This is a genomic window from Clostridium sp. AF35-15 (genome assembly GCF_003477745.1).
In the GTDB taxonomy this organism is placed as follows: Bacteria; Bacillota; Clostridia; order Lachnospirales; family Lachnospiraceae; genus Otoolea; species Otoolea fessa.
The window spans coordinates 1-55,525 of the sequence record NZ_QUDY01000017.1; the positions used below are offsets into that span (position 1 = coordinate 1).

The 55,525-nt window shown below is 47.4% G+C and carries 54 protein-coding genes, 5 tRNA genes and 4 pseudogenes; 5 read left to right on the forward strand and 58 right to left on the reverse strand.

The features are described 5' to 3' along the window. The coding region (locus tag DWZ76_RS14275) for an IS66 family transposase (RefSeq protein ID WP_118473023.1) at positions 1-921 on the forward strand (921 nt) is incomplete at its 5' end. Between the two features lie 397 nt (positions 922-1,318). On the opposite strand, the gene DWZ76_RS14280 is transcribed toward DWZ76_RS14275, so the two are convergent. The 17 genes and pseudogenes from DWZ76_RS14280 to DWZ76_RS14365 form a co-directional block, all read right to left on the reverse strand. Then, a complete protein-coding gene (locus DWZ76_RS14280; protein ID WP_118468480.1) occupies positions 1,319-2,020 on the reverse strand; it encodes a hypothetical protein in 702 nt (233 codons plus the stop codon). Beyond that, positions 2,020-2,226, reverse strand: coding sequence for a hypothetical protein (locus DWZ76_RS14285; RefSeq protein ID WP_118468482.1), 207 nt, complete (start codon positions 2,224-2,226; stop codon positions 2,020-2,022). Before DWZ76_RS14285 ends, DWZ76_RS14280 begins: the two co-directional genes overlap by 1 nt. A 21-nt stretch (positions 2,227-2,247) precedes the next feature. Next, a complete protein-coding gene (locus DWZ76_RS14290) occupies positions 2,248-2,712 on the reverse strand; it encodes a hypothetical protein (RefSeq protein ID WP_118468484.1) in 465 nt (154 codons plus the stop codon). A 13-nt stretch (positions 2,713-2,725) separates the two neighbouring features. Continuing rightward, a pseudogene (locus DWZ76_RS15140) lies at positions 2,726-4,762 on the reverse strand (HaeIII family restriction endonuclease). Further along, a complete protein-coding gene (locus DWZ76_RS14305) occupies positions 4,731-4,916 on the reverse strand; it encodes a DUF1778 domain-containing protein (protein ID WP_118468590.1) in 186 nt (61 codons plus the stop codon). The pseudogene DWZ76_RS15140 and the gene DWZ76_RS14305 overlap by 32 nt, the downstream one beginning before the upstream one ends. Positions 4,917-4,967: 51 nt before the next feature. Next, the gene (locus tag DWZ76_RS14310; RefSeq protein WP_118468487.1) at positions 4,968-5,471 is read right to left on the reverse strand and encodes a helix-turn-helix domain-containing protein; all 504 of its coding nucleotides are present in this window, start codon (positions 5,469-5,471) and stop codon (positions 4,968-4,970) included. A 236-nt stretch (positions 5,472-5,707) separates the two neighbouring features. Then, positions 5,708-6,211: a recombinase family protein gene (locus DWZ76_RS14315; protein WP_207663587.1), complete on the reverse strand. Its 504-nt coding sequence runs from the start codon at positions 6,209-6,211 to the stop codon at positions 5,708-5,710. Beyond that, the gene (locus DWZ76_RS15145) at positions 6,205-6,411 is read right to left on the reverse strand and encodes a recombinase family protein (RefSeq protein WP_207663374.1); all 207 of its coding nucleotides are present in this window, start codon (positions 6,409-6,411) and stop codon (positions 6,205-6,207) included. The genes DWZ76_RS14315 and DWZ76_RS15145 overlap by 7 nt, the downstream gene beginning before the upstream one ends. 165 nt (positions 6,412-6,576) lie before the next feature. Further along, on the reverse strand, positions 6,577-7,338 hold the full coding sequence (locus DWZ76_RS14320; protein ID WP_118468489.1) for a hypothetical protein: 762 nt from the start codon (positions 7,336-7,338) through the stop codon (positions 6,577-6,579). 612 nt (positions 7,339-7,950) lie between these two features. Next, complete coding sequence (locus tag DWZ76_RS14325; protein WP_107001346.1) at positions 7,951-9,204, reverse strand: ATP-binding protein; 1,254 nt, start codon at positions 9,202-9,204, stop codon at positions 7,951-7,953. Positions 9,205-9,629: 425 nt separating this feature from the next. Further along, positions 9,630-10,525 (reverse strand): annotated as a pseudogene (locus tag DWZ76_RS14330) (radical SAM mobile pair protein B). Continuing rightward, positions 10,513-11,202 carry a radical SAM mobile pair protein A gene (locus tag DWZ76_RS14335; protein ID WP_118468493.1) on the reverse strand — a complete coding sequence of 230 codons (690 nt, stop codon included), beginning with the start codon at positions 11,200-11,202 and terminating at the stop codon, positions 10,513-10,515. The pseudogene DWZ76_RS14330 and the gene DWZ76_RS14335 overlap by 13 nt, the downstream one beginning before the upstream one ends. Then, positions 11,199-11,636: a radical SAM mobile pair system MarR family transcriptional regulator gene (locus DWZ76_RS14340; RefSeq protein ID WP_118468495.1), complete on the reverse strand. Its 438-nt coding sequence runs from the start codon at positions 11,634-11,636 to the stop codon at positions 11,199-11,201. The genes DWZ76_RS14335 and DWZ76_RS14340 overlap by 4 nt, the downstream gene beginning before the upstream one ends. Positions 11,637-11,756: 120 nt before the next feature. Further along, positions 11,757-11,954 (reverse strand): annotated as a pseudogene (locus DWZ76_RS14345) (helix-turn-helix domain-containing protein); the annotation flags it as partial. Next, positions 11,953-12,164 (reverse strand): annotated as a pseudogene (locus tag DWZ76_RS14350) (plasmid segregation actin-type ATPase ParM); the annotation flags it as partial. The pseudogenes DWZ76_RS14350 and DWZ76_RS14345, both read right to left, overlap by 2 nt. A 41-nt stretch (positions 12,165-12,205) precedes the next feature. Then, positions 12,206-12,796 carry a Fic family protein gene (locus DWZ76_RS14355; protein WP_333491456.1) on the reverse strand — a complete coding sequence of 197 codons (591 nt, stop codon included), beginning with the start codon at positions 12,794-12,796 and terminating at the stop codon, positions 12,206-12,208. Positions 12,797-13,339: 543 nt separating this feature from the next. Further along, a complete protein-coding gene (locus DWZ76_RS14365; protein WP_118473048.1) occupies positions 13,340-16,186 on the reverse strand; it encodes a TetM/TetW/TetO/TetS family tetracycline resistance ribosomal protection protein in 2,847 nt (948 codons plus the stop codon). A 355-nt stretch (positions 16,187-16,541) separates the two neighbouring features. On the opposite strand from DWZ76_RS14365, the gene DWZ76_RS14370 reads away from it, so the two are divergent. Continuing rightward, complete coding sequence (locus tag DWZ76_RS14370) at positions 16,542-17,912, forward strand: MATE family efflux transporter (RefSeq protein ID WP_118473026.1); 1,371 nt, start codon at positions 16,542-16,544, stop codon at positions 17,910-17,912. 193 nt (positions 17,913-18,105) lie between these two features. Here the strand turns inward: DWZ76_RS14370 and DWZ76_RS14375 are convergent, their stop codons facing one another. From DWZ76_RS14375 to DWZ76_RS14385, 3 genes are all read right to left on the reverse strand, one after another. Then, a complete protein-coding gene (locus DWZ76_RS14375; protein ID WP_118473027.1) occupies positions 18,106-18,963 on the reverse strand; it encodes a DUF975 family protein in 858 nt (285 codons plus the stop codon). 276 nt (positions 18,964-19,239) lie between these two features. Continuing rightward, positions 19,240-19,884 (reverse strand): cytidylate kinase-like family protein, encoded by a 645-nt coding sequence (locus DWZ76_RS14380; protein ID WP_118473028.1) that lies wholly within the window; start codon positions 19,882-19,884, stop codon positions 19,240-19,242. Positions 19,885-19,914: 30 nt separating this feature from the next. Continuing rightward, positions 19,915-21,204, reverse strand: a complete 1,290-nt coding sequence (locus DWZ76_RS14385) for a galactokinase family protein (RefSeq protein ID WP_022359915.1) — start codon at positions 21,202-21,204, stop codon at positions 19,915-19,917. 545 nt (positions 21,205-21,749) lie between these two features. Between DWZ76_RS14385 and DWZ76_RS14390 the strand changes: the two genes are divergently transcribed. Then, positions 21,750-22,688 carry a TIGR01212 family radical SAM protein gene (locus DWZ76_RS14390; RefSeq protein ID WP_118473029.1) on the forward strand — a complete coding sequence of 313 codons (939 nt, stop codon included), beginning with the start codon at positions 21,750-21,752 and terminating at the stop codon, positions 22,686-22,688. A gap of 2 nt (positions 22,689-22,690) precedes the next feature. Here the strand turns inward: DWZ76_RS14390 and DWZ76_RS14395 are convergent, their stop codons facing one another. The 5 genes from DWZ76_RS14395 to htpG form a co-directional block, all read right to left on the reverse strand. Further along, on the reverse strand, positions 22,691-23,851 hold the full coding sequence (locus DWZ76_RS14395) for a CapA family protein (RefSeq protein WP_182431336.1): 1,161 nt from the start codon (positions 23,849-23,851) through the stop codon (positions 22,691-22,693). A gap of 168 nt (positions 23,852-24,019) precedes the next feature. Continuing rightward, a complete protein-coding gene (locus tag DWZ76_RS14400; RefSeq protein WP_118473031.1) occupies positions 24,020-24,862 on the reverse strand; it encodes a DegV family protein in 843 nt (280 codons plus the stop codon). A gap of 151 nt (positions 24,863-25,013) precedes the next feature. Next, positions 25,014-26,081, reverse strand: coding sequence for a type II CAAX endopeptidase family protein (locus DWZ76_RS14405; RefSeq protein ID WP_182431335.1), 1,068 nt, complete (start codon positions 26,079-26,081; stop codon positions 25,014-25,016). Positions 26,082-26,129: 48 nt separating this feature from the next. Beyond that, positions 26,130-26,396: a DUF2007 domain-containing protein gene (locus tag DWZ76_RS14410; RefSeq protein WP_118473033.1), complete on the reverse strand. Its 267-nt coding sequence runs from the start codon at positions 26,394-26,396 to the stop codon at positions 26,130-26,132. 210 nt (positions 26,397-26,606) lie between these two features. After that, positions 26,607-28,610, reverse strand: coding sequence for a molecular chaperone HtpG (htpG, locus tag DWZ76_RS14415; RefSeq protein ID WP_118473034.1), 2,004 nt, complete (start codon positions 28,608-28,610; stop codon positions 26,607-26,609). A gap of 356 nt (positions 28,611-28,966) precedes the next feature. Between htpG and DWZ76_RS14420 the strand changes: the two genes are divergently transcribed. Further along, complete coding sequence (locus DWZ76_RS14420; RefSeq protein WP_107001332.1) at positions 28,967-29,461, forward strand: DUF5721 family protein; 495 nt, start codon at positions 28,967-28,969, stop codon at positions 29,459-29,461. A 245-nt stretch (positions 29,462-29,706) separates the two neighbouring features. On the opposite strand, the gene DWZ76_RS14425 is transcribed toward DWZ76_RS14420, so the two are convergent. From DWZ76_RS14425 to DWZ76_RS14490, 14 genes are all read right to left on the reverse strand, one after another. Continuing rightward, the gene (locus DWZ76_RS14425) at positions 29,707-30,000 is read right to left on the reverse strand and encodes a type II toxin-antitoxin system RelE/ParE family toxin (RefSeq protein ID WP_117796877.1); all 294 of its coding nucleotides are present in this window, start codon (positions 29,998-30,000) and stop codon (positions 29,707-29,709) included. A gap of 3 nt (positions 30,001-30,003) precedes the next feature. Beyond that, entirely contained in the window at positions 30,004-30,345 is a 342-nt protein-coding gene (locus DWZ76_RS14430) for an AbrB/MazE/SpoVT family DNA-binding domain-containing protein (RefSeq protein WP_242995823.1), read from the reverse strand. A 405-nt stretch (positions 30,346-30,750) separates the two neighbouring features. Continuing rightward, on the reverse strand, positions 30,751-31,923 hold the full coding sequence (locus DWZ76_RS14435; protein ID WP_107001325.1) for a M14 family zinc carboxypeptidase: 1,173 nt from the start codon (positions 31,921-31,923) through the stop codon (positions 30,751-30,753). A gap of 347 nt (positions 31,924-32,270) precedes the next feature. After that, positions 32,271-33,407, reverse strand: coding sequence for a sodium ion-translocating decarboxylase subunit beta (locus DWZ76_RS14440; RefSeq protein WP_118473035.1), 1,137 nt, complete (start codon positions 33,405-33,407; stop codon positions 32,271-32,273). Positions 33,408-33,969: 562 nt separating this feature from the next. Next, complete coding sequence (locus DWZ76_RS14445) at positions 33,970-34,359, reverse strand: Asp23/Gls24 family envelope stress response protein (RefSeq protein WP_118468531.1); 390 nt, start codon at positions 34,357-34,359, stop codon at positions 33,970-33,972. A 307-nt stretch (positions 34,360-34,666) separates the two neighbouring features. Next, positions 34,667-35,392 carry a SpoIIIAH-like family protein gene (locus DWZ76_RS14450; protein ID WP_118473049.1) on the reverse strand — a complete coding sequence of 242 codons (726 nt, stop codon included), beginning with the start codon at positions 35,390-35,392 and terminating at the stop codon, positions 34,667-34,669. A gap of 20 nt (positions 35,393-35,412) precedes the next feature. Next, positions 35,413-36,093: a stage III sporulation protein AG gene (locus tag DWZ76_RS14455; RefSeq protein ID WP_118473036.1), complete on the reverse strand. Its 681-nt coding sequence runs from the start codon at positions 36,091-36,093 to the stop codon at positions 35,413-35,415. Continuing rightward, positions 36,068-36,736, reverse strand: a complete 669-nt coding sequence (locus tag DWZ76_RS14460) for a stage III sporulation protein AF (RefSeq protein ID WP_118473037.1) — start codon at positions 36,734-36,736, stop codon at positions 36,068-36,070. The genes DWZ76_RS14455 and DWZ76_RS14460 overlap by 26 nt, the downstream gene beginning before the upstream one ends. Before the next feature lie 3 nt (positions 36,737-36,739). Next, positions 36,740-37,948 (reverse strand): stage III sporulation protein AE, encoded by a 1,209-nt coding sequence (locus tag DWZ76_RS14465; protein WP_118473038.1) that lies wholly within the window; start codon positions 37,946-37,948, stop codon positions 36,740-36,742. Positions 37,949-37,996: 48 nt separating this feature from the next. Then, positions 37,997-38,383, reverse strand: coding sequence for a SpoIIIAC/SpoIIIAD family protein (locus DWZ76_RS14470; RefSeq protein WP_022359268.1), 387 nt, complete (start codon positions 38,381-38,383; stop codon positions 37,997-37,999). Between the two features lie 172 nt (positions 38,384-38,555). Continuing rightward, positions 38,556-38,750, reverse strand: coding sequence for a stage III sporulation protein AC (spoIIIAC, locus tag DWZ76_RS14475; protein ID WP_022359269.1), 195 nt, complete (start codon positions 38,748-38,750; stop codon positions 38,556-38,558). A gap of 13 nt (positions 38,751-38,763) precedes the next feature. Further along, on the reverse strand, positions 38,764-39,285 hold the full coding sequence (locus DWZ76_RS14480; RefSeq protein WP_118473039.1) for a stage III sporulation protein AB: 522 nt from the start codon (positions 39,283-39,285) through the stop codon (positions 38,764-38,766). Beyond that, the gene (locus tag DWZ76_RS14485) at positions 39,276-40,331 is read right to left on the reverse strand and encodes a stage III sporulation protein AA (RefSeq protein ID WP_118473040.1); all 1,056 of its coding nucleotides are present in this window, start codon (positions 40,329-40,331) and stop codon (positions 39,276-39,278) included. The genes DWZ76_RS14480 and DWZ76_RS14485 overlap by 10 nt, the downstream gene beginning before the upstream one ends. Before the next feature lie 55 nt (positions 40,332-40,386). After that, positions 40,387-41,772, reverse strand: a complete 1,386-nt coding sequence (locus tag DWZ76_RS14490; RefSeq protein ID WP_118473041.1) for an MATE family efflux transporter — start codon at positions 41,770-41,772, stop codon at positions 40,387-40,389. A gap of 138 nt (positions 41,773-41,910) precedes the next feature. On the opposite strand from DWZ76_RS14490, the gene DWZ76_RS14495 reads away from it, so the two are divergent. Further along, the gene (locus DWZ76_RS14495; RefSeq protein ID WP_107001315.1) at positions 41,911-42,132 is read left to right on the forward strand and encodes a hypothetical protein; all 222 of its coding nucleotides are present in this window, start codon (positions 41,911-41,913) and stop codon (positions 42,130-42,132) included. Between the two features lie 27 nt (positions 42,133-42,159). On the opposite strand, the gene rlmH is transcribed toward DWZ76_RS14495, so the two are convergent. The 19 genes from rlmH to DWZ76_RS14595 all read right to left on the reverse strand — a co-directional run bounded on the left by rlmH (position 42,160) and on the right by DWZ76_RS14595 (position 55,500). After that, complete coding sequence (gene rlmH / locus DWZ76_RS14500) at positions 42,160-42,639, reverse strand: 23S rRNA (pseudouridine(1915)-N(3))-methyltransferase RlmH (RefSeq protein WP_022359275.1); 480 nt, start codon at positions 42,637-42,639, stop codon at positions 42,160-42,162. Next, on the reverse strand, positions 42,636-43,664 hold the full coding sequence (locus DWZ76_RS14505; RefSeq protein ID WP_107001314.1) for an alpha/beta hydrolase: 1,029 nt from the start codon (positions 43,662-43,664) through the stop codon (positions 42,636-42,638). The genes rlmH and DWZ76_RS14505 overlap by 4 nt, the downstream gene beginning before the upstream one ends. Before the next feature lie 83 nt (positions 43,665-43,747). Then, positions 43,748-45,724, reverse strand: coding sequence for a DUF6320 domain-containing protein (locus DWZ76_RS14510; RefSeq protein WP_243017866.1), 1,977 nt, complete (start codon positions 45,722-45,724; stop codon positions 43,748-43,750). 91 nt (positions 45,725-45,815) lie between these two features. Next, positions 45,816-46,517, reverse strand: a complete 702-nt coding sequence (locus tag DWZ76_RS14515; RefSeq protein WP_022359279.1) for a response regulator transcription factor — start codon at positions 46,515-46,517, stop codon at positions 45,816-45,818. Positions 46,518-46,548: 31 nt separating this feature from the next. Next, complete coding sequence (locus DWZ76_RS14520; RefSeq protein WP_118473042.1) at positions 46,549-47,328, reverse strand: helix-hairpin-helix domain-containing protein; 780 nt, start codon at positions 47,326-47,328, stop codon at positions 46,549-46,551. 85 nt (positions 47,329-47,413) lie between these two features. After that, on the reverse strand, positions 47,414-47,845 hold the full coding sequence (locus DWZ76_RS14525; protein WP_118473043.1) for a DMT family transporter: 432 nt from the start codon (positions 47,843-47,845) through the stop codon (positions 47,414-47,416). 182 nt (positions 47,846-48,027) lie between these two features. Then, entirely contained in the window at positions 48,028-48,801 is a 774-nt protein-coding gene (locus tag DWZ76_RS14530) for an SIMPL domain-containing protein (RefSeq protein ID WP_243017868.1), read from the reverse strand. A 155-nt stretch (positions 48,802-48,956) separates the two neighbouring features. Then, complete coding sequence (locus DWZ76_RS14535; protein WP_118473044.1) at positions 48,957-49,811, reverse strand: bifunctional 5,10-methylenetetrahydrofolate dehydrogenase/5,10-methenyltetrahydrofolate cyclohydrolase; 855 nt, start codon at positions 49,809-49,811, stop codon at positions 48,957-48,959. 72 nt (positions 49,812-49,883) lie between these two features. Further along, complete coding sequence (locus DWZ76_RS14540) at positions 49,884-50,216, reverse strand: AzlD domain-containing protein (protein WP_117796890.1); 333 nt, start codon at positions 50,214-50,216, stop codon at positions 49,884-49,886. A gap of 41 nt (positions 50,217-50,257) precedes the next feature. Further along, on the reverse strand, positions 50,258-51,004 hold the full coding sequence (locus DWZ76_RS14545; protein ID WP_117796867.1) for an AzlC family ABC transporter permease: 747 nt from the start codon (positions 51,002-51,004) through the stop codon (positions 50,258-50,260). Positions 51,005-51,038: 34 nt separating this feature from the next. Next, positions 51,039-51,347: a hypothetical protein gene (locus DWZ76_RS14550; protein WP_118473045.1), complete on the reverse strand. Its 309-nt coding sequence runs from the start codon at positions 51,345-51,347 to the stop codon at positions 51,039-51,041. 5 nt (positions 51,348-51,352) lie between these two features. Next, positions 51,353-53,065: a single-stranded-DNA-specific exonuclease RecJ gene (recJ, locus tag DWZ76_RS14555; protein WP_118473046.1), complete on the reverse strand. Its 1,713-nt coding sequence runs from the start codon at positions 53,063-53,065 to the stop codon at positions 51,353-51,355. A 203-nt stretch (positions 53,066-53,268) separates the two neighbouring features. Further along, positions 53,269-53,847 carry a M48 family metallopeptidase gene (locus DWZ76_RS14565; protein WP_347561298.1) on the reverse strand — a complete coding sequence of 193 codons (579 nt, stop codon included), beginning with the start codon at positions 53,845-53,847 and terminating at the stop codon, positions 53,269-53,271. Continuing rightward, positions 53,810-54,235: a hypothetical protein gene (locus DWZ76_RS14570; RefSeq protein ID WP_022358685.1), complete on the reverse strand. Its 426-nt coding sequence runs from the start codon at positions 54,233-54,235 to the stop codon at positions 53,810-53,812. The genes DWZ76_RS14565 and DWZ76_RS14570 overlap by 38 nt, the downstream gene beginning before the upstream one ends. 620 nt (positions 54,236-54,855) lie before the next feature. Next, a tRNA-Arg gene (locus tag DWZ76_RS14575) sits at positions 54,856-54,929 on the reverse strand. Between the two features lie 156 nt (positions 54,930-55,085). Beyond that, positions 55,086-55,158 (reverse strand) — tRNA-Val (locus tag DWZ76_RS14580). Positions 55,159-55,219: 61 nt separating this feature from the next. After that, positions 55,220-55,293, reverse strand: a tRNA-Asp gene (locus tag DWZ76_RS14585). 38 nt (positions 55,294-55,331) lie between these two features. Further along, positions 55,332-55,405, reverse strand: a tRNA-Ile gene (locus DWZ76_RS14590). A 22-nt stretch (positions 55,406-55,427) separates the two neighbouring features. Continuing rightward, positions 55,428-55,500: transfer RNA gene (locus DWZ76_RS14595), tRNA-Asn, on the reverse strand. Positions 55,501-55,525: the final 25 nt, after the last annotated feature.

Below are 55,525 nucleotides of genomic sequence, written 5' to 3' on the forward strand. Positions count from 1 at the left end.
ATCCGGCTGGGAGAAGAATATCTCGCCGTTTTGTATGATCACCTTCATTCGCTACTTTACAGCTATCATGTCATCCAGGCTGATGAGACACCGGTATTGGTAAAACGGGATGGTCGCAGTGCCGGTTCCAAGAGTTATATGTGGGTGTACCGTTCTGACCACATGTATCCGGAAAAACAGATCATCCTTTATGAGTATCAGCGGACAAGAAATGCCTTTCATCCCCGGGAATTCCTAAAGAATTATTCCGGCATTTGCGTGACGGATGGCTATCAGGTCTACCATACACTGGAAAAAGAACGTGAAGACCTGACGATAGCCGGGTGCTGGGTCCATGCCCGCAGGCGCTTTGATGAAGCGCTTGCAGTAGTACCGAAAGAACGCCAAAAAGAATCCGCATCCTATCTGATCTTAAAGCAGATCCAGACGATCTACAGAAAAGAAGGAAAGCTAAAGGAGCTCTCATCGGAAGAACGGCTTTCCCAGCGTCAGGTGGCTATAAAGCCACTGGTAGACGCTTTGTTCGTGTACCTAAAGCAGCATGAAAGCGAGGTCGGAACAGAAAAGCTGAAGGATGCTTTCAGTTACGCTCTAAATCAGGAAAAATATCTCCGGGTTTTCCTGACAGATGGGGATGTCCCTATGGATAATAACGCCTCTGAGCGCGCGATCCGCGGATTCTGTGTTGGAAAGAAGAACTGGCAGATGATCGATACGATCAATGGTGCGAAATCATCCGCGATTATTTACAGCATCGCAGAGACGGCAAAAGCGAATAACCTAAAACCATACGAATACTTTGAACACCTTCTGACAGAGATCCCCAAGCGCATGGATGACAGCGACCGGTCATTCTTAGATGACCTGCTTCCATGGTCGAAAAAGTTGCCGGACGTTGTCAGAAAACTGAAAAAGCAATGAAGTAGAGCCGCGGAAGCGGCTTTTAGCTTATAGGGTACTTGGTATGGAGCGTTTACGAATAGCAAGGTATTTCTGATTATATTTCTGCAAAAAAATACGCATAAAAACTGTGTTTTTTCTATTGTTTTACACACGGTTTTTATGCGTATTTCGGTACTATCCGGCAAAACAAAATCGGCTAAAGAAGCGGTATTCTATGGGAATTTTCATATAATATGGATTCTGTGGGTATCCCCCTGTTTAATTCTGCGAAAATTCGCACGTAGGGGACCATCGGTCTTCAGGCAGAAATACTGTAGAGATTTGGATACCCCACTATTTTTTAAAATATTCCTCACATTCTTCTTGGCTTAAATAACTGACAAATTTTATTTACAGTTGTTCCAATCAAACTATATTATTCTTGTATACTGGATGCGATATTAGATTCTTTTATTCTATTTCCATCTCCAATATTTACGCTATTGTCGTTAAATATTATTACTTGTAATTGCTTAACTATTTCTATTCTCTCATCTTTAGATTTTGAGTCTATATCTATGTCTAAATCATCTAATACTCCAAACTCTTTTTCCAAAAGAATCAAAGCATCAAGTAATCTATTTTCTATGGTAGATAAAATATTATGAATACATTGACTTGAGATTTCAACCATTGCCGATGTAATCATCATATATGGATCTTTATTATAGTGTACTATTACTGGAAAAAAATCTGCATTAATCTGTTTTCCTAATTGTATACTTGATGAATCACATTTTTCCACAAGTTGTCTTAATGCTTCTACTCCCTCTCGAAAACTAACATTTAGCAAAGAATCCTGTAAATCTTCCGGCATCTTTCCTAATGGAATTGAAACATGATTCCATGTCATATGTGATGCCATTGAACCTTTAAAATATGACCCCATAAGACTTCCACGTACTATTCTATATGTAGGTATCTTTGCATCCTTAGGATATCCTGTTATCTCATTATTAATCCAAGTATTTAATTCAACATTATCAAACCCAGTTAATAACACCTTTGTTCTTTTAAGTGCTATAAGCGTATCCACAGTCCCGTTTGCAAGTTCCTTGATAATTTTACTTTTTGGCATTAAAACACCCCCTCTATCAAATTTACAATTCTATCCCAGAATGAAAATAATAATACAATCCCCGCCACTAAAGAAATCAGGAATCCACATATTACAGGATGCTTTTCATAAAATGATTTCTTAACAGATTGATCATCATTAATCTCAAGTCTTTCCGCAATATTAGCATTTTTAATTTTATTATTATCACCAATGTTAATCGACATATCACATTCTCCTATTTATAATTAATGAACACAAATCTGCTCAGATGCAATTCTATTAAAGCTATGTATCAAATGCACTTTTTGTATTTTTATATGTTTATTAATATATTCCAATAATTCCGTCCCATCCAAATACATGTACATCTGCGGTGCAACAAATCCCGGAACGGCATGTCTTAAATCATCAAGTGAAATCTCTGTGGTTTCTTGAAATTCATCAATTTCCATAGCGTATCGATATGATTCTTGATATTTTTCAATACGTGCAACAGCATCTTTATCATTTTTAAACTCTTCTCTCCAGTCAGATAATAGATGTCGCTTACCTAAATATACTATACCTGTAACTGCCTTAACGGGCGAACTAACATACATATATGCCATAATTGGCTCATCCGGGAAATTTCTTCTATGTTCAAATATTTTCTTCCCAGACTTTATTTTCTCGTATACCTCCGGCTTGAAGCTTAAAAGCATTTTTCTCATTTACGCTACCGCCTTAATTCCACTTACATTCTATATTAAGAACTTCTATTGGCATACTAATAAACTGAACATCAAACTTAAGACTTGGTTCAACTTTTGTACTTGCATTGTGAATTCTGAAACTAAGCTGCCAACCATTATCGAGATACATTTCTACTGTATTATCACTGTTAGGCTTAAATTCAAGTGCTACAAGTCTTGTAGGTAATTTCACAATAGGTACTGTGATTGCAGATACCTTGTTCTTTGCAGGCTTATTCAACGTATCGTGCATATTAAATGTATGAATCATTGTAAGTCTCTTGCTATCCTTACTCACAACTTTATAATAATCTTCAATTCCAATTAAATATTCAATCATTTTTCTTGGCATTGTATTGTCTTTCTCATTTGCTCGATTCACTTCATCAATAAAAGCCTGCAACAATGGGATATACACATTCTGACTCTTGTTCCCAATTTCAGACCACTTTGTGCCATTATCTTTTTCCTGTTTTAAAAAGTTAAATATTGGTTCAACTGCATTCCAATATTCATCAGAACAAGGCATATCAAACCATTCATTTCCAAAATCTAATTTATAGCTTAATCTGCTATGCTTAACCGCATCATGATTGTGCTTAATACTTAAGCCAATCTCCCATTCAATATCTTTTCTCTTTATTACAATATCTCTAACATCACCTTTTATGCCTTGACCATCCTTTTGGAATTCAAGAGTAAGCTCATCATTATCCATTTCAGCCATTCTTGGCTCAAGTTCTAATACTGTATTAACTGCAGCTCCAGCAGATATCATAAATGTTTCTTGCATATCTTCATCCATTAAAGACCATGCTTTTTAATTTGCTATCAAACTTGAATTTTCAACAATTCTTGTTTTCCTTAACTCAGCTATTGCCTTATATAAAGTTTGAATCCATGCATATTCATATGCTCTACCCTGATCATTACTCTTTGTACTCACTTTTTTCTCATTAACCTCCTTAGCATCAATAGCATCTCTATCAATTTCAACAGCCGTACCCTTTCCCTCAAGATACAATTTTATTGCTGTAGCAATCTCATATGCTAAATTCACTGGAACAGCATTACCAATCATTTTATATGCAGTATTTGTATCATTGTATATAAATTTAAAATCATCCGGAAATCCCTGTACTCTTGCAACTTCACGAATTGTCATTCTTCTGTAAAGATGTTCTTTTCCTTCTACAAATCTACAATCGTTAGTTCCAACTTTTACCATCTTAGGAGCCTGTGGATGTAACTGACATTGACGTCCAGATGCCTGAACTGTAAACGCTTGTTCATCCCAGCCTTTAACACGATTACGACTCATAAATATAGGTGAATAAGCACCTGTGAAATATTCGTTATTATTTATCGCTTTTGGATTATGTCGATTCTTTTCTCCTGAAGGAACTGCCATATCCTGCAAATCCCAAATTATATCACGTAAGGTAATCTTCTTAGAATCATCTTTAGTGGACCCCTTCGGAAAACCAAAGTCTATATTCAAATCTTTTCTAAACCCTATGTAAAATACTCTTTTCCTTTCTTCTGCAACACCATAATCTTTAGCATTAACCAATGTAAAAGAAACATCATATCCTGCCTCATCAAATAATTCTAAAATATTCTGAACCGCAATTGAATGTCTATTTGCAAGCATTCCACTTACATTTTCCGCTAAAAAAAACTTTGGCTGGAATTCTTTTAATATTCTTATATAATCAAAAAACAACTGACCTCTTGCATCCTTAATTCCCTTAAGAGATCCTGCTTCCGACCATGACTGACAAGGCGGTCCCCCTATGATGCCATCCACTTCTCCATCTATATATTGTGCTATATCATCTCTTGTAACCTGTCTGATATCCCCCTCTATTAAATGTGTATTAGGATGATTGACCTTAAACGTTTCCCATATTGTTTTATCAAATTCATTCGCTACAGGTATATTAAATCCAGCTTTCTCAAATCCTAAATCAAGTCCTCCACAACCACTAAACAAGCTAATTACATTCATCGAATTTTGCTCCTTCATTCTCGTTCTTTTTTATTATTTTCGCTGCCTCGATAAGTGCTGTCCTTCGTACAAATTCGCTATACGAAGCATATGCCTCTAATCTAGCTGCCTGCTTGAATTTATCTAATTCTTCTTCGCTCACTCGTATGCTTATTGATATTGATTTTTTCACTATTTGACACCTCCGACTACTCATCATTCTACCTTCTATAGTATGTCATTGTCAATACTTTGTTGCACAAACAGGTGTTCTTTTGTAGCATTTAATACTGGAATATAAAAAGCTCCGGCTAATCCAATTACAGATTAGTCGGAGTAATGTGAAAACTTTTATATATCTGTTTTCTTCAAAGTTTTTAATTCTGCTATATACTGTCTGCCGACTTACTCCAAAAGTATTTGCAACTTTTGTAACCGCTATGCCAATCAGATACAGCAGATACAATCTTTCTTCATCTACGCTCTTTCTGTATTCCTCATTATATTGATACAGTTGCTCCGCTGTTTCGAGTATTTTCCCTTTTCTCTCTTTGCAGTACTCCACAAATTTTCTGTCATTGTAATAGTTCTCCATAATCCAGACTGCTACTGCACTTTTGCTAATGGGATTTTCATTTTCATCCACGAACTCGCTAATTGAATCTTTCTTCTGATATAGTAGCTTTATGGATAATTCGTCACAAAACATCTCGTCATATAGAACCCAAACCTTTTCCAATGTTTCCATATTCGCTGCACGTTCCTTCCTGCTCACATTTTTTTCAAAATTTCTAATTACTATGTAATACCATCCATGCCCTTCTGAATGCTGTTTCTTTCCTGCCCACTGCTATTCTTCTACTTTTGCTGTCAGTACAATTTCCTATCAACAGTCCGTTCCACGTTTTTTCTGCTCCTGCAATTTATCATATAACAACTGCAATCTTTCCAAAATGATAGCAATGTCAAGACACATATTATTTTCTATGAAAGTAACGGTTCATACTCTCCCACGCTCTCAATACCGTCGTAATTGTAATATCCTCTATAAAAATTCTCTTTATCAAGAATACGCTTCACAAGCATAGCGTTAAAGTCAGCACCTTTTCTGCCCTTGTGTCCTTCCATTTTCATAAACTCTGCTATGCTTTTCAGCGTCATATCTGGAAAACTCTGCTTAATCTCAAATACTCTCCGTACCGCTTTTGCCTCTGTTGCATTTACATATAATTTTTTGCCACCACGCAGACTCTCATAACCAAACGGAGCGCCACCACCTGCATAACCACCGCCCTTGGCTTTCTGCAATCGTCCACGTTTTAATTTCAATGCTATCTCCAACCGCTCATACACATCCAAAAGTTCAAACATCCCATTTACAAAAATTTCGTTTGGATTTTGCGTGTAGATTGAATAATTCGGTCTGTCAATCGCTTTAATATCCACATTGTTCTTTTTGAGTTCTCTGTGTAGCAGAACCTTTACCAAGTCTGACCGCCACGCTCAATGCTCATTTCGTCCTCGTTGGCTTTCGCTCCGCTGATACCCTCGTCCTTGAATATTCCTACCAAGTTGTAACTTTTGGAACTGCAATATTTTTCAATTTCCGCACGTTGCTCCGCTAGGGAATATCCTTGTTTGACCTGTCCCTCTGTTGACACCCTTATGTAGCCATATACATTTTCCATGTAACCGAACCTCCGTTATAAAAATTTATTTTATAACAGCAATTTCATTTCCGGTTATTAAACTGGATAACAACTATTTTATTAACCCCTCTTAAAATAACTAGAAACCATCAACTTTCATAGATACTTTTTTTAATAGCAAAATTTCTTATATGTATATTCCATTTATTCACTACTCCGTCTTTTGGAAAATAAATTACGTTTCTCAACCGTAATCATTGGTTCACCATAGTAATCAATCCTAACTATATCACTTTCTTTAATTCTTATTTCTTCATCATACCCATTTACATATCTGTTTACAATTATCCATTCTCCATGCTTCCTTATACTTCCAGCCTCGGCAAATTGAGCCCTTTCACTCCCCTTTACATAAATATCCGCATATCTATTATCCAAAATGAAAGCCACATCACAATAATTGAGCAAACAGATTATCCAAACCATTAACAATATAATAAATATACCCTCTACTATCCAAGAGTATTTTTTCGAAACATCTGCCAACAAAGAAATTGCATATATTAAGTAAAGTGTAATTACAAGTTTCCTCTTTAGCTTACCATCCTGCCAAAACTCAATTTTACTATTATAACTTTTGCAATTTCTAAAAGTGATTATAGCATTGATTCCTAAATACCAAATTCCACAAATAATATATGAAAAAACCACACCTTTCCAATAACAAAGCATTTTTTTAGCCACAAGTGTAATCAGCAAATTTATCGCCATCATTTTATAAATTTTTATTATAATATCTGGAAAAGTTGGTATTTTTCTACATTTCAGCATCCAATACCCCAATTCTTTATTCTTTTCCTTAAGATCACGCTCGTTTTTTACCCATCCCAACAGAACTATAACTATAGGTATTACCACATAATACATTATCTCACTATCAAATATCTTTAGTAAAATTTCTTTCATCTCTCTAAATTCCTCTTTTCATATACTTATTAAAACAAAATAAGTAAATCATAGGTAAAAACTTAATTACAAAATGTTCAAAAGCCCTATTTTACTACATTCTAACCATTTTATTATAGACTGCCGTGGCAAACCATGAGCACTTTTATTTTTTCTCGCATAGCTTGGTATAACCTCTATTTTCCTTGTATTTACAAGGGTTCTATCTATTTCTCCTTAGAACCCTATCTCGATATATCTTAGCATATTATTTCTTACTCTTAGTAGGTAAAAGCTGTACAAATGGCTGTAAATTTTACCACTCGTACAGCAGCCCTATTTTTTCTCCCAGTGTTATACCGCACTCACTCTTTTTGATGGTGTATAAATAAAGTTGACAGCCTATTCTCAAGGATTTCATAGTATAATCAAGAGAATAAGGAGGTGCCCAACTATGGCACGAAGTCAACGTAAGTACACCATTTGTAAACGCATAAGTTCCGCCGCAAATTATCCAGAAGTACAATCTCTCTCATGATTTGTGCAGGAAGCCATTGCACAATTAACTGCACCTAATGCAAATGAACCTTCTGCTTTTTTAATTTCCGAAACATTACTTTGGAAATTAAAGTCTTATCTAATGATATATTTTGTGCCTTTGCCTTTTCCTTCCACTGCAATCACACCTTTTTGACACATTTCTTTTAGCAGCTTTATTGTCTTTGATTTACCGAAAGGTACATATGGTGCAACTTCGCTGATTGGCTTCAACATCGTCTTGCTTAAAAGTTTATAGATCACGATTTCGTCTTCTGTCAGATCCGCATTTTTTTCAAATATCGGAAGCACAATTTCTATCGCATTTTCTGAAACTTCAAAATCCGGTTTTATCAAACTTTCTGCATACAGTTGTTTTATTCTTGTAATTCCCGTTCCGAATATCTCTACAAATCCCAATCTGTAAAATACATTGGCAAGATTTCTATTTCTTAAAACAGAAAGTTTACCAGACAGATATTCTTCCTCTGTGATTCCAGACGGCAATCCGCCAGGAGAAACTATTTCAATTCGATCATCAAACATCGAAACTCTGATTTGCGAATTCACGTCCCACACTCTATGAATCAGAGCATTGGCGATTGCTTCCCGGAAAGCAGCTTCCGGTACTTTTTCCATCTTCTTTCGATCAGCACCTTGTATTACTTCATATTGGTAATAGTCTCTGAATACATCGATTGCCTTTTCATAAACCTCTAAAACCGATATATTTTCAAAAGTCGATCTCTTTTGAATGATGCTGATATTTTCTCCAAATTTGACAATATCGATTCCCGGAAAATGATTTTTATCTGCCAAAAGCCCTGCTGCATTATTGAATCCATTTACATCGTCATATAAGTTCAATGTCTTCAGTGTGTCCTTATCAAAATTTTCAATCCGGACAGTCTCTTTCAGCTTACGATGTAAAATTTCAAAGGACAGCTCCTGATCTTTGCAAGGCAATTCTTCAAATCGAATATTTTTTCCATCCAATACAAGCCTTGAAAATTCCAGAGTATCTACCTCTATCGTTGCTGTATCATTCCGCTTGTATGCTTTCGATTTATATAGATACGGCTTCTGTAATCCGCTTTTCACAGTAAGCTTTATCGTCTGGTCATTATTCTGTACCTCAAGCGTATAATCCGGCTGCGGTGTAATGCTGTCATTGATTTTATTTTCAATATCCAAGCAGGCTTGTTTTACATCCGGCAAACCTTTTATATTTCCATCATCATCCACTCCAAAAAAGATGGTTCCGCCGTCATAATTTGAAAAAGCACTGACTGTTTTTAAAAAAGTGTTGGTAATCGTTTCCTTGAACTCTAATGTTCTTGTTTCACGCATATCAATCGCCTCCATTTCTGTCTTATATATTATATGCAGAAATGCGCAAAAAAGCAATCGTATTTTTTTACGATTGCTTTTTTGATTACTTTTTGTTGTGTGCTCATAAATAAACTTTCTTTCTATACTGATTGCCCAAAGATTCCTGAATTGGTGAAACAATGTTTTTCCAATTTGAGCATGAGTAAATGCCTTATAGTAAGTGCGTTATCCTCTGCTTTTCCAAATGACTTTCCAATCTTTTGTGTGTATCGGCTAATTAAAAGTATTTATTTACAAAAATGCACAGTTCCCGATAAGCTAAGAACTGTGCATTTCTTTTTTCTTCAATTTTACAATTTCTCTATTTTTCAAACAAGAACTTCTCGATTTCAAATGGCGATAAATAAATCTCTCCACCATCATCAGTTTAATTTTCGTTTAGATTAACGATTTCTTTTTCCTGTATTCTCTGTCCCTCGGATTTCCTCATGATAGAAATAATCTACGATCACCGGATGTCCCTGCGGGACTCTGCCATAAGGCATTTCATTATCCACAAATGGGCACTCATACTTCTTGGCCATTTCCTCAGCTTTTACTTCAAGTGCTTCAAAGTAGCTGCGGTTATGCTTGTTATAGATCTCGTCGTAAACTGGTACAAGAAAAGGATATTTTCCGGCGATATAATCCATAATTGTCTTTTTGAAACCGCCTCGAAGATTGAGATTTTCGAGACAGAACAGATCGCACTGATCCTTTACCCGCTCAAAGATTGCTTCAAAATTCGTGATACCGGGAAATACCGGAGATACGAAACAGACTGTACGGATACCTGCTTCATAGCAGCGATACGGCGCTCAATGCTAGAAGCAGAGTCCATATCGTTCTTGAAATTTTCATCTAGTGTGTTGATCGACCATGAAACGGTTACTCGTCCAAGCTTCTTCAGCAGATCAATATCTCGTACCACAAGATCCGACTTTGTGCAGATCAGAATATCTGCGTCACTGCCGATCAGCTGCTCCAGAAGTTTTCTGGTATTCCCGAATTGCTCCTCCTGTGGATTGTAGCCATCTGTCACAGAACCGATGACCACCCGCTGTCCGGCATATTTCTTCGGATTCTTAATTTCCGGCCAATGCTTCACATCAAGGAAAGTGCCCCATTCCTCCTTGTGTCCGGTAAAGCGCTTCATAAAAGAAGCATAGCAATACTTGCAGGCGTGTGTACAGCCTACATATGGATTGACCGAGTAACCGCCTACAGGCAGACTGGACTTGGTCATGATGTTCTTTGTTTCCGCCTCATTAATGAGGATTCCATTTATTACTTCTGCCATGATCTCTGTACCTCCAACACTTTATTGAATTCATCCGGCATTTCCTGAATCATATTTTCATTCCCTATGATAGGGACAAGATCTTCCTTCATAAATACCGGAATGTCAAGCGCATGCGCCTGATCTGTCAGAGACCATGCCCACTCCGGCTCCGTATGAACCTTCCTGCTCTGAACTCCAGTCATGGTGCCGACAACGATCCAGTTGATCCCGGAAAGATCAACTGAACCTGGATTGTCGAATAGCGGCTCAAAGGTAACATGATAGTGTTTTGCTCTGACATTTTCCCGTAGTGCGTCAATACGCCACAGTTCTGCTTTTCTCGTCACCGTAACACCAAACCATGCGTTTTCCAAATCTGTATCAAAATCCAGCAGATCTGGTCGCTTTGTAAGGAACAGGAACTGATGCTGTGGATTTTCACGGATTTTTTCAAATACCTCGTCTCTCCATTCTGACTTCCAGCCGGAAAGATCGCTCATGCCGGTAAGAAGAAAGTTCTGCGGACGTTTCTTTTCCATCATCTTGAGCTTACCCGGAAAGAATTCAGGGTCAGCAAAGTCATCAATCATATGCCAGCGTTTCACATTATTGCGGGCGTAGCAATATGCACACCCCACTGTACATCCGATGACGATATTCATGTTTTGAATCTGATCTTTGATACAAATACTCATGATTTCTGCCACTCCTCAAGATTCTTTCTGATACGGTCGAGGTATTCCTCAAACTGGGTAATTTCTTCCTCCGAAAAACCTTTGTAGTAAATACTGCCCATTTTATCAGATACAGAATCGTATTCGTCCTTTAAGGCATGTGCTTTTTCAGTCAGAAACAGGAGTGTTTTCCTTTTGTCCGTTTCAGACTGAACGCGTCTTATCAGCCCTTTATTTTCCATTCTTTCCAGCATCGTAGTAAGAGAAGTTATCGCTAATCCACATTTAATCGAGAGTGATCTGATTGAGATTCCATCTTCCTGCCACAGCACATAAAGAATACGCCCCTGGGCTCCGTTAAACGCATCAATATTCTTTTCGCTGAGAATCTTCTCAAAGATTCGATCTCCAAGTTGTTTTATTTTGGTAACAAGAAATCCGCCATTCATTTTCATACAAAAACTCCTATATAGTATTTTATCAAATAATACTATATAGGAGTTTTACTGTCAACAGTTTGTATGTCTAAGTAGAAGTAAATTCCGATTGTTCGAGCTTTTCAAATACTAACGTACTTAATTCTGTTCAATAAGTGATTTATAGTAGTTACCAAAGTCAGCAAGTGAATTAACAATTGGAAGCATTTTTGCTCCGAGTTCCGTTAATCCGTATTCAACTCTCGGTGGCTGCTCATGGTAATCGTGGCGATATGCCAGTCCATCACTCATCATTTGTCTTAAACTATCTGTCAAAACCTTTTGTGAAATACCATTTGACCTCCTGCCTTACAGTTCCAATCTTGTAGTACTTTCCCTCATACTCAAGTACATCACCAAAGAGTGCCGGAGTTGTTGTTATCTCCTTAACTCCTGTGACAAATACCTGAGATATTGTTTTCATCATCGACCAGCCATGATCAATGCCCATTACTTCTAATCTGTTATCTGCGATACTGACTTGGATTTTCGGTTTTGATATAACAGCGCTGCCTTATCCCACCGCTAAATTGGTATAAAAATAAGAACTAAATTAGTGCTAACCCCTTGATTTTACTGGGTTTCTCTAACTTTGTCCTTATTATAACATCATCATCCTGGAACGGATGAATCCGCTCAAACTTCACATGAAAGTCCAGAATGTCCTCAAAGGTCTTTTCTTCTTTGGCATTATATTCCATCAGCAATACCTTCATTTTATCGGCAACTTCTTCCGGAAGGGCGGTATCCATACCGCCGACTTCATTCGGAAGTTTCTCATAATCGCCAACCGCATACCAATCTTTTCTGGAATCGCTGGTGCCGTTCTTCAAAACCAAGTGAAGCTCTTTGATGAATTTTTCCGTCAGAGCTGCTTTTGCATGATCAATGATCATGTCAATGCAGCAGAAGTGATTTGCTGTTTCAATCACATCATCCACGTTCAGCACTTCTTTTTCTACACCGATGGTGCTGGTTTCAAAGATATATCGGGGCTGATCGTGGGTCATTCGGCTTCCTTCTATATGGTTGGAATAGTATGTCAAATCAATCTGTGTTTTGTGGTAGATCCCTCCGGAGTATTTACTTGCCTTCTGCTCTTTCAGAATATCCAACAGTGTAACACTTTTTGCCGACATATGAAATGCAATTTCTGGATACAGAACGCCGGACTCCATCGAAAATGAAGTCCGGCAAGGTATTATCTATATACGGTTTCTCTTCAATTTTTTGAAACTTGCTTTTAAGGAGTATATACAGTTTATGCTACAGATGCAGGGCAAATCTGAAAAGCAGCGGTGACGAAACTGAGAGCACGCTTCTCATACAAAGGCATCTGACTCCTATCAGACCCAACCTTAAATATCCTATTAACCTCCGCCCAAAGAGAAACAGGGATTTCATGTATCGAGCAACTCAAATCTCATCCCTATTATATTTCTTAACGTGACCGATGTGCATTCTGTCTTTTCGTCATACCTTAAAATATTTTTGCAGCACATGTGAGTATTTTCCTTGTAATGTACAATGCAGATTTTTCTGCATATTCCCTTAACTGAACCATGCTTTCCGCCATCGAAACCGGCAGCCTGAGCGCAGCGGCGGCAGAACTGATGGAATTTACGCGGAAGGATCTGATTCATGCCTTCGAGTAATTTATACGAAAATCCGCTTTTTATACATTACTCGTCCTTCTTCACCTGCTGCAGCACCTCCTCCGGCACCGAATCCAGCAGATAATTTTTATGTCCGCTATGCGGTCGGTTGGTATGCTCACGTGTCTGATTCTTCACACGGTCTACCTCTTCCTCAAAATCCCGCGCCGAATACAGCCCGCAGCCCTGCCCACGGATGATGATCTGTTCCAGACGGTCGGAGGTCGCTACCATCACCGTATATTTCCGCCCATTTTCATGGGCAAATTTCTCGATGTACTGGTCAGCTGTCTCCGCCTCTTTCGTAAAGACTACATGAATGTTGTGGTAATCCGTCACCTCCGTCCGGTGTCCCTGCACCCGGTAGGCGTCGAACACCGCTATCACCTCGATACCGCGGCTTCCCTGATAATCGCAGAGAATATCCAGCAGCTTACCACGGGCGCTATCAATGTTGATCTTCGCCAGCTCATTTAACTCATCCCAGGAGAAAATAATGTTGTAGCCATCTACCAGCAAGTATTCCCGTACCGCCGATGCCATTTTCCCTTTGGAGCCGCCGGTTCTGCTGCCCGCTCCGCCACTTTCCGGCGCTTTGCCTGCATGTTCCAATTTTCCTGCATTTCCAGCCACAGAACTTCCCGATTTTCCTTCACTTCCAGATGCCAAAGTTTCAGCTGTCCCGACTTTCGAATCGCTCTTCTGTCTCACCGCTTCCTGCCTCCGCGCCGTCTCTCCGTACACTCCGGCACCATAGGTTTCCGCCGGGCGTTTGCTCTTTCCGCCCCACCGGCGTTTTCCGCCGTCTTCCTTTTTATTTGCATGGTAGGTGCGAGCGAGAATCGCATCGACCTCGTCCGTTCCGATCCACATTTCTTCCGAAGCGCCGCCGCCCTGTCCATCCGAGGAGCGCGCACCCAGCTCAGGGATCGCATCCATCCGCCGTTTTCCATTGGAATCGCCCAGGCAGCTTTCCAGATGCATGTAATCTTTGACCTCATCCCAGTTGACGACAAATCCCGCTCCGTGCGTACAGAAAACAGATCCGCTCGGGTTTGCCAAATCCGCATCCGGATCATACCCGGCTGCCGCAATGATTTCTTCTTCATTGTGGCACGGTCCGTAGCCATCGAGCGTGCAGATCATCTGTCCCAATCCGCCCGTGTACGCCGTCACCTCCGTCTGATATCCATCGAGTGCCGATACCGGGGCACGTCCGGTTAATATTGCCTGCCCGTCCTCCAGCGCCGGTCCCTCAAAAACGGCAAACCGCCGCTCCAGGTCGGTCATCGCACGTCCTACCATCTTGTCCGGTATCGTCAAATGAAAAGCATAAAACGGTTCCAACAACACCGAATGCGCCTGCATCACCCCCTGACGAACCGCCCGATACACGGACTGTCGGAAATCGCCGCCTTCTGTATGTTTCACATGGGCACGTCCCGATTTCAGCGTAATTTTCATATCCGTGATCGGCGCCCCGATCAGAACGCCCCGGTGTATCTTTTCTTCCAGATGCGTCAGCACCAGCCGCTGCCAGTTTTTACTTAAAATATCTTCGCTGCAATCGGTATCAAACACCAGCCCGCTGCCCGGCTCTCCCGGTTCCAGAAGCAGATGTACCTCCGCATAATGGCGCAGCGGCTCAAAATGCCCGACGCCCTCGACCGTATCGGTGATCGTTTCTTTATATACAATGCTGCGCCCGCCAAACCGGACATTTACCCCAAAACGCTCTGCAATCAGGCTTTTCAGAATCTCCATCTGGATCTCGCCCATGATCTGGGCGTGAATCTCTTTCTTTTCTTCCTCCCAGACAATATGAAGCTCCGGCTCTTCTTCCTCTAATTGAAGCAGTTTCGGCAGCATCGCCGCCGCATCCACATCCTCCGGAAGTTCGACGCGATACGTCAAAACCGGCTCCAGCACCGGTTCCGCGCCCATTTCACAGACTCCAAGCCCCTCGCCCGGTTTCGTGTGCAAAAGTCCCGTTGCCGCACAAATCATACCCGCCGGTGCCTCGCTCACCGCCTCATACTTATCGCCTGAATACAGGCGGAGCTGATTTACCTTTTCCTCGCCGATCCGGTCTTTGACATGCAGCACGCCGCCCGTGATCTTCATATAAGTCAGGCGTTCGCCCTGGCTGTCGCGCACAATTTTAAATATTTTCGCCCCAAATTCGTCTGGATATGCCGGTTCCAGCGTATACTCTTCCAGACCGCGCATAAATTCTTCCACACCCGTATTTTTGAGCGCCGAACCGAAATAGCACGGAAACAGATCCCGGCTGGCAATCCGGCTGCGGATCGCATCTTTAGACACCTGTCCCGTCTCCAGAAATTCCTCCAATTCCGCTTCGCCGCTGACTGCTGCCTCTTCATAGAAACTTTCCGTCCCGTCCGCACCAAAATCAACGAAGTTGCCGCCCAGCGACTCTTTTAGGTCGCGCAGGACCTCCTGTTCCCGTCCCGGCGCCAGATCCATTTTATTGATAAAAAGGAACGCCGGAATCTGGTAGCGCGCCAGCAGCCGCCACAGCGTCCTTGTATGCCCCTGCACGCCGTCTGAACCGCTGATGACCAGCACCGCATAGTCCAGCACCTGAAGCACCCGCTCCATTTCCGCTGAAAAATCCACATGTCCCGGCGTGTCCAAGAGCGTCACATCCATATCATCCCATGCAAGCCGCGCCTGCTTGGAAAAAATCGTGATTCCGCGCTTTTTCTCCAATTCATATGTGTCCAGGAACGCATCGCCCTTGTCCACCCGCCCCAGATGGCGGATCATGCCGCCCGCATAGAGCATCGCCTCTGATAATGTTGTCTTCCCCGCATCTACGTGCGCCAGGATTCCCACCGCCAGTCTCTTCATGTATGTTACCCTCATTTCCGTTCTATATGAAAAAGAATGTGCCTTGGCACATTCGGTCGTCTCGCGCGGTCGCTTGCGACATGTTTCTGCTTCGCGCGAGTGCGCATCCTCGCGAAGCGTTTTTTGTTTCATAGGACGTAATTTCCTATGAAATAAAAATCACTCTACCCGTTATGATACCATGTATGTCACTGATTGTAAAATACCGCGTGCTGACCAGCCCGCTTCTATATCACAAAAAAAGTGCCTCTATTTTACTTTTTTTCGTGATTTTTCGGATTGCCAATTTTATGTATTTCTTATAAAATCTACTCTCAGAGTTTTATAATCGTTTTTTAGAAAGGATGTTTTTTCTATGAGCCGCTCTTCGCAACGCTCTACCATAAAAGATATGACAAACGGGAGCCCGGCAAAGCTGATTCTGGGCTTTGCGGTTCCGATGCTGATGGGACTTCTGTTCCAGCAGTTTTACAGCATGGTCGATACGATCATTGTTGGAAAATTTCTCGGTGTCGATGCACTGGCTTCGGTCGGTTCCACCTCCGCCATCAACTTTATGATTAACGGTTTCGTCATCGGCGTCTGCACCGGGTTTTCCATTCCGGTTGCACAGCGGTTCGGCGCACAGGATTACAAGGACATGCGCCGTTTCGTCGCTAATGCCGGATGGATCGCCTCCTGTTTTGCCGTGGTCATGACCGTGATCGTCTGCCTGATGACACGCCAAATTCTCGTCTGGATGCAGACGCCGGACAATATCATTGACGGCGCGTACAGCTACATTTTCTTCGTATTCGCCGGTATCCCGGCAACCTACCTGTACAATACGCTGGCGGGCATCATCCGTGCGCTCGGCGACTCCAAAACGCCGGTCTATTTCCTGATTTTATCCAGCCTTTTAAACATTGCGCTGGATCTGCTTTTCATCGTACAGATCGGAATCGGCACCGCCGGAGCTGCCTATGCAACTGTTATCTCTCAAGCAGTATCCGGTATTCTCTGCCTGATCTATATGAAGAAAAAATTTGAAATCCTGCATATGCACCATGAGGAAACGCGCATCAGCGGCAGACACATTTACATTCTCTGCAAAATGGGTGTGCCGATGGGACTCCAATACTCGATCACCGCGATCGGCTCGGTTGTCATCCAGACTGCCATCAACTCCTTAGGTTCCATCGCAGTTGCCTCCGTCACCGCAGGTCAGAAGATCGGCATGTTCTTCTGCTGCCCGTTTGACGCACTGGGCGGCACGATGGCAACCTACGCCGGACAGAACGCCGGTGCCGGGAAGGTAGACCGCATCCGCCAGGGCGTCCGGTCCGCAACTCTCATCGGCGGCATCTACTCCATTGCGGCGTGCATCGTGCTGACCGTGTTTGGCGGCGTGATTCCGCTTCTCTTCGTCGATGCCTCGGAAACAGTTGTAATCCATCAGGCGCATCAGTTCCTGACCTTCAACTCCCTGTTCTACATACCTCTGACAATCGTCAATGTATGGCGTTTCACGATTCAGGGAATGGGCTACAGCCTGCTCGCCATCCTGGCAGGTGTCTGCGAAATGATCGCCCGCGCCATGGTCGGCTTCCTGCTGGTGCCGATCTTTGGCTACATCATCATCTGTTTTGCCTCTCCGCTTGCATGGCTGCTCGCCGATGCCTTTCTGATTCCGGCATTCTTCTATTGCCAGAAACATTTGCTGTCTGAGAAAGCACGGATAGACTAAAACAAAATAAATAATACAACTCAAAAAAACTCCTCAGAAAGCTTTCATTTTGACTACTTTCTGAGGAAATTTTTGATTGCAGATTCTTATTTTGGGCTTTCGCCAATTTGATTTTCAAAGATTTTTATTGTTCCGTCTATCCTTACACAAGCACAGTTCTATGCAAATGATTTCATTTTTGTATAGGCAGAGTTCACGCATTTTCACTTTCCTCCGGCTCATTCTCACTCCACTTATCCTGCATTTCTATCTCTTCTATTTCCCTCTTCTCATCCCGCACGTCCCTATAAAATGCCGCAAATGCCGCCTCCTCATATGGGCGCAGAAACAGATAGCCAATATTGAGCGGTCCCATCAGCCCTGCCAGAAACAGCACTGCCAGAAACAGCACGGTCACACCACTGAGCCTTCCCTGTGTATACAAAAGAACCGCTGGTATTATATATTGAATGCTGCAGATCAGCCGCCAGCCGATAAAGCTAAAGGTCAGGCAGAATAAATTCCATTTTCTCCCATCCATCAGGCGGCGCGACTCGGTGATCGCCTCGTTAGCGGAATATTCTGGATGTTCCATCAGCACATATGGTGTCATCGCATAGCTGTACGTCTTTATAAACCCCGGAACGAAAAACAGGCAGGTCCAGCAATATATATAAAAGCCGCGCACAAATACCATCGCCACGCCATCTGTGATCCGCGAAAACTGGGAAAATAAATCAGAAAAGGACGCTTCCTTTTTCTCTGCCAGATTCAGATGGAAACGGGCGTATCCCATCTGCCCCGCACCTCCAATAATAACCACCATCAAGCCCCAGATAAGCAAAAGCACCCAGGGCAGAAGCATGCTGCGCATCGGAAATACCTGCGTCAGCACATTCTTCACTTCCGGTCGTGCCTGTATCACTTTTTGCAGATCTGATATTCCATCTAGCGCCGTATCGGCAATCTCCGCACCGATCAGGGACGCTGCTAATCCCGTTCCCATCGCAAGTTTCCAGTTTCCGCGCAGTGTCTCACGCGCCATTTGCCTAAATTCAGATGCACTTCTCATGCTTTCTCCTCCTTTCTTTCTGAAATCATTGTATCATTTTTCCATTTTGACCGTCAATATACCGCTTCAAACCGTAAATAATTTGTAATAAGGTCGTAATGATTCTACTGTCGTCAAAGGCAAATTCAGAATGCCGGAATTACTCTCCCAGTATTCTGGGAGCTGATTGAGCTGGCGATCCGCTGGCGCTTCTCATCTTCCAAATCTGCCCTGCTTCCCGCAATCTTTAGCTGAAATTTTTAGCCTGCATCACAGACAGGTTGTTTTCATTTTCCCCTACTTCATATACCCGCGCAGCTTCACATATTCCTTGATCAGCTCCGCCGTCTCGTCCAGTCCAAGGCGGGTCGTATTGATCGGAAGATCGTAGTTCTTCATATTTTTCCAGTCATTTCCAGTAAAATATTTATAATAATTCTTCCGCTCATTCTCAATCTTCCGGATGCGCTTCTTCGCTCTTTCTTCACTGATGCAGTCTACTTCCATAACGCGCTGTACGCGGCGCACACGGTCGGCATAGACAAAGATGCGGACCAGATTTTCGATCTCCTCGTCCTGATCCAGCACATAGCCAGCCGCACGGCCTACAAATACGCACGGTTCCTGTTCTGCCAGCTCCCGCATCACCATCGCCTGGAATTTAAACAGGTTATCCGGCGATGTCACATCGCCTTTCAGGGACGGCTTTCCGAACACATCTGCCTTCTTCGCGCCAGTCAGACGGTGAAGCAGGTTGTTTCCCGCTTTCTCATCCGCTAAACGGAAAAATTCCTCTCCGACCGCACTCTTCTCCGACGCCATCTTTAAGATCTCATCGTCGTAGAAATGAAGCCCCAGCTCCTCTGCCAGCTTGCGTCCCACAATACGTCCGCCGCTTCCGTACTCCCTCTCGATTGTGATAATCAAATTTTTATTTCCCATAAATTCCACCGCCTTTCCAGGTCCCAATTTTTAGATGCGCTCGCTCACGCAGATCGCGCCATGCGGGCGGATGCTCATGCGGTATACATTGCCCTCTCCGATCGCGTTTTCAATGTATTCTGTATACTCGTCCACCAGATCGTTCGGAATCATCGCCATGATAACACCGGCAAAGCCGCCGCCATGAACCCGGCATGCGCCGCGTCCTTTTTTCGCGATAAACAATTCCGTCAGCGCCAATGCAATGCTGATGCCCTGCTCCTGCACGTCTGCAGTCGTGTATACATTCTGAAGCCATTTCCAGGAAGAATTGCCCGAAGCTGTGATTCCCTCCAAAAAGGCAGCAAAATCATTTTCCCGAAGGGCCTTTACTTCCTGCTCCACTCTCTTATTTTCCTCAAAGAAATGGAACGCACGCATCACGGAACGGTCTCCCGCAAATGCACGCACTTTCGCCAGGTTTGCGATCACCTCTTCCTCGGAAATCTCCGCGCAGACCTCTTTGCCAAAGTACTGCGCTACTTTTTTCATCTCGTTTGGAACGGAAGAATAATCTGCGCTCAGATCCGCGTGGCCTTTTCCCGTATTTACAATCATCAGGCTGTGATCCTGCGCGCCGAAATCAAAATCAATCTTCTCCACAACCGGCGCTTCCGGATTTTTAAAATCGATCGTAATCAGACCGCCGACCGCGCATGCCATCTGATCGAGCAGACCCGACGCCTTGTTCCAGAACTTGTTTTCTGCATATTTTCCGATGTGGGCGTAGGTGACAACATCCATCTTTCCCTCGTTAAACATCGTATTTAACATAGAGCAGATCAGCATCTCATAGGAAGCCGAAGAGCTGACGCCCGCCGCGCTGATAACATTGCTGGTAATGTATGCGTCAAATCCGCCAACCTTGTATCCTCTCTCCTCAAAGCCCTTTAAAATGCCCTTTGTCAGGTCGATGGTGCCGCTCATACCCGTGCTCGGTTTCAGGTCGCTTAAATGGATGCTGAAATTTTGATGAAATGTCTCACTTAATATGCGGATCGTGTCGGTTCCGTTCGGTGCCGCCGCGCCGACGCAGTCCAGGTTAATGCTGCCCGCCAGCACCTTGCCATGATTGTGATCGGTGTGGTTGCCGCTGATCTCCGTCCGTCCCGGGGAAGTAAACAGCTTGATATCACGTTCCCCATATGTTTTCTCAAAGCGCTCTGCCACATAGCGGTAACGCGCCCGGTTCTCCTCCGCTTTCTCTGCCCCGTATAATTCTGCCATCAGCACTTTCGTTTTCTCAGATTCCAGCTGTTTCAGTGTTTCTTTGACTGACATATCCCTTCTCCTTTTCCCCAAATTGTTTGTTACTGTTCACGCATACGCGCCCAGTAACGGAATTTGCCGTGGCTTCGCATTTTAATACGGCAAATTCCTGCTGCCACCACGTTTTCTTACGGCACTTTCGGTTCCAAAAGTGCCTACCCGGGAACATTAACAATTGTTCCCTTTATATGATTATGATTTCAGATATTTTGATTCAATCTGACTTCTTGTATGTATTATATCATAACTCACGAACCCGCGCTATCGCGCTCTACCGCCCTGCTTCGCATGGCTGTTCGTTCGTTAATGGCGCAAGAAAAGAATATGTCTGCTTCGCAGCCGCATTCTTTTCTTCTGCGCTCATTATATCATTTTCCTCAAAATGCCTCAATACGATATTCTTTCGTGTATTTACAAAATGCTGTGGTTCTGGTAAGCTTTCATTTATATAGTAAAACACAGGAGTCCGTATGAAACAAACTACTCAAACATACCTATCATTACCCGAAACATTCCATCCTGCATCCACCGCCTCCGGCAAACATCCGGATTCCTCCATGCCCCGCTGCTACTCCGACGGTCGTCCCTACTATTCGTTAAACGCATGGCTGAAAGACCAATTTGGGCAGAAAATCTACAAGCTGGCGCTCGACGGCGGCATGACCTGTCCCAACCGGGACGGTACGCTGGGAACGGGCGGCTGCATTTTCTGCAGCCACGGCGGTTCCGGCGATTTTGCAGAGCCGGCTCACACCTCCGTGACCGAACAGATCGAAGCGGCAAAGGCGCGTGTCGCAAATAAAATAAAGGACGGAAAATATGTCGCATATTTCCAGTCCTACACAAATACCTATGCGCCTGTCTCCTATCTGGAGCCGCTTTTTTCCGAAGCAATCGCCCACCCGGACGTGGCCGCCCTGTCCATCGGAACCCGCCCGGACTGCCTGCCGCCGGATGTCCTGGAGCTTCTCGCCCGCTTAAACCGTCGAAAACCGGTCTGGGTGGAACTGGGACTTCAGACCATCCATGAGGAAAGTGCCGCGCGCATCCAGCGCGGTTATTCCCTCCCGGTCTTTGAAAATGCCGTCCGTGAACTGAAAGCCGCCGGTCTGACCGTCATCGTCCATGTCATTCTGGGGCTGCCTGATGAAACAAAAGCCCAGATGCTCGATACCGTCCGCTATCTGGCCGATTTCCAGCCCGCCATCGACGGCATCAAACTTCAGCTTCTCCACATTTTACGCGGCACGAAGCTGGCAGAGCTCTACGAACAATCACCTTTTCCGGTCTTTTCAATGGACGAATACATTGAGCTGCTGATCGAATGTATCCGCCTGCTGCCGCCCGATATGGTCATCCACCGGATCAGCGGCGATGGACCGAAAAAATTGCTGGTCGCACCGGAATGGAGTGGAAATAAGCGGGCGTTTTTGAATACGTTTTCCAAGGCACTGCGAGAAAGCGGGTGTTTTCAGGGGCAGGATTTCACGAATTGATTTTACTGCACCTGCACCTTTCCATTCTCATCAATCTGCACGCCGTCCGAAAGCCCCTGTATCTTCTGGTAAAACGCCTCTTTCTTCCCCACGTCCAGCTCTCTCGTATATCCGGCAGATGAAGTTGCAGGCACAATTGAAAGCGCCGTCTCTCCCTGTGCATCTACCGACGCCTGCACCAGCATTGTCTCCGGAATCGAACTTCCGAACACAAAATTTCCCAGACTGTACAGAATCCATTTTCCATGATACAGCTCAATCCCCTGCAGCACATGTGGATGGCTGCCAACCACCAGATCAGCGCCCGCGTCGATGTACTGATGTCCCATCTCCCGCTGGTACGCCTCTGGCTGCGTGTTCCGCTCGATACCCCAGTGGACATAGACAACCAGATAATCACACTCTTTCTTTACCTTCTGGATCTCCTGCACGACCGAAGCCGTGTCATACGCCGAAAACATACCCGGATGCAACGATCCTGCCGCCCATCCGCCCGTCGGAAAGACGCGCGACGCGCCCAGAAAGCCAATCTTTTTTCCATTTTTCTCAATGATCTGCGGCTGTTTCGCCTCTTCCAGATTTTTTCCCGCCCCAACATGCAAAATCCCGGCACTGTCCAGCGTATCGCACGTGTCCAGCAGTGCGTCCGTGCCGTAATCTAGCGCATGGTTGTTCGCCACCGTCACGATATCTGGTCCGATCTCCTGTAAAATAGACACGCGGGACGGCGATACCCGGAACGTAAACTGTTTATCCGCCGCCTGTGTTCCCCGGTCGCTGAACGGAAATTCCAGGTTTGCCATAAAAATATCAGACTCCGCGATCGTCTCCCGCAAGCTCTCTCCGAGGACGCCGCCGATACCTCCCATACGGTCGTAGGCATTTAAAACATGGTTGGAAAAATAGATATCTCCGGCAAACAGAAGCGAACACTCATTTGAATCATTTTCTCCCGGTTCTGACTCAAGTTTGCCAGATTCGTCCTGCCCCTGCATTTCCACCCTCAGTTCCGCGCCATCTACCTGTTCTGACTCCACCTGCCCGTCTATATCTGTTTCCGGATCAAGCGTTTCTTCCGATACCGTTTTGTCTTTTGGCTCCAATGAGATTGTCTCTTTCCATATGGAACCTCCCGCCTGGCATCCGCCAAGCAAAAGCGTCATTCCTGCCAAAATTGTCAAATTTCCAATTCTAGATAAAAGAAATGCCGTCCGGTATCTGAACGGCATTTTCGTGCATTTACTAAAAAATGTATGCTTCATTTTTCCTCAATCAATCGCAGCTGTCCGGCGTTTTCCACCTTTCCAGCTGTCATCACCCACTCTTTCTCCCTACAGTGTCATAATGATTCCGCCGTCGCCCGCATATACGGTTGCAACGCCAGCCGTATTCGTGATCACTACCTCACGGAAGTTTGCCCGTTTACACATGTTCTCTTTCACGTGCTCAGCACGTTCCGGGTTATTACAGTGTGCGATCACCAGACGTTTGCTTGCGGTATCGCCGCCCTCTTTGCACGCAATCTCCGCCATCCGGTCGAGCGCCCGGGTCATGCCGCGCGCCTGATCACGCTTGATGATCGTACCGCTGTCCGCGCCCATAACCGGCTTGATATTCAGCGCCGACGCGATAAAAGCCGTCAAACCGGTCAGACGGCCATTTTTCTTTAAGAAATCAAGCGTCTCAATGACGAAATACGTGTTCATCGAATCCCGATATGCCTCCGTCTGCCTGCAGATCTCCTCAAACGGAAGACCTTTCTCGCACAGTTCCCGGATGAACAGCGCAATATTTAACTCGCCCGCCGACGCCGACAGGGAGTCAATGACTGCAATCTTCTTTCCATCCGTTCCGTTCTCTTCCTCATAAAGGCGTTTTGCCAAAGCCGCCGAGTTGTAGCAGCCGCTCAGATGGTTCGAAAGCGTTACCACGAAAATATATTCTGCCTCGCCCTCAAATGCTTCCTTGAAGCTCTCCGGCGATGGACACGCCGTCTTCGGGCACTCGGGACTTGCCTTTACCTTTGCCAGAAACTCCTTCTGGTTAAATGTCTCATCATCCGTTACCTTGTAATCCCCTATCTGCAGGGTCAGCGGAATCATCTGAAAATGCGGATCCAATTTCAGTTCCTCCGTCAAATCCATGCAGCTATCACCAATAATTTTATATAACATAACGTCCTCCCGTTACGCAATTCACATCACGTAGTATTCATTACTATTTATTATAGTAATCACACAGCAGGAAGTCAAGCAGAATCCCGTGAAATACACGACACTTTCACTTCCAAAAGTGCCTACTTGTGAACAGCAACTGACCACCACATCATCTCGACAAGAAAAACGCCATCGTAATCAAACTTACCAGAATAAATGCCACTGTCCCGAGATTCCCATACATTGCCCCACATATATTGCGGAATTTCACACCCTCTGGGATTGCCCCATCGGACAGCCGGATTTTCCGGAAATTGAAAATCAGCAGAACAAACGATCCGATGATCGTGCAGCCCATAAACCCGGTCATCAGAAACGTGATAAACAGCGGCAGCAGCGTATCCTGTGTTCCAAGCATCGCTATCACTAACGACCAGCTGTTGATCAGAATATGCAGCAGACAGTTATAACGCATCCGTCCCGTCTTCACCGCCACATATCCCAGAACCACGCCAATCACCGCCGCATAGAGAAACTGCGTCACATTTCCGTGCATCAGACCAAACATCAGCGCCGTGTAGGTGATCGCCGCCTTATCGCCAAAACGGCGCAATCGGTTTAAGAGTTTCCATCGAAAGATATATTCCTCAATAATTGGTCCTAAAAACCCTACATATAAAATCATTACCGGCGAGAGCGAATCCAGCATCTCGTTGACCGGGTTCATCGCGGATGCATCGCCGCCGCTACTTGCCGCCACCGCATCATTGATTGCATTTCCCAGCAGGTTAAAGATAGTTCCAAATCCCTGTGCCAAAATAAAAAACATACAGAACTGCAGGAAACTAATCTTCATTTTCTCTGCCCGTTCTTCCGGGACAAGGCGCAGAATTAAAAATACGAATGGAAGAACCAGCGCATAGATGACCAGCGTGCTTCCGCCGTCCTCATACCACGCTGCATTTACCATCCGGTTCAAAAACATACTGATCACGCCTCCGTCCGCCCATACGTTGCCAGCCACTTCCAGAAGTATGCTGACAAGCACCGTCATCACGCTGAAAAATGCCATCGCCCAGCCGAGGACATTGCAGACACGGCGCACCTCGCAGCGGCAGGTTTTTCGGATTTGTTTCGGATTCTGAACCGCATTCTGCAGCTCAGGTTCCGTTTGCAGACCATTTTCTTCTGCCTCCCGCTGCCAAAGATCCGATTCGTTCCAGTTTCCCTCTCCCATTTTCTCTCCTTCGTCATTCAGGTCTTTCATTCCCAGAAAATACCTGTTTTATCTTCCGGCGCTTTCTATCACACGGCGCGCCTTTTCCTCCTCTGCTTTCTGCACATAAAACAGATATTCCCGTTCCGATGCCGCATTTTCTCCCGCACTTCCCAGCCTCGCCCGCTGATTGCCGGAAAGCACGCCCGATTTCAGACGGTTCTGCACCTTGACCTGATACTCAATTCCCGCCTGTTCCAGCTGCTCCCGGATCGCCGCCTGCCGTTTCATATCAAACGTCGCGCCAACCTGTTTCCATCCCCCGATTCCAAACATACACGCACCTCCCCGTCAAATCTGAAAAAACCTTGCTAAGTGCTCCTATTCTATCATAAATACTAAATTCGTGAAATAGTGAATCCCATTTGCTCTCTTACGACAGGTAATAAAAGAGCTGCCACATTTACGTGCAGCAGCTCCGTTATTATATTATATATGATATTTTAACATATTTTCCTATATAAAACAGTCCTAAACCAGACGCCCTTATTTCAGCATCATACCCATAATCTCATTCGACCGTGCGATAAACTTCGTCATGCGCTCCGGTGTCAGGGAACCGTGGCTGAGCTGTGCCAGGTCGTAGAGCTGTTCGCAGATCTTCGGCGTATTCTCGCCATCCGTGTGCTCTAAGACGTACTGAACGAGCTTGTTGTTCGCGTTGAGTACCAGCACCTGACCGCTGCCGCCGAACATCGACGCGTCCATGCCCATGTTGTACATCTTCATCATATCCTGCATACGGCGTGTTTCCTCCGACAGGGTGATCATCGAAGAAATCTCAGCATCCTTCAGCTTCTCAACCTTTACCTGCAGCTTATCATCGCCCAGTGCTTTCTTGAAGGTCTCTGTCAGCGTCTCTTCCTGTTTCTTGAGCGCTTCCTTGTCCTCTTCCTTCACTTCCTCGCGCAGCGTGTCATTGACATCGGCATCAATACGCAGGAATTTCAGGTTCTCATGCTTCTGCTCTTCCTGGCTGATGAATGGATTATCAATGCTGTGAGACATGATGATCGCATCCTGTCCGTTTGCCTTGAACATGTTGATGTACTGGCTCTGCTCTTTCTCATTTGTTACATAGTAGATCTGGTTCTCATGACCTTCCTCTTTCGCCTTATCCATGCAGTCTTTCAGCGTCAGATATTTTCCGTCCAGATTCTTGTAAATGATGTAGTCATCCATCTTCTCAGCAAATTTCTGATCCTTTAAGCAGCCAAATTTGATGAACGGAGCAATATCATCCCAATATTTCTCATAGGTCTCACGGTCAGTCTTGCACATACCGGTCAGCTTGTCCGCTACCTTCTTGGTGATGTAATCGGAAATCTTCTTTACAAATCCATCATTCTGCAGCGCACTTCTCGATACATTCAACGGCAGATCCGGGCAGTCGATCACGCCCTTTAAGAGCATCAGGAACTCCGGAATAACTTCCTTGATATTATCCGCGATAAATACCTGGTTGTTGTACAGCTTGATGGTGCCCTCAATGCTCTCGTACTCCATGTTGATCTTCGGGAAGTACAGAATACCTTTCAGGTTGAACGGATAATCCATGTTCAGATGAATCCAGAACAGCGGTTCCTTGTAATCCATAAATACCTTGCGGTAAAATTCTTTGTATTCTTCCTCGGTACACTCGTTCGGATGCTTGTTCCATAGCGGGTGAATGTCATTCAGTGCCACCGGACGTTTCAGGATCTTATATTTCTCGGTTCTCGGAGATACCTCCACGGTCTCTTTCGTGCCGTCCTCTTTCTCCTTTTCCTCGGTCTTTGCTTCCTCGACCACCGTCTCAACGATGGTGTCCTTGTCGGTCAGCTGATCCTTCTCGATCGTCTCATACTCCGGCTCTGCCGTTGCATTTTTCAGGTAAATCTCAACCGGCATGAAAGAGCAGTACTTCTGGATGACTTCACGTGCGCGATACTCATTGCAGAACTCAGTGCTGTCTTCATTTAAATAAAGGACAATCTTGGTACCATTGCCTTCCTTATCGCCCTTATCCATCGCAAACTCAGTGCCGCCCTCAGACTCCCAGTGAACCGGCTCTGCATCTTTCTTATAAGAAAGAGTATCGATCGTAACCTTGTCCGCTACCATGAATGCAGAATAGAAACCCAAACCGAAATGACCGATGATCTGGTCTTCGTTTGCTTTGTCCTTATATTTTGCCAGGAAATCCTGTGCACCGGAAAATGCGATCTGGTTAATGTACTCTTCCACTTCCTCGGCAGTCATACCGATACCATTATCCTCGACGGTGATCGTCTTGTCCTCGGAATTAACGGTAACCTGAATCTTATACTCCGTCTCCCCCGGCTCCTCATACTCGCCCATCAGCGCCAGCTTTTTCAGCTTCGTGATCGCGTCGCATCCGTTGGAAATCAGCTCACGATAGAAAATATCATGATCGGAATAAAGCCATTTCTTAATGATCGGGAAAATATTCTCGCTGTTGATTGATAAACTTCCTGTTTTTGCTGCCATATCTATACACTCCTTTTGATTGCAAAATACAGTGGATATCCGCTCCCGGAAATGGAGTCTGGCAGTTTCACTCTGCCGCGTCCAATCCTGCTATCCAGCTACATAAATATACGATTGTAAAATTCTTTTTTTGTGATTTTCCATCACCGTGACTCTTATTTTAATACCAGCGTTCCAAGATGTCAATAGAAAATTAGCACTCGTTTTTGTTGAGTGCTAATAAAATTTTAAAATTCTCCGTCTTGCCAATAAGAAGTCACTTGCGTCCCCCTCCCGCCTGCGATAAAATAGAATCTACGTTATTGTTTCTACATTACACAGAAAATAACGAATTTACCATCTCAGCGAGGACACATATGATTGCCTGCAATATCTGTGATATAAAATTATTTACCAAGAAACTGTTCATCGGAGAGACATTTGACCGCTTTCTGCTTAAGGAAGCGGAGATCGTGACGTTCAACACCTTCTCCATCGACGGACGCGTCCATAAAAGCTTTTATTCCGAAGAAGAGCGTGCCGAGGGGCAGATTGAAGAATATTCAACCTGGAAAACTCTGCGCCCGTTCTGTTTTTCCCTCATAAAAGGGAAAAAGCTTCCGGAGCGCTTCTCCATCATTTTGAAGCTTCCGAAAGCTGCCACCGAACAGTTTCTGACCGCCCGCAAAAGCCAATGGCTCCCGGAGCAGGTCGGCGGACTGTTCTTAAATATTCATTATGAAAACCAGCATTTAAGCTGTGTCACCGGGCTGTCGCTCAACCAATTTACGTTAGACAAGACGCTGGAACGCGAGTGGGACGAGTCGATCCGGACATTTTTGCGAAAAGAAGAGCTGCCGTTTGAGGAATAACGGCAGCCCTGTTTTATCGGGTGTTCAGTTGTACATCTCTAATTAATGTCCCTTTTGTGATTTTATATAAAATCGTATTTCAGAATTTGCAAACCATATTTTTATAAAAAGAATATATTTTCCATTTTGTATAATTTTAGTTTCCTGTTTTTGTCGATTTGTTCCAAAGCAAAGAGGGAAATGCTCAAAAATAGAACATGTCATTGTCAGTCTCTACTTTCAATCGCACGTTCTTTCCCAGTATGTCACTTTTTTATGTAACGCTTCAATTCATCATAAAAATTTTCTCTTGTTCCAGCCATAACAACGATTATCATTTCTCCATCTACCCATTCAACGGTATATGCAAGTTCATAATTCGTTTTATTATAATAGATATCATAACCATAAAACCCGGCTAAATCTCCAGTTTTTAGTTCCCCAACTGTATAATCTTCACAAATCTTATCAACTGCCTCCTGATAAAGTCTTTTTAACTTCTTGTCCTTCAGCTTCTTAATGTACTTTGCGGCAGGAGGATTAAATCGAACTGGCAGCATAAACTAATCCTCCATTCCAAAAATATCCTCATAAGTTGTATAATCTGCTTTTCCCTCTGCAATCTCTTCTGCTTTCGTTAGCATCGCCTCCGCTGCCGGTCTCATTTGCGCCTGACGCTTTTTAAATTCTGTCAGAAGTTCTTCTCCAGATAAACCTTCCCTGATCAGCTCTGCTAAAATCTGTTCTGCAAATTCACCGCCTGACGATACCTTAATAGGACGAATAATCAGCTCTCCATCACGCATCACACATTCTGCCTCATCCCCAAAACCGAGTAACTGATAAAACTTCTGTGGAATCGTCACCTGCCTTTTGGACGAAATACTGAGAATTTTCCGATTCATCTTTGTATTGCCTCTTTCTATTACCGATGTTGACATGCTTCACTCCCTCTTTTTTATTATATGTCTATTTTTTCTTTGTATTCTCGTTTTCTTGGTTTCTTTGTTCTTGGTTTTATTATAAGGATTTTATTCGTCAAAGTCAATCATGCAAAATTTTTCATTTCAAGTCGAACGTCCGTGAGACTTGACGCGTGATTCTGGTCAGCGAAGCTGACATATTCCTATCAGAATCACTGCGCATCCTCGCGGAGCATTTTTTATTTCATAGGAAGAACTGATAACCCAAATAGTGAACCAACTCACAAACACTAACTCTTTATTCTTACACAACAAAAAAGGATGCACGACCACTTCCAACTCCAGTCGCACATCCTTTTTCTATCTAATCTTCATTTTATTCCATCATCAATGTGTCGCCACATAATATCCCAGCGTTGCCGGGACTGCCTTATTCTGGTTCCAGATCGCCGGATATTCCGAGAAAGATACCGGGCAGGTGGAACGTCCTACCTCGATCGTGATACCAGGGATGCCTGCTGCCTGCTGCAGCCAGTCCTTCAAGCCGCCGACGCCCTTGCTTCCAAGAACGGAATAACCATTCAAGGCATGAACAGCGTTTGCCAGCGCCTTGGACTCTGCCGCTTTCTGGTTGTTCTGCGTATCCCAGTAAATCACATTTCCCATCGCATGATAGTTGATAACCGCATTGAATCCCGTTCCCTGAATCAAGTTCGCGATTGCCTGGCTCTCCGGCTCTGACAGTGGGTTGGTTCCCTTATAACCATTTGCAGACGGATGGGTTAAAGACACATTGATTCCCTCCCAGTTTGCTGCAAAGTTATAGTTCAGATCGACACCGCGTGCATTCGCCTTCCAGCGTCTCATATACTCTTCATAGCTGACCGTTGTCCGGCTGGATGCCTTGTCCGCCGCGTACGCCGCCTGCATCGTCTGGCGCAGTTCCTCCGACTGAATACCATTCTCGCCCATCTGGCTGATCGTGACTCCATCCGGATTCAGCATCGGCACAAAATGAAATGCCACCTGTCCCAATATGTTAGAAAGCGGTTGCGTCATATAGGTACCATTATTCGTAAATCCAGCTGCCAGATACTCGAGCTGCTGCATCATCAGCGGTACAACGATATACTCTCTGGCATGAATCGCCCCCTGGAACAGAATCTTCTTGGATGCGTTCGGATTGCCGACAATCACATCGTAGATATCACGTCCGTCCGCCGATTTTCCGATCGATTTCACTGTCACCGTTCCCGGATAACGGCTTGCCAGCGCCGAAATATCGTTTACCATCTGGCTATAGGAATACTTGTCCACCGGATTGACAACCGGATTGGATAACGTCTGATTATAATAGGAATTATCCGCCTGCTGTCCCGCATTCGCGTTCGTGGTTCCCGGACCGCCCGGTCCGATCACTGGTGCTGCCGCTGCCGGATCATCCGCCGGTCCTGCATACGCTGTAACTGCCGATAAGCTGCTGCACACAACTGACAGGGATAAACAAGTTGCCAAAGCGCCTTTTCGCAGCAGGCGCTGAATTTTATTTCGTTGACTCATTCTCATGTCTCCTTCTGGCCCTTTCAAACTCTTACAAACAATGTTTCTATTATAGATTTACCTCTGTCGAATGTCAACGAACTGCATAAAACTGAAAGAAAAAAGAAAGATACTTTTTCCAATTTATATTTTACTTTAACTTACCTAAAATCAGCACCACTGCCGTAATAATCAGGACAACGACGAAAATTCCCGCCATTCCTTTTCCCATAATTGCCAGCGAAATCAAAAAATTATTCCACATCCGATATTTTCCTCCATCTCAATCAGTGCACTGGCTGTCTCTTGATTTTTCATCATTCAAGTGCAGCCTTCCTTTTCCATTTTATCTGCCCGACAGACCTATATTACAAATACTGGCTTACCAGCTTAATGACCAGTCCGCCCGCGATGACCGAGGCGATCTGCCCCGATACATTGGCGCCGACCGCATGCATCAGGATAATATTTCCCTTTTCCTCCTCCATCGCCAGCTTCTGCACCACGCGTGAGGACATCGGGAATGCGGAAATGCCCGCCGCACCGATCATCGGATTGATTTTCGTCTTCAAAAACAGGTTCATAAATTTAGCAAACAGCACACCGCCGATCGTATCAAAGATAAATGCAATTAGACCGATTCCCATAATCAGAAGCGTGTCAATCCGCACAAACGCGTCCGCACGCATACTGAACGAAATCGTGATGCCAAGCAGCAGGGTAATCAGGTTTGCCAGCTCGTTCTGTGCCGTCTGGGAAAGTGCCGGAAGCACGCCGCACTCGCGGATCAGGTTTCCAAACATCAGAAATCCGACCAGCGCCACCGATGCCGGAGAAATCAGTCCGACAATGATAGTAACTACAATCGGAAATGCGATCTTGGTCGTTTTGGACACATTTTTCGGACTGTAGGTCATGTGAATCCGGCGTTCTTTTTTCGTCGTCACCAGACGGATCGCAAATGGCTGGATGATTGGCACCAGCGCCATGTAGGAGTACGCCGCCACCGCGATCGCGCCCACATAGTTGGAATGCATGATCTGGGAAACCAGAATGGAAGTCGGTCCATCCGCCGCACCGATGATTCCGATCGACGCCGCATCCCTGAGTTCGAATCCCATCAGCGATGCCGCACAGATCGCAAAGAAAATGCCAAACTGCGCCGCCGCACCAAATAAAAACATGATCGGCTGTGACAGAAGCGGTCCAAAGTCAATCATTGCCCCGATTCCGATAAAGAGCAGAATCGGAAGCGCCTCCGATGCGCTGATCGTCGTCTCAAACAGCCACTGTATAATACCCTGTGTCTCCCCGATGCCCTCCGTCACCTGGTTAATGACGCCGGATAATGGCAGGTTTACCATGATCGCGCCGAATCCCATCGGCAGAAGCAACGCGGGTTCGTATTCCTTTTTGACCGCCAGCCAGATCAAAAGCCCGCCGATCAGATACATCACAAACTGCTGCGGCGTGATCGCCATGACGCCTTCCCATAAAAATTCCATGTTGTTCCTCCTGTTAATTTTGTTTTCCTTCATAAATATTCTGTTTCCTGGAGCCCCTTGCCAAGATACACCTGCTCTGGCAGCTGTCTTTCTTCGCGCCAGACATGCATCCATGCGAGTGTTTTTGTTTCATAGGACACAATTTCCTATGAAACATGAAAAAGAATGTGCCTTGGCACATTCTCGCGCCGAGCGCGGTCGCTTGCGACATGTTTCTGCTTCGCGCGAGTGCGCATCCTCGCGGAGCGTTTTTTGTTTCATAGGGCGCAATTTCCTATGAAACAAAAAAGACTTTCAGCATACGTTTCATCCACATATGCTAAAAGTCTTGTTCCTCACATTTGAATCATACGGCACACGCTTTTTGTTACAAAAGCACACTGCCATCTGACTTACACAAGGCATGTAACCATGAGGTTTACTATCCTCAGGGTCTGTTGGTTACATGGTTATAACTACTCCCTTTTAACGCGATCATCATATCATACGGTTTTTTCCCCGTCAAGGTCAAACTGAGTATTTTGTGTTAAAAAAATGAAAAGCTACGAAAGCACGAAACCTGCTATGCTTCCGCCGGCATATTGACACCCGCGATCTTAATATTAACTTCCAGAACCATCAGACCGGTCATATTTTCAATCGCTGTCTTTACTTTGTCCTGCACCTTTTCACTGACTGCCGGGATGCTGTAGCCATATTTCATATTTAAGGACAGATCCACAACCACGTGATCCTCGGTTACAGTCACTTTCACGCCCTTGCTCAAATTTTTCATGCCGAGCTTTCCGACCAGTTCATTTGTGATATTGCCAGCCATTGAATCGACACCGTCTACCTCGGTCGCTGCCAGACCTGCGATGATCGCCACTACCTCATCAGCAATTTTCACTTCTCCAATGCGGTCCTTTTCATATACGATATGTGTGCTTCTATCTTCTGCTTCTCTCGCCATTCCAAATCCCTCCTGACCACTTCCATGTACGCCCGGAATCTTCTCTTCCCACAAAAAACAGATACTCGAATACTTCCAGAAATACATTTCAATTAAGTGTTTTTATTATACCAAAAATACAGGAGTTTGCAAAGGCATTTCCGGTTCGAATCTCATCCGAGTTACTGTTCACGCATACGTGCCCAGTAACGGAATTTGCCGTGGCTTCGCATTTTAATACGGCAAATTCCTGCTGCCACCACGTGGGGGTACGGCACTTTCGGTTCCAAAAGTGCCTACCCGTGAACATTAACTCATCCGAACTTCCTCAATCTCCCAGGTTTAAAAGGGAAATCACGATATTTTCCGCCGATATCTCGGTTTTCCGTTTTACAATATCCTCGATCTGCGCGCGCTGCGGATCTGTGATGGACGGCGCGTTGACAACGACATCCACTTTTCCATCCGTGATGCTGACAACCGGATCGGCAAATCCTTTCGCCATCAGAAGCGTTTCCGCTGCATTTTCCTTCTCCGCTATCGCATTGAGTGCCAGCATATCCTGAACGGCTGCCTCTTTTGCCGACGCATCCAGATTTTCATTGTTAATCAGGGCATTCAGCGCTTCGCGGTTCTTGGCGCGGATCTGTTCACGGCTGAGCTGTACATTGGCTATGTACTCTGCCACGCCGGTTCCGCCTGTCAAAACCGCCTCGCCCGGGTTATCGACTGCCGGATTGTCCGAAGATGCCTCCTCTCCGTCCGCCGCTCCCTGCGCTGTGCCCTCCTCACTGCCTGCTGCCAGCGGATCGCCCTCTCCCGGATCGTCAAGACTTGCAATCTCCTCATATTCACCGTCCGCCACGCTTCCGGACACCGCCTGATTTTCCGAATATATATCGCTATCTGAAATCTTGGTCGCCCCCGCTTCATATGTATCCGCCCCCGGCAGATCAGATTTTCCCGCATAGTTGAGATACCCCGCCGCCGCAATCATGATCGCCAGCGTCGTGATGATGATTTGATTTCTCCTGAAAACGCGTTTCATCTTCATTCTCATATTTGCATACTCCTTTATTCCACCCGCTTTAATACTTTTATTTTATGTGCCGGCAGTCCGAATAATGCCTGCATCGCTTCCGAAATTTCCTTCTGTACCGACGCATTTCCTCCTCCCTGTGCGCTGATCACGATACCGGAAATCTCCGGTGCCAGCTCTTTTTCAACTACCGGTTCCCCGCTGCCTGAACTTCCCGCCAGCACGGTGCTCTCCCGCAGCGATTCATCCGCCTGCTGCCGCGTACCACCCGAAGAATCCGTCTCCGAGGTGGTCGACCGGCTTCTCTCCTTATCCACCCACAGCACCTTTTCCGAAGAAGAAAACAGAGTCAGCATCACATCCACCTCACCCACGCCGTCCACCTTCTTTAAAACGTCCCGGATCCGCTGCTCCAGGCGAAGCTCGTAGAGGCGGTTGGCGTCCTGCCTGGATGCAGTGCCTGGCAGACCTGTTTCGACATCCGAATCACTCTCTTCTGAACTTCCATTTTTGTCCTGCCCTGCTCTATTCCCAGAGTTTGTTCCTGTTCCACTCTCCGCCCATCTTTCCCCTGACTGCCAGACTCCCGTCTCACTCGTCTTCTTCCCAAACGGCGCATATAAGATCAGAATTGCCAGCCCAAGCACCAGCAAAATCAGCCATTTTTCATTTCGTTTGACCCATTCCCTGTCAAGGTTCCATCCTGACTTCCACATGATCCGCCTCCACCTGATAAAACGATGCCAGCCGCTGCTGAAGCTCCCAAATCTTTTCCCCATTCATCCATGAAACTGCCTGCGCGGCGGCGGGTTCTCCCTGCTTCTGCTCCTGTTCAAGTGAAATTTCAATCGGGGAAATTTTTTCTATTTCAATCATCGAACTCGAATCCTCCTGTTCCGCCGCTTCCATCCCCGCTTCCATCCCCGCCTCACTTCCCGCCACATACACCGTCACACTCCGCACCGAGGCAAATTGCTCCGACTCCGGATCTTTTTCCAGCTCTACGTCCGCCTTTTCCACGGAAAATCCCGCTTCCGCTGCCACCCGCACTGCCTCCTTGGACGCTTCCGCCTCATACTGGCTCAAAACCATATTTCTGCGCCGCACCTCTATCTCATCCATCTCACGTTTCAGCTCGCCCGCTTCATTTTCAAACGAAAGAGATGTAAACAGATAATTCAGCCGCTCCTCCAGACGCAACCCATCCGTCAGCGGCTTCAGCACAATCAGAAGCAGGATACAGCCCGCAAACAGACGGATATATTTTTCATACTTATGTGCGGGCAAAAGCCCGGTCAGAACGGTCAGAAACACTAGATAACTGACGATATTCCCCGCCCAGTGAGTAATTGCTTCCATCTTCTACCCCGCAAAATAAGCCGCGTTCGTGCTCGCACACACCACCGCGATCGAAAGCGCAAATAACACCACCGCCGAACCAGCTGCTGCCAGCAAAAAATAAAATCCTTTCGCCACAGCGCCGACTGCCTCCACCACCCGGCTGTCACTGACCGGCTGCAAAAGCGCCGCGCTTCCCTGGCACCCCAGATAGAGGATTAAAAGTTTCAAAAGCGGCAGAAGCGACACCGCCGCCAGCACAAGCACTCCCCCGATGCCCACCGTATTCCGGATCAGGACGCTGCTTCCAAGAAGTACCTGCGACACTGCCGCCGCGCCCTGTCCGATTCCCGGTATCAGGCTGACCGCCCGCCGCAGCGCCGTCTGGCGCACCGAATCTGTATACGGCGCAATCATTCCCTGCAGCACATGAAAGCCCAGCACCACTCCCAAAAGCGCCTTGCTGCCCCAGCGCATCCCCTGTTCCAGCAATTCCAACGCTTTTGAAAACAAATCCTTCGAGCTTAAATGTCCCGCCAGCGACAGCAGGACATACAACTGGGTGCATGGCAGAAACAACTGTAAAAACATCCATTCCGCCACATTGACAGAAGCAAGTGTCCACGCATATCCGGCTGCTGCCGAGGTACTTCCCCCGGAAAAGGAAACAGCCAGAAAAAAAGCAGGAACCAGCACCCGGACAAATTCAAAGAGCTGCTCCAACAGTGTCCGCGTGATCCGCACCCCATTCAAAAAACTGGCGGCAAGCAGTGTAAAAATCAGAAGATACGTGACGTAAAATCCCATCTCCGATACCTGACTGTCGGCAAAGAGACTCGAAAAGCTGGCGAACACCGCTCCTAAAATTCCCAGAAGGATGACCTGCCCCATCCATCTGCCATTTTCTGAAATTTCCCGAAATAGGGCTGTCCGGCAAAAATCCATCAGCATCCGAACCACACTCTGATAATTGCCAGAGAGAAGCATCGAAAGGATTTCCCGGAATGAAAGCCCCGGGACTGCCGAACCTCCCGCTTCCCTTAAAAATGCTTCGATTCTGCTTAAATCCAGTGAGTTCAGAAGAGAATCCATGTTCTCGCCAGAAACACTGAAATCCGAATCTTCGGATATCTTTTCACCATTTGCCGCCGACACCGTTAAATGATTTCCTGCCATCAAATATACACTCAAGAATATAACGCTCACTGCCCGCACAACCATCTTTGTTCCCACCGTCACCTGCTCTCACCATCTCTCCGCTTTTCTGCACTTACCACTTTCCTACGCCAAAAACTGCTTCACCGTCTCCAACAATGCCAGCAGAATCGGCATACTGACCGCCAGAATGGACAGCTTCGCAAATATCTCAATCTGTGTTCCCAGCGAACCGTACCCGGCATCCTTGCAAATCCCGGAGGCAAATTCGGCAATATAAGTGATTCCCGCCATTTTCAAAAGCGCCGACAAGTACACTGGACTGATCCCGATGCAGGATTCCATCGTCCGAAGTGTTTTCAGAATCACTTCCAGCTTTCCCGCCGCATAGAAAAAGAGACACAGCCCCGCCGCCATCACAATGTACGTCCCATACTCGCCGCCTTTTCCCTTGAGCTGGACTGCCAGAAGAACTGCCGTGATCCCAAGAACCGATACGGTTAAAATTGACATTTTTTACCGTCCTTCCCTGCAATGTACTCTCTGAGTCTTTCCCGCACTCGCTTTTGCGGCTGATTTTTCGCCAGCTGCACCCGAATTTCATCAACATACGCCTCAGAAATTTGGGCACAACGGACAAAAAATCATCTCACAAAATCAAGCACAGAAGGATTCCGAGAGTACATTACAACGCAAACAATTCCTTCATCGTCTCAAACAACTGATAAATATACGGCACCATCCAGAACAGTACCAAAAGAAGACCCGCAAGACTTGTGAGAAATGCCTGTTCCTCCCGCCCGCTGTGTTTGAGGATCTGGCAGAGGACGGAAACCAGGATACCGACTGCCGCAATCCGAAATATTAGATTAACTCCCATTTTCTTCCCCCACTTACATCAACACCACTGCCAGAAACAGCCCGCCTAGTATCCCAAGCCCCCAGCACAACCGTTTCTTCTCCGGCTCTTCCCGCCGCAGCTGCTCAATCGCCCGTTCCAATTCTTCCAGATACAGTGCCAGCGTCTTTTGCTGCATTTCCAGATCGAGATACCCGATGCTATTTCCAAACCGGCACATCAGCTCCCATTCCTCTGTTCCTAACATCGGACGAATCCCCTGCTCTTCCAGAACCGCTTCCCAGATACTCCCAAACGGACACTCTGGATTCGCTTCCAGCCGCTCTCCTGCCACCAAAAATAGCTTCCCCGCTTTTCCATCCCCGCGTGCCCCCGCCCGGCACAGTGCCAGAGGAAGAACTGCCTGTGTATACCCAATCTCTCCCCGCAGTCCCGCGGCAATCCGTTTTACTTCCTCCAAAAAACGCCTCCGGCCAATCAGGCGCAATGCCTCACCCCCGCCAATCCCCGCACACGATACACATACAAGGCAGATTCCAAGCAATTTTATCCACATATGAGCTCCTCGCCAGCTGCATCATATACCGCCTCCACCGTTCCCGGTCCGCGTCTATTTCCCAGCACCACATACCGCTCAAACCGTTTTTCTTGCAAAAAAGAGGACAAGCCCGGTTTTTCCCGGATGTCCTCCATCGAATTTCCATGTACGGTTGCCAGAATCCTGCAGCCACAGTTCATCACATAGCGAAGCGCCTCCAAATCATTCTCACCGCCGATCTCGTCCACCGCGACCACCTCCGGTGCCATTGAGCGGATCAGCATCATCATTCCCTCCGCCTTGGGGCAGGCATCCAGCACATCTGTCCGGCAGCCAACATCGTTTTGCGGGATTCCCTGATAGCAGGCGGCAATCTCCGAACGCTCATCCACCACCCCGACCGTCTGCGCCCTCACTTTTCCACCATGCTGCTTCCTCATCTCCAACATTTTTCCAGCTTTATTTTCATGTCCTGCACCTGCCTTAGGCCGTTCAAAGCTCCCCGTCAAAGCAGAGCCCCTATCCTTTCCCTCTTCTCCATCCGACACCATCCGGATCAGATCCCGCAGAAGTGTTGTTTTTCCGCATCTCGGCGGCGCAATCAGAAGCGTATTCCGGATACTTCCCGTCCCTGGATCCGTCAAAATCGACCGTATTTTTGCTGCACATCCTATCATCTGATGCGAAAAACGGACATTTAAAAAGGTTATCGGATGAATCGCCTTTATATGTCCGTTTTCCAGTATCGTCCTTCCAGCCACGCCAATCCGGTGTCCGCCCTGCACGGTCAGAAACCCCTGCCGGATTTCCTCCCCGTAAGCATAGAGGGAAGAACGAGCCGCGCATTGCAGCGTCTCGTCCACATCCTCCCGGCTGACCCGGAATCCACTCCCGGCTGTGTACTCTTTATTTCTATATATGTAATACAGCGGCGCGCTAACCCGCAGCCGTACCTCTTCCATTCCATCCGCCTCAAGCGGAAGCGCCAGAAGCTGCTCCCGGATATTCCGGGAGAAAAAATGAAACAGCGCCCTCACATCCTGCTTTGATTGTTCCTCCTTCATCAGCCCGTCCTCCTTACCTCAATATATGAAGGACTGGCTAAAATATACCATCCGACTATGCATGCACGGACGCACTTTCCATCCGCCGCAGCCGTCTCACCTCCACGCCTGCCATCGCAAGCGCCACCACGCCCGCCACAAAGTCCGCGAGCGGTCCGGCATACATGATGCCGTCAATGCCGATAAACAGCGGCAGAATCACAATCAGCGGCAGCAAAAAGAGAATCTGGCGCGTCAGGGACAGGAAAATACCCTTTTTCGGTTTTCCAATCGCCGTAAACAGGTTCGACGCAATCGGCTGCACACAGTTTAAGAACGTGAAAAACAGGTAAATCCGGAAATATTTTTCCGCAAACTGGAAATACATCTCCGATCCTTCCCCGAACAGCCCGATGATCGGACGCGGAATCAACTGGAAACACGCAAAGGACACCGCCGACACCGCAAATCCCCACCTGAGCGCCAACCCATACACCTGCCGCACGCGCGCATAATTTTTCGCGCCATAATTGAAACTTGCGATCGGCTGCATACCCTGCGAAAGACCGATGACGATCGAAAAAAACACCTGATTGACCTTCGTGATAATGCCGGCACACGCCAGCGGAATCGATTCCCCATAGTCCGAATGCGCACCATAGTAGGTCAAGGATTTATTTAACACGATCTGCACCACCAGCATCGCAAGCTGATTGAAAAATGCCGCCGCCCCCAATGAGGTAATCATGCTTACATATGTTCTCTGTGGTCGAAGATGCGCCGCTGTCAGCCGTCCGTTTTTGTAACGGCGCAGATACCGGATAATCAGGATTCCTGAAAAAATCTGTCCAATGATCGTTGCCAGCGCAGCACCCGCCATTCCCATATGAAATCCAAAAATAAACAGCGGATCGAGCACCGTATTGATCAGCGCCCCGGATAAATTGTAAAGCATCGCATTGCGAGGGCTTCCGTCCGCCCTCACCAGATGCCCGCCGCCGTTGGTCAGAATCAGAAATGGAAATCCCAGAGCCGTGATACCCGTATACGTTTTGGCATACGCCAGCACATTGTCCGGCGAACCGAAAAAGTGCAGCATCGGCGTCAAGCATAAAAGCGCCACAATTCCCAGAATCACACCGCTTCCAAACAGAAGCGTCGCCGCATTTCCAATATAAAATAACGCCTTTTCCCGATCGCCGCCTCCCAGCGTCAGGTTAAAGGACGCCGCACCGCCGATTCCAAACAGAAGCGCCAGCGCCACACAGGAGATCGTCAACGGAAACGCCACGTTCGTCGCTGCATTCCCCAGCTCTCCCACGCTTCTTCCGATAAAAAACTGATCGACGATATTATAAAGGGCGCCTACCAGCATCGCGATAATACTTGGCACCGCAAACTGCCGCAAAAGCCCGCCGATCGGCTCCGTACCTAGTATATTTTTCTTCTGTACCTGTTCCATGAATCTTGATTCTCCTGTCTACGTTACTGCGAACAATTATCAGTCTACCTCTCGTTACTGATAATTTTTCCTCTTTACATGCCTTCCCCGCGCATGATACACTACCATCAGTTATTAAAACGGAAAGGACTTAATCACATGAATCTTTCATCCTTACTGCAATTTCGGGACGAGTGGGCGCGTTTCAAAGCCCGCCACCCTAAATTTTCCCCTTTTCTGAAAGCCGCCTACACCCGCGCGCTGCGCGAGGACAGCGTCATTTCCCTAAAAGTGACCGCCCCGGACGGAACCGAGGTGGCATCTAACTTAAAGGTCAAAAAAGAGGATCTCGAACTGCTCTCGCGCATTATGAATAGCTAATTTTTAATCATCCATCATGCATTATGTCTACTTATGATACGGTTCTCCTTTTATAATCCGGAAACTCCGGTAAATCTGTTCCAGCAAAATCACGCGCATCAGCTGGTGTGGAAAGGTCAGGCGCGAAAAGCTGATCTTCGTGTCCGCACGGTTTAACACCGCCTGCGACAACCCCAGCGAACCTCCGATGATAAACTGCAGATGGCTCTCACCTCGCACGCCCAGGTCCTCCATCCATGCCGCCATCTCCTCCGAGGAACGCTGCTTTCCATCGATCGCAAGTGCAATCACATACGCGTCCTCCTTGATATGCGCCAGAATCCGCTCGCCTTCCTTGTCGCGGATCTGCGCTTCCTGCAGCTCACTCGCCTTATCCGGCGTTTTTTCATCCGCCACCTGCACGATCTCCAGACGGCAGTAACGCCCCAGCCGCTTGCTGTACTCCGCGATCGCCGCCTCCAGATATTTTTCCTTAATTTTTCCTACTGTCACTAACGTAATCTTCACTTTTTAAGCTCCCGTTTTAAAAATGCCAACAGATTCAGCCGCGCCCGGTCTTCCGTCTCTTTGCGTCTCGTTTTTACCTTTTTCACGACCGTTCCCTCCGGCTCCCGATGAATCCGGTAGATGATCCGCAGATATTCCGCGACCTCTTCCCATGCCTCGCGGCTCTCCGGAATCAGGTCGAGTCCCATCTGAAATACATGGAACATCCCGTCATAGACCGAGCAGCGCACCTTGACGCCCTCGGCGCGCGCCTTTTTCGCTGCCGCCCTCGTATCATCTAAAAGCACCTCATACGCGCCCACCTGCATCAGCATCGGCGGAAATCCTTCAAAATCTCCAAACAGCGGTGACAGATACGGATTTTTCGGATTGGCATTCCCGATGTAGCTGCACTGGTACAACATATTTTCCTTCGAATTACCAAACAGTGGATCGATCGTATAATTTTCCTCATACGATGCCCCGCTCAGACTTACATCCGTCCACGGCGACATCGTGATAATGCCCGCAGGAAGCGGCAGCCCGTGATCTTTCGCATACAAACAGAGCGCCAGCGCCAGGCCGCCGCCCGCCGAATCCCCGGCTACCACGATCTGGGACGGCTGGTATTTCTTCTCTTCCAGAAGCCATCGGTACGCGTACACCGCATCCTCCAGCGCCGCCGGATACGGATGCTCCGGCGCCACCCGGTAGTCCGGCGTCAGAACATCCGCGCCGAAGCTGATCTGCGAATACTTAACCGCAAACCGCCGGTAAATATTTTTCATCGGACCGATATACCCGCCGCCATGCAGCTGCAAAATGACGCGCCCCGTCACCGCCTGCTTCGGCTTCAAATATTCCATCACAAACTGTTCTGTTTTTACCAGCTCATAAATATATTCCGCCGGACATCTCCACGCCGGTTCGACCGGATTTTTCCGGAATTCGCCGGTCTGGATCGGCTTCTTTAACGATGTCTCCATCACGTCACTCATCATATCACGCGTCAGATTGCCTATCATGCTGACTGTTTTCCGACTCATGCTTCTTCCCTTTCTTTCATCCAAATTTTCAATCTTCGTATTTTTATAGATCGTTCCTTTACTGTGACCGATTTTCCTGCCATTTACACATGAAACCGCCTCTTCAATTCCCGCTTCACACTCCGGTCGCCCAGAATCACCGTCGCCGCCAGCGCTGCCACCGACACACCTGCTGCCAGCACCGTCAGACGCGGATGATGCGTCCACCCGATTTTCCAGAAAATCAACGGCACAAAGCTCAGAAATGTAATTGTGATCTGATACATAAAATAGCTCTGCCAGTTCATCCGGTTGACTAACATCATCAGAAGAACCGCCGCCACCTCAAACAGTGCGACGCATGGAATCGCGTAGTCCACCGACCACCCCCGAAGCCCTGTGAGCGCGTCAATCAAAAGCAAAATTGCCTGAATTCCCAGGGACTGCCGCACCAGCGTTCCTGCCAGGCTCGCATGCCGCATGACCGAAAACCGCAGCGTCATCGCCACATATGCCGCCGCGCCCGCCGTCAGAAGCGACCATTTAAACGGAATCCGATGATAAGTCGCCAGATTCGTAAGCCCCGCCAGAAGCGATACGAGCACCAATGACACATAAAATCCCCGCACCGCACGGCGCACGCGCTCTCGATCCTGGGCAATCACTGGATAACGTCCTTTATCATGCTCCGTATCCGTGATTCCATTGCTCTCGCGCTCTACCCGGATGCCCTTTTCCTCCAAAAAGTGAAAGAAAAACTCCGGAAGCCGGTTCTCTGCCATCGCACTCGTAAACGACAGGCATAATTTCCCGTCATACGCCACCGCCCCGCATTTCATCCGCTGCTTCGGCGATGCGCCGACAAGAAGCTGAAAGCCCTCGATCGAATCTTTCAGTTCCTCCCGAACCTGCGCCGGTCCGATGTTGGAAAATGTCATCGTGTGGGCGCGGCTGGTGTGCAGAAAAATCAACTGCATCGCCAGATGTTTGACAAATAGCGGGATCGCCCGCACATACCATTTTTTCTCATTCGACACATTGTAGGAGATCGTCTCCTCCAGCCGCTCCTTCACGATCTGCTCATCCATCTGGCGGCTCACAGACGCAATCACTTCTTCCAATGCCTCCGGCGCCTTTCCCGCCGCCCATGAAATATTCACGACAGCAAAGAAGTTTGCCAGCGTCTCCGACTCAAAAAAACTCCGTAGGTTCACCGGAAGATTGAGCGCCACCGGACGTTTCAGCGTTTTCCCATCCGTCTCCGTCTGGATGATCGCCCAGAGAAGCACCGCCGCCAGATATTTGGTGATGCTGACCCCCACCTTCCTGCATTCCGTCTTCAGTGCCGACACCTCAATCGTCCCCTGCAGCACTGCCATCTGATCAAATGGGAGAAATTCCCCCTGAATCGCAATCGCCGGTCTGCTGTTATAATGCCGATGCGGCAGTTTCCGGTAATGTCGCAGATAATCGTCCTCCCGGAGCGGCGAAAACTCCCGCTCCTGCACCACAACCGGCAATTTTTTCACCAGTTCCAGATAATGTTCTGTAAGCCGTGAAGCAAACCGCAGCGCCCCCAGTCCGTCCGTCAGCCCGTGAAACACTTCAAAATTGATCCTGCATCCATAGTAGCTCACACGGAATGGGAACCGCGCGCCCCGGTGCGGATCAATGAAACGGCACGGTGCACTCTGTTCTTCTTCCACGCCCGGATTCCGGTTGTTCGTCTCAAAATAATACCAGAAAAATCCCTTCCGCAGCTTCACCCGGAAATTTTCAAACTCCGGAAGTGTCCGCACAAGCGCCCTTTGCAAAAGCTCCGGATCTACTTTTTCTTTCAGAACCGCCGAGATCCGGAATACACTGCTTAAATCCTCGCCCGACACCGCCGCAAAGAGCTTCGCCGTGTTATCCAGCCGCCTCCACGCGGCACCCTGGATGCGGAGACGCTTTTTCTTTGGTTTTTCCTCTCGTTTCTTCTCCACTTTTTCTGAAACTATCTGTCCCGGCTCTTCCTGCTTCCCTGCAATTTCATCCTTCTGATCCTGTTCTTGGTTTTCCTCGTTCATTCTCTGTCCCATCTGCCTTTTCCACCTAAAGAAAAAGAGCAGCTGCCGGGATACACACTCCCCTGCAGCGCCCCTTTCATCCTCTTCTGAGTTCTTTTCCACATTACCGAATCCGGAAATAATACCCCACGCCCCATTTCGTATGTACATATTTCGGATCACTCGGACTCGGCTCGATCTTCTCGCGCAGCCGCCGCACATGAACGTCTACGGTGCGAACATCGCCGCCCGCCGCCGCCCGGTTGCCCCAGACAAAGCGCAGCAGCTCCTCGCGGCTGTAAACCTTGCCCGGATTGCACACCAGGAGCTCCAGAAGGTCAAATTCCTTCGCGGTCAGATTGATCTCGCGGGAAGCGATAAAGACCCGGCGGCTGTCCGAATCCAGCGTCAGATCACCCGCCTCGATGACTTTCTTTGTCTGCTGCGGCTCCTGTCTCGATTTCTTGGAGTTGCGGCGCAGGATCGCCTTGATGCGCGCCTTTACTTCCAAAATGTTAAATGGCTTCGTGATATAATCATCGGCGCCGTATTCCAGCCCCAGAATCTTATCCATATCGTCGCCTTTTGCGGTCAGCATAATGATCGGCATCTCGGAGAACTCCCGGATTGCCTGGCAGACTTCAAATCCGTTCAGCTTCGGCAGCATCACGTCCAGAAGAACCATATCATACTCCGTCTCCTTTGCCATCTGAAGCGCTTCCTCCCCGTCATAGGCGCAGGCAACTTCAAATCCATCCTGTTCCAGACTGAAACGGATTCCTTTTACTATTAATTTTTCATCATCTACCACTAATACCTTCGCCATTCTCCACCTCAACCACTATGCTTCTATCTCTCTATACTGTAATCTTATCTTTTATCTTCTGAAATGCCGCGTTCTTGATGCCAGGCACCTTCATAATATCCTCAATCGTCCGGAAACCGCCCTTCTGCTCCCGGTAAGAAAGAATCGCTTCCGCCCGCGCCGCGCCGATACCGTTTAAAGTCATCAACTCTTCTTTGGAAGCTGTGTTTAAATTAATCAATGCTGCACTGCTTCCAGATTTCTGCGAAGCTGACTCGCTGCCATTCCCAGCAGCGCCTCCGGCTCCCAGAAGCCCGGAGACATCCTTCCCTGTTTCCTGATATTTCCGAATCTCTTCCCGGCTCGGAATCCGAAGCTGCTGTCCATCCTCGATCGCCTGCGCCAGATTTACATATTCCTGCGCCGCCTCCGACGTCATCCCGCCCGCCTTTTCAACCGCCTCATACATACGGCTGCCCGCCGGAAGCTCATAGACGCCCGGTGCGGCTACCTCGCCGCAGACGTGGATATATAGGATTCTCGGTTCCGGCGTTTGGGGATTTTCTTTTGATTGCCCCTCAGGCGCAGCGTTCTCTGCTGCTTCATTATCCCCATCCACTGCCCCGCCGTTTGACCGTTTTGCTGGACGTTCGGAGCTTTCCTGCGAATCATCCACTTCTTTTGAAAAACTATTCTGCGTCTCCAGCACCACCGTCTGCTTCTCTCGCCGACTCTGCACACCAAAACACAAAACAGCCGCCAAAAATACCACGCCGACTGCCCCTGTTCGCATCCATCGTTTCCGATTTACTGTTTGATTTGTCTGTTTCATCTTCTGCACCCCTCTTTTTCCGAGGCGCGTTTTGTCCGTAATTCTATTCTAACCAAAACCCCCTTTAAACACAAGCAGAAAATTTTTATTCCCATCTGAAAATCACAATCCCCGCAATCGCAACCGCCGCCCCGATCGCCTTGCGCCACTCAAATCCCGCTTTCTCCACACCGAACCAGCCAAACACCTCAATCAGGTACGCCACCAGGATCTGCGCCACGACGATCAGAAGCGCTGATTTTGCCGGTCCCAGCGCGTCAAAGCTCTTGATGACCGTGTACGTGATAAATGCCCCGATCACGCCGCCGGTCAGCATATACCGCGGTTCGATCTGCCAAAGCCCTGATACCGCGCCGCGCCCCGTAAAAAGCCACATCAGCAGGCAAACCACAAACGCACTTATCTGCACCCAGCCAGCCGATACCCACATGCTGGTCTGTTTCATCACGGCAGAATTAAACACGCCCTGTATACTCATGAGTGCGCCGGAAACCAGCGCGGTTATCATTCCCCACATAAAAAATAAACCTCCGCATTCTGTTCTACATTCTCATGAAACAGCAGCCGTTTCCGACCATTCATTTCACACTGTTAGTATCCCAGATATGCGAAGGTTTATACAATTTGTGTTTATTCCCTTTTCCTGTTTAAAATCCGATTTTTCCTCCGAAACCAGACAACCTTTCATGCAGCTGATCCCTATTGAATGGAAAACGTAGCCGACACCTCTGCCTCAACATCCACCTGCCCCGGCATCAGGTTTCTGCCTGCACCCGCATCTTCCATCGCCGTTTCCTTCATCGCCATGCCGCTGCTGTAAGAAGTGTCATAATAACGCGCCTGCTGCCCGCTGCTGTACTCCTGCACATTCGTCATCGTTCCCAGCTTGCAGCCGCCTGCCTCCGCCATCGCTTCGGCTTTCACGCGCGCCGACTCAATGGCTTTTTTGAGCGCTTCCTGATAAATCTCATCAAAATTGCTACACTGGTACTGGACCGAATCGATCGAATTGATACCCGCATTGACCGAATCGCTGATGATCGCCCCTGCATCCTCAATCGCAACATCCGATACAACAACCTCCGTCGTCATCTCATAACCAGTGATCTTCTTGCCATTGTCCCAGTCATAGATCGGATTCAGCCCCAGACCGCTCGTCTGCACCGAGGTATCTGCAATTCCCTTTTCCTTCAAAAGCGCCAGAACCGCATCCAAATCCGTCTGATTCTCCGACTGGCAGGTGCTCGCATCTGCCGCCTGTGAATAGACACTGTAGGTAATTTCCGCAATATCCGGCTCCGCCTTGATTTTTTCCTGGCTCGTCACCGTGATCCCCGTATTTTCCGCCGACTGCACCGTCACCGATGCCGGTGCGGACGTACAACCTGCCAGACCTGCCGCCGACGTCATTGTCATCGTTCCTGCTGCCAGCAGAAATGCCATCCTGTTTCGCATCATCCCCATTTTTCTCATAAAAAAATTCCTCCCGTTTTTCTGTTTCATCCGTGAGTTCCACCCCACAATGGGTTCGGACCTTCCGGAGCAACAACTGGTACACTGTCATTCTTACTATAGTTATACCTGAAAACGAGAGGAAATGTATTGCTTTTCTCTTAACTTTCTTTCGCTTATTTATTACTATTTTTTTCCTGTTTCATCCGTGCCGCGCGCACCAGATGCTGTGCCAGAACCGCCGTCGTCACGCCGCCGACACCGCCCGGAACCGGGGTTGCCGCCGAAGCAGTTCCTTCCAGATCGGCAAAATCCACATCGCCGCAGAGTTTTCCATTTTCATCTACATTGATCCCAACGTCAATAACAACCGCATCCTTTTTTACATAGGTGTGGTTGATCATCGCTGCTTTTCCCACGCAGGCAGTCAGAATATCCGCCTCCCGGCATACCTCCGGCAGGCTGGCAGTTCTCGAGTGGCAGATGGTCACGGTCGCATTTTCATGCAGAAGCAGCATCGAAAGCGGGCGTCCCACAACCATGCTTCTTCCTACGACTACCACCCGTTTGCCAGAAAGCGCGATATCGTTCATTTTCAGCATGCATACCACTGCCTCCGCCGTACACGGCGCAAAACCGCTCGTATCGCCGCTGAACACCTTTGCGATATTGACTGGGGAAATACCGTCCAGATCCTTCGCCGGATCGATCATTTTTTCAATATCCTGCTCGTTGATCTGTTTTGGAAGCGGGCGCAGCATTAAAATACCGTCCACCGACGCATCCGCATTGATCGCCGCAAACTCCTTCTTAAATGCCTCGTCCGAGATATCTCCCGGAAATACCTTCGATTCCACCTCAAGCCCGAACGATGTCAGCTTCTTCGTCGCGCCTTTCTCATAGGAAATATCATCCGGATTCTCGCCCACCCGGATAATCGTCAGTTTCGGCACCCATGTCAGGGTTTCCAGCCCTTTTTCCACCTGCTCTTTCAGCTTTGCCGAAACAGCGGCTCCCTTCATTGTAATCATCTTGTCTGCACCTTTCGTTTTTATTTATGATGAATTTCCCGCGCTTTCGCGCATATTCATTTTAAATTTTTCTTAAAATGAAAGCGACGCCAAAAGACCGGCTCCGCCTGCCATCTCAAGCAGGTAAACCGTCACAATCGCCGCGATCGCCACTACCACCAGGCTCTTTCCCTTATATCCCAAAATCACCGCTACGATCGTTCCTCCGACCGCCGAATAGAGATGTCCTGTGGAGGTAAATACATCCGGAAATGTCAGTGCTCCCAGCACTGCATACGGCGTATAATCTAAGAAAGATCGGATAAACTTCGAACGGATCTGTTTCCGGAAAATCGTAACCGGAAGAACACGTGGAATATATGTAACCAGTGCCATCAAAAGGACACAGGTCAGCACGTATTTCATATCGAGTGTTCCAGCTGCTCCTGCTGCCTCTGCTGTATTCATCATTCTGCCCCCTCTTTCTGACTCTCGTCCTGACCGGCTTCTTTACCGTCCGGATCATGCGGGAATTTCCATGCACCGAACGCCGATGCCGCGATCGTAACCAGAATCACCCGGAAACCGGAGGAAATACCGGCAAAAACCGGAACATATTTTAAAATGCACACCATCACAACTGCCAGAATGATGACGCAGCACACCGACCGCGATTTGCGTGCCGCCGGCAGAATCAGTGCAATAAACATCGCGTATAGGGCAATTCCCATCGCATTCTGCAGCGCCTGCGGCAGAACCGCCGAGATCGCACCTCCCAGCCAGGTTCCAAGATTCCACCCCAGAATCGGCATCGTGATAAGTCCCAGCATATACGACGCTTTCAAAATGCCCGGATGCAGGGAACTGACGACAAACGTCTCATCCGTGATGCCGAATGCCAGTGCCAGGCGCGCCCCGGTTCCCGTCTTTTCATCGAGCTTCTGGGACAGGGACAGTGACATCAGCATATAGCGCAGGTTGATGACAAACGTCGTCAATGCCACCTCAAAGTACCCAGCCCCCGCCAGAATCAGGTTTGTCCCTGCGAACTGTCCGGCGCTCGTTAAGTTCGTCAGCGATATAAAAACCGCTACCCAGACCGGCAGACCGCCCGACACCGCCAGGAAGCCAAACGTAAAGGAGACCGGCAGATACCCCAGTCCAATGGGGATACCGCTCTTTAGCCCCTCATAAAATGTCTTTTTCCAACTCATTCTACTTTTTCACTCTTTCTGTTCACGCAACCGTCTATTTTTCAGGCTTCACATACCGGGCATGCTGCCCGTTCAGCCACTCTACCCCGCTCACAATTCCTTCTTCCGAAAATGGAAATTCCTCGCGGGTCTTCTCCTCTTCCGGCGTTGCGTCGTATCCATATGGTTCCGGCCACGATGTCACGGTCAGGACTGTCTCCTCGACCGTCTCGCCATCTGTGCCGTCTTCTTTCGGTACTTCGCGCTTTGTCATCTCCATCCGGTAGCGCATCCCGGTATCACTTCCGGTAAATTTTTCTTTTTTCAGGAAATTGACCGGCATCACATCTTTTCTCGTTATCATGCCATTTACCCCCGGAATTTATAACGGCGGATCACCGCCTGCAGCGTTTTTCTTCCATTGTACTCATTGATGTCCGGATAATACACGACGTCGATCTCCCGCCGTCCGGCGCGCTCTTCCTCAAACGCCGTTCCGTCACCGAAATATAGCGCCTCGATCGCGTGTCCGTCTGTCTCTTCCAACGTCATTTTTACGACATTCCGGTTGCGCCCCAGCACGCGACTCGCCCGGATGCGGAGTGATTTCTCTGCAAACAGCGGCTTTTCGTTGCCCTGTCCAAACGGTTCGAGACAGGAAAGCTCCCTCACAAGGCGTTCTGTCACATATCCCACCGGCATCGGCACATCGATCCAGACTTTCGCTTTAAAATCTTCCTCCGTCAGCCCCGCATTTTCATTCAGTCTGCGCCGGAACTCGTCAATGTTCTTCTCTTCCAGCGAAAGCCCGGCTGCCAGCGGATGCCCGCCAAATTTGAGCAGCAGATCGCTGACCTCTGTCAGCTTTTTAAACATATGGTACTCATCAATGGAACGTCCCGAGCCTTTGACCGCCTCCTCGCCGCGCGTCAGCACGATCGCCGGCTTCTGATAATATTCCCTCAGGCGCCCTGCAATAATGCCCGCCAGCGATTCATGGCATTCCGGCAGAAAGACCACCAGCACCTTGTCCTTCTGGTACCAGCTCTCTACCTGCAGCTTCGCCGCCTCAGTCCCCTGCTCGGTCATATCCTTGCGGGTATCATTTAATTCCTTAAGTTCCTCTGCCAGGCGTTCTGCCTCTTCCTCACTCTGCGCCCGCAGAAGCGCCAGCGCTTCCTTTGCCGTTTTTAATCGTCCGCCCGCATTCAGGCACGGTCCAATGACAAATCCGATATGGTATGCTGTGATCGCCCCCAGATCAAGATTATTTTTCTCCGCCAGTCTGCGAAGCCCTAGATTTTTGGTCTGCGCCATCTTTTTAAGACCGTATTTTACCAGAATCCGGTTCTCATCCTGCAGCTTCATCACATCACCGACCGTCGCAATCGCGGCAAATTCAAGCAAATCCAGCCATTCCATCTGCGGCACGCCCCGGCGGGCATATAAAACCTGCACCAGCTTGTACGCCACCACTGCGCCGCAGATCTCCGGAAATGGGTACGGACAGTCTGCCTGTTTCGGATCGATCACCGCATCCGCCGGGGGAATCTTCTCTTTTTCCCCATCTAAGGGCACCTCATGATGATCCGTGATGACAACCGTCATGCCATATTTCTTCGCCAGCTCCACCTGATGGAACGCGGAAATACCATTGTCACAAGTCAGAATCACCTCCACGCCGTCCGCGTGCGCCTGTTCGATGATCGATTCATTGATTCCGTAGCCATCCTTGATGCGATCCGGTATCTCAAAATCTACATCACTGCCCAGCCGTTCAAATGCCTGCAATAATATGTACGTCGAACAGACGCCGTCAATATCATAATCACCGACGATCCGTATCTTCTTTCCAGTATCCACAGCCTCGCACAGGATGGAAACGGCACGCTCCATATCTTTTAACAGCATCGGATCATACAGATCATCCAGCGTGCCATTTAAATAGCGGTCGATCGCCGCCTCTCCTTTGATCCCACGGTTCCGGATAATACGCGCCGTAACCGGATCGATCCGAAACCGCGCCCCGATCTGCTTAAAATCTGCTTTCTTGGTCTGAAGCATCCAGACTTCTTCTGCCATTTTGTTCCTCCTATTATCTAGATGTACTCTCGGAGTCTTTTTTGCACTTGCTTTTGTGGCTGATTTTCCGCCAGCCGCACCCGAATTTCATCAACGTACGCACCGCGTACGCCTCAGAAATTTGGGCACAACTGACAAAAAATCATCTCACAAAATCAAGCACAGAAAGCTTCCGAGAGTACATCTATGTCTGTGCTTCTTTTCTATATCACATACTCCCTAAGCCGCCTGCGCCGTTCCCGCCAGTCCGGCAGTATATTCTCCACCTGCGTCCAGAAACGCGCGGAATGGTTCATTTCCAGCCGGTGTGCCAGCTCATGGACAATCACATAATTCATCAGATCCTCCGGCAAAAGTGCCAGCCGCCAGTTAAAATTTAGGTTTCCAGCTGCGCTGCAGCTTCCCCAACGCGTTTTCTGGTTCCGGATTGTGATTTTTCCATAGGTTACGCCCATGCACGCCGCATATAAAGCAACCCGGTGCATGAGCACCGGGCGCAGCTTCTCTGTGAAATTTCGGATTTCTTCCGCTCCATAGGTTTTCCGGTTCTTCTGGCGTTCCACTGCTTCTTTATAGTGAACCTCAATCCAGTCGCGGTGTTCCTCGGCAAACCGCATCGCAGCCTGCACCGAAGCCCTCCTCGGAATCCGAAGTACCAGGCGTCCTTCCGCCGTGATCTGGATGGCGATCGTCTTCCGGGAAGACCGAACCACCTCACATGGAATCAATCCTTCTTCCGGCTCATCAGATAACGGAGAATGCCATGGGTTTTGTATCCTCAAGTATTGCATACAATTTCCCGTCTCTTTCATCGATTGTGCGCGCCGCATCTTCCAGTGCGCGTTCCAGACGTTTTTCCAGTTCTTTCTTCTCATCATCCGCCGCTTCATCCCGGATTACTTCCAGGCAGTAATCATCTGCCAGGCGGGCAGCCAGCATCTGTACCAGACCATCCAATGTCTTCTCCGGTGTCTCCAGAATTTTCTTAAACTCCGGATCCTCCGGCTGTTCTTCTGTATCCATCTCATACGGATCCCGCTCGTTCATCTCAATCACATTCATCCATTCCGGTTTTTCATCGGCATTGGTAAAATTCATCTGACCGACCAGGCAGTCGTAAATCTCTGCCTCGCTCGATATCTGCTTCATATCTAACTGAACTAACTGCATCTCTTCTCCTTTCCGCTGTGTCAGAATCCGTGATGCATCTCCCAGCTTCTTCCCAGCCTTTCTATTTTATTCTGCCCACTTAAAACCTACGCGTTCAGCAGCGCCACCGCTGCAAAAAACGGCACCAGCCATTTCGCGACAGAACCAATTTTTATCAGATATTCTGTTTTCATAATTCCTCCACGCGGTCTTTCATAGAAACCGCAAAGCTATCTGCCTTGATAGGGACAGCCCTATTATTATATCGGTCATGCGGTAAAAAGTCAATTCCGGGCTGTCGTAAACGGAATAAAGAATGTGCTCAGGGTTACGGTTCGCACGCGTGTGCCCATCAACGGGATTTTGCCGATACTGCACATTCCAAATCGACAAAATCTGCTGCCAGAACTGTATCGTAGGGAATTTTCAGTTCAGAAAATTCCTACCTGTGAACAGTTGCTGCCTTGACACATTCTCGCGCCGAGCGCGTCGCTTGCGACAACATGCATCTTCGCGCGAGTGCACATCATTGGCACGTTAGTGCCTTTTTGTGTAATAGGAAATTCCTTTGAATTCCCTATTACACAAAAAAAGCACCCTCAAAAGGATGCTTTTTGCTCTCTGACAACCAGAGAAATCGACGTGCGTGAGAAGATTCGAACTCCCGACACCTTGGTCCGTAGCCAAGTGCTCTATCCAGCTGAGCTACACACACATACTTTTTATTCTTAACGAACAAGTCATATTATACAACTCATTCTGAAGAATGTCAACTGTTTTTTAGATTTTTTTAAATTTCTTTTATTGTTGATTCATTTCAAATTATATCGATATATCAAGCAGAAATTCTTCTTACTTTCCGACAATGAAATGGGGCCTACAGGGCTCGAACCTGTGACCCTCTGCTTGTAAGGCAGATGCTCTCCCAGCTGAGCTAAGACCCCATTACGATACTCTGTCCCTCAATCCGCTTACGCGAACCAATTTATAACAGTCGTATCAAAACGACCCGGATGGGGATCGAACCCACGACCTCCGCCGTGACAGGGCGGCGCTCTAACCAGCTGAGCCACCGGGCCAAATATTAAATTATTTATTTACCTCATATTGGGTAGAGTGGACCTTCGGGGACTCGAACCCGGGACCGACCGGTTATGAGCCGGTTGCTCTAACCAACTGAGCTAAAGGTCCATAAAGTATATGGATCAAAAAACTCCCCGAGTAGGACTCGAACCTACGACAGCGCGGTTAACAGCCGCGTGCTCTACCGACTGAGCTATCGAGGAATATTGCTTTCCAACAACGTAGATA

Excerpts from the sequence above, each read along its gene's own strand:
- DWZ76_RS14280 (WP_118468480.1), bottom strand. The coding sequence starts at position 2,020 with ATGCCAAAAAGTAAAATTATCAAGGAACTTGCAAACGGGACTGTGGAT.
- DWZ76_RS14285 (WP_118468482.1), bottom strand. The coding sequence starts at position 2,226 with ATGTCGATTAACATTGGTGATAATAATAAAATTAAAAATGCTAATATT.
- DWZ76_RS14290 (WP_118468484.1), bottom strand. The coding sequence starts at position 2,712 with ATGAGAAAAATGCTTTTAAGCTTCAAGCCGGAGGTATACGAGAAAATA.
- DWZ76_RS14310 (WP_118468487.1), bottom strand. The coding sequence starts at position 5,471 with ATGGAAACATTGGAAAAGGTTTGGGTTCTATATGACGAGATGTTTTGT.
- DWZ76_RS15145 (WP_207663374.1), bottom strand. The coding sequence starts at position 6,411 with ATGGAAAATGTATATGGCTACATAAGGGTGTCAACAGAGGGACAGGTC.
- DWZ76_RS14320 (WP_118468489.1), bottom strand. The coding sequence starts at position 7,338 with ATGAAAGAAATTTTACTAAAGATATTTGATAGTGAGATAATGTATTAT.
- DWZ76_RS14325 (WP_107001346.1), bottom strand. The coding sequence starts at position 9,204 with ATGCGTGAAACAAGAACATTAGAGTTCAAGGAAACGATTACCAACACT.
- DWZ76_RS14335 (WP_118468493.1), bottom strand. The coding sequence starts at position 11,202 with ATGAGTATTTGTATCAAAGATCAGATTCAAAACATGAATATCGTCATC.
- DWZ76_RS14340 (WP_118468495.1), bottom strand. The coding sequence starts at position 11,636 with ATGAAAATGAATGGCGGATTTCTTGTTACCAAAATAAAACAACTTGGA.
- DWZ76_RS14355 (WP_333491456.1), bottom strand. The coding sequence starts at position 12,796 with ATGTCGGCAAAAAGTGTTACACTGTTGGATATTCTGAAAGAGCAGAAG.
- DWZ76_RS14365 (WP_118473048.1), bottom strand. The coding sequence starts at position 16,186 with ATGAAGAGACTGGCGGTGGGAATCCTGGCGCACGTAGATGCGGGGAAG.
- DWZ76_RS14370 (WP_118473026.1), top strand. The coding sequence starts at position 16,542 with ATGAGCCGCTCTTCGCAACGCTCTACCATAAAAGATATGACAAACGGG.
- DWZ76_RS14375 (WP_118473027.1), bottom strand. The coding sequence starts at position 18,963 with ATGAGAAGTGCATCTGAATTTAGGCAAATGGCGCGTGAGACACTGCGC.
- DWZ76_RS14380 (WP_118473028.1), bottom strand. The coding sequence starts at position 19,884 with ATGGGAAATAAAAATTTGATTATCACAATCGAGAGGGAGTACGGAAGC.
- DWZ76_RS14385 (WP_022359915.1), bottom strand. The coding sequence starts at position 21,204 with ATGTCAGTCAAAGAAACACTGAAACAGCTGGAATCTGAGAAAACGAAA.
- DWZ76_RS14390 (WP_118473029.1), top strand. The coding sequence starts at position 21,750 with ATGCCCCGCTGCTACTCCGACGGTCGTCCCTACTATTCGTTAAACGCA.
- DWZ76_RS14395 (WP_182431336.1), bottom strand. The coding sequence starts at position 23,851 with ATGACGCTTTTGCTTGGCGGATGCCAGGCGGGAGGTTCCATATGGAAA.
- DWZ76_RS14400 (WP_118473031.1), bottom strand. The coding sequence starts at position 24,862 with ATGTTATATAAAATTATTGGTGATAGCTGCATGGATTTGACGGAGGAA.
- DWZ76_RS14405 (WP_182431335.1), bottom strand. The coding sequence starts at position 26,081 with ATGGGAGAGGGAAACTGGAACGAATCGGATCTTTGGCAGCGGGAGGCA.
- DWZ76_RS14410 (WP_118473033.1), bottom strand. The coding sequence starts at position 26,396 with ATGTTTGGAATCGGGGGATGGAAACAGGTTGGCGCGACGTTTGATATG.
- htpG (WP_118473034.1), bottom strand. The coding sequence starts at position 28,610 with ATGGCAGCAAAAACAGGAAGTTTATCAATCAACAGCGAGAATATTTTC.
- DWZ76_RS14420 (WP_107001332.1), top strand. The coding sequence starts at position 28,967 with ATGATTGCCTGCAATATCTGTGATATAAAATTATTTACCAAGAAACTG.
- DWZ76_RS14425 (WP_117796877.1), bottom strand. The coding sequence starts at position 30,000 with ATGCTGCCAGTTCGATTTAATCCTCCTGCCGCAAAGTACATTAAGAAG.
- DWZ76_RS14430 (WP_242995823.1), bottom strand. The coding sequence starts at position 30,345 with ATGAATCGGAAAATTCTCAGTATTTCGTCCAAAAGGCAGGTGACGATT.
- DWZ76_RS14435 (WP_107001325.1), bottom strand. The coding sequence starts at position 31,923 with ATGAGTCAACGAAATAAAATTCAGCGCCTGCTGCGAAAAGGCGCTTTG.
- DWZ76_RS14440 (WP_118473035.1), bottom strand. The coding sequence starts at position 33,407 with ATGGAATTTTTATGGGAAGGCGTCATGGCGATCACGCCGCAGCAGTTT.
- DWZ76_RS14445 (WP_118468531.1), bottom strand. The coding sequence starts at position 34,359 with ATGGCGAGAGAAGCAGAAGATAGAAGCACACATATCGTATATGAAAAG.
- DWZ76_RS14450 (WP_118473049.1), bottom strand. The coding sequence starts at position 35,392 with ATGAAGATGAAACGCGTTTTCAGGAGAAATCAAATCATCATCACGACG.
- DWZ76_RS14455 (WP_118473036.1), bottom strand. The coding sequence starts at position 36,093 with ATGTGGAAGTCAGGATGGAACCTTGACAGGGAATGGGTCAAACGAAAT.
- DWZ76_RS14460 (WP_118473037.1), bottom strand. The coding sequence starts at position 36,736 with ATGGAAGCAATTACTCACTGGGCGGGGAATATCGTCAGTTATCTAGTG.
- DWZ76_RS14470 (WP_022359268.1), bottom strand. The coding sequence starts at position 38,383 with ATGTCAATTTTAACCGTATCGGTTCTTGGGATCACGGCAGTTCTTCTG.
- spoIIIAC (WP_022359269.1), bottom strand. The coding sequence starts at position 38,750 with ATGGGAGTTAATCTAATATTTCGGATTGCGGCAGTCGGTATCCTGGTT.
- DWZ76_RS14480 (WP_118473039.1), bottom strand. The coding sequence starts at position 39,285 with ATGTGGATAAAATTGCTTGGAATCTGCCTTGTATGTGTATCGTGTGCG.
- DWZ76_RS14485 (WP_118473040.1), bottom strand. The coding sequence starts at position 40,331 with ATGAAGGAGGAACAATCAAAGCAGGATGTGAGGGCGCTGTTTCATTTT.
- DWZ76_RS14490 (WP_118473041.1), bottom strand. The coding sequence starts at position 41,772 with ATGGAACAGGTACAGAAGAAAAATATACTAGGTACGGAGCCGATCGGC.
- DWZ76_RS14495 (WP_107001315.1), top strand. The coding sequence starts at position 41,911 with ATGAATCTTTCATCCTTACTGCAATTTCGGGACGAGTGGGCGCGTTTC.
- DWZ76_RS14505 (WP_107001314.1), bottom strand. The coding sequence starts at position 43,664 with ATGAGTCGGAAAACAGTCAGCATGATAGGCAATCTGACGCGTGATATG.
- DWZ76_RS14510 (WP_243017866.1), bottom strand. The coding sequence starts at position 45,724 with ATGGGACAGAGAATGAACGAGGAAAACCAAGAACAGGATCAGAAGGAT.
- DWZ76_RS14515 (WP_022359279.1), bottom strand. The coding sequence starts at position 46,517 with ATGGCGAAGGTATTAGTGGTAGATGATGAAAAATTAATAGTAAAAGGA.
- DWZ76_RS14520 (WP_118473042.1), bottom strand. The coding sequence starts at position 47,328 with ATGAAACAGACAAATCAAACAGTAAATCGGAAACGATGGATGCGAACA.
- DWZ76_RS14525 (WP_118473043.1), bottom strand. The coding sequence starts at position 47,845 with ATGTGGGGAATGATAACCGCGCTGGTTTCCGGCGCACTCATGAGTATA.
- DWZ76_RS14530 (WP_243017868.1), bottom strand. The coding sequence starts at position 48,801 with ATGAGAAAAATGGGGATGATGCGAAACAGGATGGCATTTCTGCTGGCA.
- DWZ76_RS14535 (WP_118473044.1), bottom strand. The coding sequence starts at position 49,811 with ATGATTACAATGAAGGGAGCCGCTGTTTCGGCAAAGCTGAAAGAGCAG.
- DWZ76_RS14540 (WP_117796890.1), bottom strand. The coding sequence starts at position 50,216 with ATGAAATACGTGCTGACCTGTGTCCTTTTGATGGCACTGGTTACATAT.
- DWZ76_RS14545 (WP_117796867.1), bottom strand. The coding sequence starts at position 51,004 with ATGAGTTGGAAAAAGACATTTTATGAGGGGCTAAAGAGCGGTATCCCC.
- DWZ76_RS14550 (WP_118473045.1), bottom strand. The coding sequence starts at position 51,347 with ATGATAACGAGAAAAGATGTGATGCCGGTCAATTTCCTGAAAAAAGAA.
- recJ (WP_118473046.1), bottom strand. The coding sequence starts at position 53,065 with ATGGCAGAAGAAGTCTGGATGCTTCAGACCAAGAAAGCAGATTTTAAG.
- DWZ76_RS14570 (WP_022358685.1), bottom strand. The coding sequence starts at position 54,235 with ATGCAGTTAGTTCAGTTAGATATGAAGCAGATATCGAGCGAGGCAGAG.